The organism is Aeromonas bivalvium, from assembly GCF_046078285.1.
In the GTDB taxonomy this organism is placed as follows: domain Bacteria; phylum Pseudomonadota; class Gammaproteobacteria; order Enterobacterales; family Aeromonadaceae; genus Aeromonas; species Aeromonas bivalvium.
The window spans coordinates 283,828-340,017 of the sequence record NZ_JBGXBV010000003.1 but is presented as its reverse complement, the minus strand read 5'-3'; the positions used below and the strand labels follow the sequence as shown (position 1 = coordinate 340,017).

General features: G+C 64.2%; 47 protein-coding genes, 4 tRNA genes and 1 pseudogene (1 of these 52 only partly in view). 20 read left to right on the top strand and 32 right to left on the bottom strand.

The genetic code is table 11. The features are described 5' to 3' along the window. Positions 1-38 precede the first annotated feature (38 nt). The 4 genes from ACEUCR_RS10965 to ACEUCR_RS10950 all read left to right on the top strand — a co-directional run bounded on the left by ACEUCR_RS10965 (position 39) and on the right by ACEUCR_RS10950 (position 4,548). Positions 39-956, top strand: a complete 918-nt coding sequence (locus tag ACEUCR_RS10965; RefSeq protein ID WP_408790088.1) for a LysR family transcriptional regulator — start codon at positions 39-41, stop codon at positions 954-956. Between the two features lie 134 nt (positions 957-1,090). After that, complete coding sequence (locus tag ACEUCR_RS10960) at positions 1,091-1,495, top strand: GNA1162 family protein (protein WP_408790085.1); 405 nt, start codon at positions 1,091-1,093, stop codon at positions 1,493-1,495. Positions 1,496-1,762: 267 nt separating this feature from the next. Continuing rightward, positions 1,763-3,190: a GGDEF domain-containing protein gene (locus ACEUCR_RS10955; RefSeq protein ID WP_408790082.1), complete on the top strand. Its 1,428-nt coding sequence runs from the start codon at positions 1,763-1,765 to the stop codon at positions 3,188-3,190. Positions 3,191-3,291: 101 nt separating this feature from the next. Then, on the top strand, positions 3,292-4,548 hold the full coding sequence (locus tag ACEUCR_RS10950) for a DEAD/DEAH box helicase (RefSeq protein WP_408790079.1): 1,257 nt from the start codon (positions 3,292-3,294) through the stop codon (positions 4,546-4,548). 83 nt (positions 4,549-4,631) lie between these two features. On the opposite strand, the gene ACEUCR_RS10945 is transcribed toward ACEUCR_RS10950, so the two are convergent. After that, positions 4,632-4,970 carry a YegP family protein gene (locus tag ACEUCR_RS10945; protein ID WP_111875030.1) on the bottom strand — a complete coding sequence of 113 codons (339 nt, stop codon included), beginning with the start codon at positions 4,968-4,970 and terminating at the stop codon, positions 4,632-4,634. 225 nt (positions 4,971-5,195) lie between these two features. Between ACEUCR_RS10945 and ACEUCR_RS10940 the strand changes: the two genes are divergently transcribed. Both ACEUCR_RS10940 and ACEUCR_RS10935 read left to right on the top strand, forming a co-directional pair. Further along, complete coding sequence (locus tag ACEUCR_RS10940) at positions 5,196-6,023, top strand: AraC family transcriptional regulator (protein ID WP_111875029.1); 828 nt, start codon at positions 5,196-5,198, stop codon at positions 6,021-6,023. A 16-nt stretch (positions 6,024-6,039) separates the two neighbouring features. Next, on the top strand, positions 6,040-6,645 hold the full coding sequence (locus ACEUCR_RS10935) for a LysE family translocator (protein WP_392441992.1): 606 nt from the start codon (positions 6,040-6,042) through the stop codon (positions 6,643-6,645). 88 nt (positions 6,646-6,733) lie between these two features. On the opposite strand, the gene ACEUCR_RS10930 is transcribed toward ACEUCR_RS10935, so the two are convergent. From ACEUCR_RS10930 to plsY, 6 genes and pseudogenes are all read right to left on the bottom strand, one after another. Further along, on the bottom strand, positions 6,734-7,243 hold the full coding sequence (locus ACEUCR_RS10930) for a DUF1993 domain-containing protein (RefSeq protein ID WP_408747153.1): 510 nt from the start codon (positions 7,241-7,243) through the stop codon (positions 6,734-6,736). Positions 7,244-7,473: 230 nt separating this feature from the next. Beyond that, a tRNA-Asn gene (locus tag ACEUCR_RS10925) sits at positions 7,474-7,549 on the bottom strand. Between the two features lie 45 nt (positions 7,550-7,594). Further along, positions 7,595-7,670: transfer RNA gene (locus ACEUCR_RS10920), tRNA-Phe, on the bottom strand. 4 nt (positions 7,671-7,674) lie between these two features. Further along, positions 7,675-7,750 (bottom strand) — tRNA-Thr (locus ACEUCR_RS10915). A gap of 51 nt (positions 7,751-7,801) precedes the next feature. After that, positions 7,802-7,877: transfer RNA gene (locus ACEUCR_RS10910), tRNA-Phe, on the bottom strand. Positions 7,878-7,924: 47 nt separating this feature from the next. After that, positions 7,925-8,597: pseudogene (gene plsY, locus ACEUCR_RS10905) on the bottom strand (glycerol-3-phosphate 1-O-acyltransferase PlsY). Positions 8,598-8,751: 154 nt separating this feature from the next. On the opposite strand from plsY, the gene folB reads away from it, so the two are divergent. From folB to ACEUCR_RS10890, 3 genes are all read left to right on the top strand, one after another. Next, complete coding sequence (gene folB / locus ACEUCR_RS10900) at positions 8,752-9,123, top strand: dihydroneopterin aldolase (protein WP_041995020.1); 372 nt, start codon at positions 8,752-8,754, stop codon at positions 9,121-9,123. Beyond that, on the top strand, positions 9,123-9,641 hold the full coding sequence (folK, locus tag ACEUCR_RS10895; RefSeq protein WP_392441996.1) for a 2-amino-4-hydroxy-6-hydroxymethyldihydropteridine diphosphokinase: 519 nt from the start codon (positions 9,123-9,125) through the stop codon (positions 9,639-9,641). Before folB ends, folK begins: the two co-directional genes overlap by 1 nt. A 198-nt stretch (positions 9,642-9,839) precedes the next feature. Next, on the top strand, positions 9,840-11,675 hold the full coding sequence (locus ACEUCR_RS10890; protein WP_456319341.1) for a methyl-accepting chemotaxis protein: 1,836 nt from the start codon (positions 9,840-9,842) through the stop codon (positions 11,673-11,675). A gap of 63 nt (positions 11,676-11,738) precedes the next feature. Here ACEUCR_RS10890 and mdtD read toward each other — a convergent pair whose 3' ends face one another. Then, a complete protein-coding gene (gene mdtD, locus ACEUCR_RS10885; protein ID WP_408790074.1) occupies positions 11,739-13,145 on the bottom strand; it encodes a multidrug transporter subunit MdtD in 1,407 nt (468 codons plus the stop codon). A gap of 10 nt (positions 13,146-13,155) precedes the next feature. Next, positions 13,156-13,761: a TetR/AcrR family transcriptional regulator gene (locus tag ACEUCR_RS10880; RefSeq protein WP_111875024.1), complete on the bottom strand. Its 606-nt coding sequence runs from the start codon at positions 13,759-13,761 to the stop codon at positions 13,156-13,158. Positions 13,762-13,852: 91 nt separating this feature from the next. Between ACEUCR_RS10880 and ACEUCR_RS10875 the strand changes: the two genes are divergently transcribed. Both ACEUCR_RS10875 and ACEUCR_RS10870 read left to right on the top strand, forming a co-directional pair. Next, positions 13,853-14,920: an efflux RND transporter periplasmic adaptor subunit gene (locus ACEUCR_RS10875; RefSeq protein ID WP_408790071.1), complete on the top strand. Its 1,068-nt coding sequence runs from the start codon at positions 13,853-13,855 to the stop codon at positions 14,918-14,920. Then, on the top strand, positions 14,917-18,015 hold the full coding sequence (locus tag ACEUCR_RS10870; RefSeq protein ID WP_408790068.1) for an efflux RND transporter permease subunit: 3,099 nt from the start codon (positions 14,917-14,919) through the stop codon (positions 18,013-18,015). Before ACEUCR_RS10875 ends, ACEUCR_RS10870 begins: the two co-directional genes overlap by 4 nt. Positions 18,016-18,046: 31 nt before the next feature. Here ACEUCR_RS10870 and ACEUCR_RS10865 read toward each other — a convergent pair whose 3' ends face one another. The 3 genes from ACEUCR_RS10865 to ACEUCR_RS10855 all read right to left on the bottom strand — a co-directional run bounded on the left by ACEUCR_RS10865 (position 18,047) and on the right by ACEUCR_RS10855 (position 21,386). Continuing rightward, positions 18,047-19,174 carry a CobW family GTP-binding protein gene (locus ACEUCR_RS10865; protein WP_408790065.1) on the bottom strand — a complete coding sequence of 376 codons (1,128 nt, stop codon included), beginning with the start codon at positions 19,172-19,174 and terminating at the stop codon, positions 18,047-18,049. 71 nt (positions 19,175-19,245) lie between these two features. Then, positions 19,246-20,652, bottom strand: coding sequence for a D-arabinono-1,4-lactone oxidase (locus ACEUCR_RS10860; RefSeq protein ID WP_041995036.1), 1,407 nt, complete (start codon positions 20,650-20,652; stop codon positions 19,246-19,248). 116 nt (positions 20,653-20,768) lie between these two features. Beyond that, complete coding sequence (locus tag ACEUCR_RS10855; RefSeq protein WP_408790063.1) at positions 20,769-21,386, bottom strand: LysE family transporter; 618 nt, start codon at positions 21,384-21,386, stop codon at positions 20,769-20,771. A gap of 76 nt (positions 21,387-21,462) precedes the next feature. Between ACEUCR_RS10855 and ACEUCR_RS10850 the strand changes: the two genes are divergently transcribed. Then, complete coding sequence (locus ACEUCR_RS10850) at positions 21,463-22,371, top strand: LysR family transcriptional regulator (protein ID WP_408790060.1); 909 nt, start codon at positions 21,463-21,465, stop codon at positions 22,369-22,371. A gap of 60 nt (positions 22,372-22,431) precedes the next feature. Here the strand turns inward: ACEUCR_RS10850 and ACEUCR_RS10845 are convergent, their stop codons facing one another. Beyond that, entirely contained in the window at positions 22,432-23,355 is a 924-nt protein-coding gene (locus tag ACEUCR_RS10845; RefSeq protein WP_408790058.1) for a LysR family transcriptional regulator, read from the bottom strand. Between the two features lie 176 nt (positions 23,356-23,531). Here ACEUCR_RS10845 and ACEUCR_RS10840 point away from each other — a divergent pair, with 176 nt between their 5' ends. After that, positions 23,532-24,281, top strand: coding sequence for a 3-oxoacyl-ACP reductase family protein (locus tag ACEUCR_RS10840; protein WP_408790056.1), 750 nt, complete (start codon positions 23,532-23,534; stop codon positions 24,279-24,281). A gap of 108 nt (positions 24,282-24,389) precedes the next feature. On the opposite strand, the gene ACEUCR_RS10835 is transcribed toward ACEUCR_RS10840, so the two are convergent. The 4 genes from ACEUCR_RS10835 to ACEUCR_RS10820 all read right to left on the bottom strand — a co-directional run bounded on the left by ACEUCR_RS10835 (position 24,390) and on the right by ACEUCR_RS10820 (position 33,023). Then, positions 24,390-25,973 carry an EAL domain-containing protein gene (locus ACEUCR_RS10835; RefSeq protein ID WP_408790053.1) on the bottom strand — a complete coding sequence of 528 codons (1,584 nt, stop codon included), beginning with the start codon at positions 25,971-25,973 and terminating at the stop codon, positions 24,390-24,392. Positions 25,974-26,083: 110 nt separating this feature from the next. After that, positions 26,084-27,661: an EAL domain-containing protein gene (locus ACEUCR_RS10830; protein WP_408790049.1), complete on the bottom strand. Its 1,578-nt coding sequence runs from the start codon at positions 27,659-27,661 to the stop codon at positions 26,084-26,086. 260 nt (positions 27,662-27,921) lie between these two features. After that, complete coding sequence (acnB, locus tag ACEUCR_RS10825) at positions 27,922-30,519, bottom strand: bifunctional aconitate hydratase 2/2-methylisocitrate dehydratase (protein WP_111875015.1); 2,598 nt, start codon at positions 30,517-30,519, stop codon at positions 27,922-27,924. Between the two features lie 227 nt (positions 30,520-30,746). Next, entirely contained in the window at positions 30,747-33,023 is a 2,277-nt protein-coding gene (locus ACEUCR_RS10820) for a patatin-like phospholipase family protein (RefSeq protein WP_408790046.1), read from the bottom strand. 252 nt (positions 33,024-33,275) lie between these two features. Between ACEUCR_RS10820 and ACEUCR_RS10815 the strand changes: the two genes are divergently transcribed. The 3 genes from ACEUCR_RS10815 to ACEUCR_RS10805 all read left to right on the top strand — a co-directional run bounded on the left by ACEUCR_RS10815 (position 33,276) and on the right by ACEUCR_RS10805 (position 37,312). Beyond that, positions 33,276-35,186: a methyl-accepting chemotaxis protein gene (locus tag ACEUCR_RS10815; protein ID WP_041995052.1), complete on the top strand. Its 1,911-nt coding sequence runs from the start codon at positions 33,276-33,278 to the stop codon at positions 35,184-35,186. A gap of 124 nt (positions 35,187-35,310) precedes the next feature. Then, positions 35,311-36,957: a methyl-accepting chemotaxis protein gene (locus ACEUCR_RS10810; protein WP_408790043.1), complete on the top strand. Its 1,647-nt coding sequence runs from the start codon at positions 35,311-35,313 to the stop codon at positions 36,955-36,957. A gap of 172 nt (positions 36,958-37,129) precedes the next feature. Further along, complete coding sequence (locus ACEUCR_RS10805) at positions 37,130-37,312, top strand: hypothetical protein (protein ID WP_392442032.1); 183 nt, start codon at positions 37,130-37,132, stop codon at positions 37,310-37,312. A 63-nt stretch (positions 37,313-37,375) separates the two neighbouring features. On the opposite strand, the gene ACEUCR_RS10800 is transcribed toward ACEUCR_RS10805, so the two are convergent. The 5 genes from ACEUCR_RS10800 to ACEUCR_RS10780 form a co-directional block, all read right to left on the bottom strand. After that, the gene (locus ACEUCR_RS10800) at positions 37,376-38,590 is read right to left on the bottom strand and encodes an aldose 1-epimerase family protein (RefSeq protein ID WP_408790040.1); all 1,215 of its coding nucleotides are present in this window, start codon (positions 38,588-38,590) and stop codon (positions 37,376-37,378) included. A gap of 274 nt (positions 38,591-38,864) precedes the next feature. After that, a complete protein-coding gene (gene gshA / locus ACEUCR_RS10795; protein ID WP_408790038.1) occupies positions 38,865-40,463 on the bottom strand; it encodes a glutamate--cysteine ligase in 1,599 nt (532 codons plus the stop codon). A 62-nt stretch (positions 40,464-40,525) separates the two neighbouring features. Next, entirely contained in the window at positions 40,526-43,339 is a 2,814-nt protein-coding gene (locus ACEUCR_RS10790) for a M16 family metallopeptidase (RefSeq protein ID WP_408790035.1), read from the bottom strand. Between the two features lie 24 nt (positions 43,340-43,363). Then, a complete protein-coding gene (locus ACEUCR_RS10785) occupies positions 43,364-43,789 on the bottom strand; it encodes a YqaA family protein (RefSeq protein WP_041995062.1) in 426 nt (141 codons plus the stop codon). A 39-nt stretch (positions 43,790-43,828) separates the two neighbouring features. Further along, complete coding sequence (locus tag ACEUCR_RS10780) at positions 43,829-44,791, bottom strand: NADP-dependent oxidoreductase (protein ID WP_408790031.1); 963 nt, start codon at positions 44,789-44,791, stop codon at positions 43,829-43,831. A gap of 56 nt (positions 44,792-44,847) precedes the next feature. On the opposite strand from ACEUCR_RS10780, the gene ACEUCR_RS10775 reads away from it, so the two are divergent. Together ACEUCR_RS10775 and fos are read left to right on the top strand one after the other, a co-directional pair. Then, positions 44,848-45,015, top strand: a complete 168-nt coding sequence (locus ACEUCR_RS10775; protein WP_162625844.1) for a hypothetical protein — start codon at positions 44,848-44,850, stop codon at positions 45,013-45,015. A 31-nt stretch (positions 45,016-45,046) separates the two neighbouring features. Continuing rightward, a complete protein-coding gene (fos, locus tag ACEUCR_RS10770) occupies positions 45,047-45,448 on the top strand; it encodes a fosfomycin resistance glutathione transferase (protein ID WP_041995071.1) in 402 nt (133 codons plus the stop codon). A gap of 7 nt (positions 45,449-45,455) precedes the next feature. Here fos and ACEUCR_RS10765 read toward each other — a convergent pair whose 3' ends face one another. The 5 genes from ACEUCR_RS10765 to rpsF form a co-directional block, all read right to left on the bottom strand. Further along, on the bottom strand, positions 45,456-46,430 hold the full coding sequence (locus ACEUCR_RS10765) for a Preprotein translocase subunit SecY (RefSeq protein WP_408790124.1): 975 nt from the start codon (positions 46,428-46,430) through the stop codon (positions 45,456-45,458). 217 nt (positions 46,431-46,647) lie between these two features. After that, on the bottom strand, positions 46,648-47,391 hold the full coding sequence (locus tag ACEUCR_RS10760; protein ID WP_408790027.1) for a ferredoxin--NADP reductase: 744 nt from the start codon (positions 47,389-47,391) through the stop codon (positions 46,648-46,650). A gap of 100 nt (positions 47,392-47,491) precedes the next feature. After that, complete coding sequence (gene rplI / locus ACEUCR_RS10755) at positions 47,492-47,938, bottom strand: 50S ribosomal protein L9 (protein ID WP_041995079.1); 447 nt, start codon at positions 47,936-47,938, stop codon at positions 47,492-47,494. A gap of 49 nt (positions 47,939-47,987) precedes the next feature. Continuing rightward, positions 47,988-48,218, bottom strand: coding sequence for a 30S ribosomal protein S18 (gene rpsR, locus ACEUCR_RS10750; RefSeq protein WP_005313392.1), 231 nt, complete (start codon positions 48,216-48,218; stop codon positions 47,988-47,990). A gap of 32 nt (positions 48,219-48,250) precedes the next feature. Beyond that, on the bottom strand, positions 48,251-48,637 hold the full coding sequence (gene rpsF / locus ACEUCR_RS10745; RefSeq protein WP_041995081.1) for a 30S ribosomal protein S6: 387 nt from the start codon (positions 48,635-48,637) through the stop codon (positions 48,251-48,253). A 270-nt stretch (positions 48,638-48,907) separates the two neighbouring features. On the opposite strand from rpsF, the gene ACEUCR_RS10740 reads away from it, so the two are divergent. Together ACEUCR_RS10740 and ACEUCR_RS10735 are read left to right on the top strand one after the other, a co-directional pair. Further along, entirely contained in the window at positions 48,908-50,131 is a 1,224-nt protein-coding gene (locus ACEUCR_RS10740) for an Nramp family divalent metal transporter (RefSeq protein WP_408790024.1), read from the top strand. Positions 50,132-50,217: 86 nt separating this feature from the next. Then, positions 50,218-51,066, top strand: a complete 849-nt coding sequence (locus ACEUCR_RS10735; protein WP_408790022.1) for an alanyl-tRNA editing protein — start codon at positions 50,218-50,220, stop codon at positions 51,064-51,066. Between the two features lie 24 nt (positions 51,067-51,090). On the opposite strand, the gene ACEUCR_RS10730 is transcribed toward ACEUCR_RS10735, so the two are convergent. The 5 genes from ACEUCR_RS10730 to rnr form a co-directional block, all read right to left on the bottom strand. Next, the gene (locus tag ACEUCR_RS10730; protein WP_162625845.1) at positions 51,091-51,951 is read right to left on the bottom strand and encodes a DMT family transporter; all 861 of its coding nucleotides are present in this window, start codon (positions 51,949-51,951) and stop codon (positions 51,091-51,093) included. Between the two features lie 238 nt (positions 51,952-52,189). Next, positions 52,190-52,639: a GNAT family N-acetyltransferase gene (locus ACEUCR_RS10725; RefSeq protein WP_408790019.1), complete on the bottom strand. Its 450-nt coding sequence runs from the start codon at positions 52,637-52,639 to the stop codon at positions 52,190-52,192. 98 nt (positions 52,640-52,737) lie between these two features. Beyond that, positions 52,738-53,295 carry a Crp/Fnr family transcriptional regulator gene (locus ACEUCR_RS10720; protein WP_408790016.1) on the bottom strand — a complete coding sequence of 186 codons (558 nt, stop codon included), beginning with the start codon at positions 53,293-53,295 and terminating at the stop codon, positions 52,738-52,740. Between the two features lie 9 nt (positions 53,296-53,304). Continuing rightward, a complete protein-coding gene (gene rlmB, locus ACEUCR_RS10715; RefSeq protein ID WP_041995091.1) occupies positions 53,305-54,054 on the bottom strand; it encodes a 23S rRNA (guanosine(2251)-2'-O)-methyltransferase RlmB in 750 nt (249 codons plus the stop codon). After that, positions 54,051-56,190: the 3' portion of a ribonuclease R gene (gene rnr / locus ACEUCR_RS10710; RefSeq protein WP_111874761.1), read on the bottom strand. It continues 239 nt past the right edge of the window; the window shows 2,140 of its 2,379 coding nt (coding positions 240-2,379); its start codon lies off the right edge, out of view; the stop codon is at positions 54,051-54,053. The genes rlmB and rnr overlap by 4 nt, the downstream gene beginning before the upstream one ends.

Below are 56,190 nucleotides of genomic sequence, written 5' to 3'. Positions count from 1 at the left end.
GGCGCCAATCGGGCGCCCTGCTTGAGGGAGGAGCAAGCATGAACAACTGGGATGACGCCCGCTTCTTTCTGGCCCTGGTACGACGGGGCAGCCTGCGCCAGGCCGGACTCGAGCTCGGGGTGGATCAGGCCACCGTCGGGCGGCGGATCACCCTGCTCGAGCAGCAGCTGGGGGCCAAGCTGTTTATCCGCACCCCCAGACACTATCGGCCCAGCCCCCTGGGGGAGGCGCTCTTGCCCCAGGCCGAGGCCATGGCGCAGGCGGCTCTGGCCATGGCGCGCACGGCGAGCCTGGGGGAGCTGGAGGGGGAACTCTGCATCGCCACCACGGACACCCTGGCCCAGGGCTTCGTGCTGCCGGCCTTCAGTCTGCTGCGCCAGCGCCACCCCGGCATCCGTCTCAAGCTGCTGACTGCGGTCAGCGTGAGCGACATCCCCAATCAGGAAGCGGATCTCGCCATTCGCAGCGTGCGCCCAGAGCAGGGAGATCTGGTGGTCAAACGGCTCGCCACCATCAGGATGGGGCTCTACGCCTCCCCCGACTACCTGGCCCGCCGGGGCACACCCCGCTCGGGTCAGGCGCTGCAACAGCACGACCTGCTGCTCTTTCCCAAGGAGCTGGTGGCCCGCCACTGGCTGAGTCTGTGCGGTGAACCCCTCCATGAGCCCAATGTGGTGCTGCAGAGCAATGCCCAGCTGGTGCTGATGGCGGCCGCCCGCCAGGGACTCGGCATCGCCCTGCTCTCCACCTTCCTCGCCGAGGAGGATCCGGGCCTGGTGCGCCTGCTGCCCGACCAGCACGACCCCATCGACATCTGGATGGTGCTGCACCCCGATGTGCAGAAGACGGGGCGGATGCGCGCCCTGGTGGCGGCCCTGGAGGAGGTGTTTCAGTCCCAGCAGGAGAGCCAGTCCCCCTCAATCCCTGCCACAACCCGCCAAAATCACACAGATTGAGCGGGTATGCCCCCCATACGGGGCACTTTCTTCGCAGCGAACAACGCCAGAGTCCGCCGTTGTTTTTTCATTAAATAACAGTACTTTACATGAAGAGGTTTGTTGTTTCATCCAGTATCATCCTGGTGACTGGCTTGTTGACAGCCTGCGCTAGCGAGTCGTCGCGCAGCCCCATCGCCGTCGGCAAGTTCGACAACCGATCCAGCTACATGCGTGGCATCTTCTCCGACGGCGTGGACCGACTGGGCAGCCAGGCGAAAACCGTGCTGATCACCCACCTGCAGCAGACTGGCCGCTTCAGCGTGCTGGATCGCGACAACATGGAAGAGATCAAGGCGGAGGCCGGGATCAAGCAACAGGCCAATTCGGGGGGCGGCCTCATCGGCATGCTGGTGGTGGCTGTCGTCAACCAGATTGCCAACACCATCACCGACAAGGGCCATGAAATCGCCGGGATCACCAGCTTCAGGCTGCTCAGCGCCGACATGCCCAACGGCATCCTCCATGGCCCCTACTCGCCGAAATATCAGGCTCGCTAAGGCGCCCGCCACAGTCCACACAAGAGGGCGCCATGCCCTCTTGTTTCCGTCGCCCCCCCTTTCCCCTCCCTGACATCGAATGGCGCCTCATCGTCTATCTTTTTGATATTGTTGGCTCATTTTTCCGCATGTCGGATAACGTCCCACCAACTTCATCTGGTGATGCCCGGCAAAATCAGTTACAAGAATGGCCTCTGTCACCACGGGAGCGTTCATCGCATGGCTGGATCACCGAGGCATATCGTTCCCCGCTCGTGGCTGAATCGGTTGGGGCTGCTTTGCCTGGCGATAGCGGGACTGGGGCTGGTGTGCAACTACACCTACCTCCGTATCAGGCACGACATGCAGCTCATCACCGCCAAGCAGCCCAATCTGTTCGAGGTGTTCTCTCAGCGGGCCCGCATCCTGGCGCCAGAGAAACTGGCTGACTTCATCGACAACAGCAGCATCAAGATGCCCATCTTCAGCGAGAACGGGGATGCGGCGGCCTATGCCTATGGCTATGATCTCCCCACTCTGAAGCGTCTGGCGGTCATTCCCGTGTTGCCCCCTGCCAACCAGATGCTCCTCGCCTACCAGTACGTCATCTCCAACCCCGAGGTCCTCAACCTCTACGCCCTCTATAACGATCGTCGCATGCTTGGCATGGTCGCCAACAAGGAGATGCTTCCAAACCAGTTGCTGCCGGTCAACACCGACCTCAATGACATCGAGCCCTGGACCCACTATTTCGGTTGCGCCTTCTTCGTCTCCACCCATGTCCCCTGCAGCACGGATGAAGCCTGGGTATCCGAGATCTACACCGACACCTTCACCGGGCTGAATACCATCACCCTCTATTTTCCCTTCGTCTATTACGAGCCCGTCATCAAGGACTACCGCTATGGGCTCAAGGGCATCGACATCGCCGTCGACAGGGCGTTCAAGGAGGTGCTGCAGCCCTTCGAAAGCCTTAATCCGACCCGGACCGTCCTCTCCTTCGAGGAGGTCGAGCCCTGTCGTCCGTTCCACCTGTGCCTGAGCACGCCGCTGATGCGCACAAAGGCGGACAGCGACCTCAACCTCAAGTGGTCATACAGCTACGGCGATTTTTCCCGGGCCGTCCTCTTCGGGCCGGCCTTCAAGATCTATCTCATCGCCCTGCTGCTGCTGATGCTGACGGGGCGAAGCATCATCACTCGTGTACGCACTCAGGCACAGACCGACGCGCTGACCCGGCTGCCGCGCCGTGACATCCTCAGTCAGGCCCTGCTGCGGGAGCACGACTACCTGATGATCCTCGATATCGACAACTTCAAGTCCGTCAACGACACCCATGGTCACGGGGTGGGTGACCTGGCGCTCGTCGCCTTCGCCAATCACCTCAAGACCAATATCCGCAAGGGCGATGTGGCCATTCGCTGGGGTGGGGAAGAGTTCATCGTGCTGTTCAAGGGGATGGACGATGACAAGATGATGCATCGCTCCGCCGCCCGTCTGCTGGAGCGGCCATTGCACATCCCCGAGCTGCCCGCCCCCATCACCTTCTCCGCCGGAGTGACCCGCATTCGCGATTACCTGACGGTGGCCGAGGCGGTGCAACTGGCCGACGATCTGCTCTATCACGTCAAGCAGCACGGCAAGCGCAATATCGCCTATTACCAGGGGCAGACCATCCGCCTTGTCCGCGATCCAGGCGCCGATTCGGCTCCCTGAGCGACCCGGCTTCTGCCGCTCCCCTGCATCTGTTACCATCCCGGCCACGCTGATTGTTTCCGTCCCGGCCACGGGGCGGGATAACCCCATACTGGTGCCCCATGTCCATTGTCTCTTTCGCCGAACTGGCCCTCTCCCCTCGCCTGCAGCAGACCCTGACCGAGCTGGGTTATGCCGCGCCTACCCCCATTCAGGCCAGCGCCATCCCCCTTATTCTGGCGGGGCGGGATCTGATGGCGGGGGCCCAGACCGGCACCGGCAAGACCGCCGCCTTCGTGCTGCCACTGCTGGAACAGTTGCTCAAACAACCGGCAAGCGAGGCCCCCCGCCCCATCCGTGCCCTGGTGCTGGTACCGACCCGCGAGCTGGCGGTGCAGGTCTTTGATAACGTGGCGCGCTACGGTCAGGGCACCGGCCTCACCAGCGCCCTGGTCTACGGCGGGGTCAGCATCGCCGCCCAGGTCGACGCGCTGAAAGACGGGGTGGATATCCTGATCGCCACCCCGGGCCGCCTGCTCGACCATCTGCGCCAGGGGGCCCTGAGTCTGGCTGCGCTGCGCCATCTGGTGTTCGACGAGGCGGACAGGATGCTCGACATGGGCTTTATGGACGAGATCAAGGCCCTGCTCAGACAGATACCGGCGGATCGCCAGACCCTGCTGTTTTCGGCCACCTGCGACGACAACCTCTTTGCCTTGAGCCGGGTGCTCTTGCGCGACCCGGCGCTGATCGAGGTGGCACCGCGCAACACCACGGCCGCCGAGGTGGAGCAGCGGGTCTATGCGGTGGATGGGGATCGCAAGCTGGCCCTGGTCGAACACATGTTGACCGTGAAGGGCTGGGCACCGGCCCTGATCTTCAGCCGCACCCGGCAAGGGGCGGACAAGCTGGCCCAGCAGCTCGGCAAGGCGGGCATCAATGCGCTCGCCTTCCACGGCGATCTGTCGCAAGGCGCGCGGGAAAAGGTATTGCTGGAGTTTCGCGCCGGCACCCTGCAGGCCCTGGTCGCCACCGACGTGGCGGCTCGCGGTCTCGATATCAGCGACCTCAACCATGTGATCAACCTGGAGTTCCCCTATCAGCCAGAGGATTACGTTCACCGTATCGGTCGCACCGGCCGCGCCGGCAACAAGGGGCTCGCCGTGACCCTGTTCAGCCCGGAGGATGCGCCATTGCTGGAGAAGGTGGAAGCCGTGCTCGACACCCGATTGCCCCAGCAGTGGTTCCCGGGCTTTGAGCCGGATCTGACCCGCTTCGACCCCGAACCGCGCCGCACCAGCAAGGGTGCCCAGAAGCAGAAGGCCAGAAAGCAGGCGCTGGCGGGCGGCAGCAAGGGATCGTCCCGCAAACCCGGGTGAGCACAAGGGGAGTGTGAGTATGGGCGGAACGGGCGCCGCCAGGGAGGTGTTCCGCCTCCCCTTCGCGGCGGCGCCGGAAGAGATCAGGAGCCCTGGGTCAGATCCTTGATGGTCTCGGAGGGGCCGTTGCTCTGCACCGAGGCGATGCCGTTTTGGGCCGAGGCCTGGCTGGCATACATCTGGCTCGACCCTATCACCTGATGATTCTTCGCCTTCAGGTTGAAGTGATACTTGCCGTTGGCCGCCTCTTTCAGCTCATACTGACCCGCCTCGGGGGCGTTGCTCTGTACCGAGGCGATGCCGTTCTGGGCCGCCCCCTTGCTGTTGTACAGCTCGCTGCTGAGGATCACCTCCCCGTTCCCCGCCTTCAACACGAAGTGATACTGGTCGCTTTTGGCCAGCTTGAGCTCATACCATCCCATGTGGACATCCTTATGTTGAGTGACACGCCTCCATAAGCTAGCCCGATCCTGATGACCGCCATATGACGAAGGGGGAAGATGGCCAGAAGAGGCCGTTTTCGTCATCCGCTGCGCCGCTTATTGTCGCGCCCGGGGCGCGGCAGATCCGATAAACAGCAAGATTGTCCAAGCGATGACGCCCTCCTGGAGGCTAGATTGGGATGGCTGCCGAGCAGAGGAGGAAGGATGAGCCAGGACAACCAGTTCATATTCGCACACAGTCAGCACCTGGCGAGCCTGACTGCGCTGCGGGTCAACATGACGGCGTTTCGCTACGACCGTCACGCCCACGAGGAGTACTCCTTCGGGGTCACCCTGGCCGGGCGCCAGAACTTCTTCTGTCGTGGCGGCTTCCACTCCAGCCCGGCGGGCAGCGTCATCCAGTTCAATCCCGGGGATGTTCACGACGGTCATGCGGGGGACAACGCCAGCCTCGACTACGCCATGCTCTATGTGCCGCCCCACGAGCTCACCCCGCTGTTTGCCAATGCCGCGGGGGAACGGGCGACGCAGACGGCCCCCCTGTTGCCATCCCTGGTGCAGGATGGGGAGCTGAGCGCCTGCATACTGGCGCTGGTTCAGGCGGTGCGCGGCCGGGCCGGCAGCATAGAGCAGGAGTTTGCCCTCTACCGCCTCGCCGCCCGGGTGATGCAGCAGGCGGGACGCTTTGAACCCGATGGCCGGGTGAGCCGTGTCGATCGCCTCCTGTTGCAGGCCAGGGACTTCATCCACGCCCACTTCCAGCAGGATATCTCCCTGGCCGACATCAGCGCGGCGGCCAACCTCTCCAAGTACCACTTTCTGCGCCTGTTTCGCCAGCAGCTCGGCATCACACCCCATCAATACGTGATCAACTGCCGCGTCAATGCCGCCCGGCGTGCCCTGGCCTGCGGCGAGTCGGCCCAGGATCTGGTGTACCGCTACGGTTTCACCGATCTGAGCCACCTCAACCGCCGCTTCAAGCGCATCTATGGCATGACCCCGACCCAATACAGCGCCAGCCTGATCCGCTGAGCCCAAGGAAGACCCCATGATTGAGATCCTCGCCTATGCCATCGGCATCATGTATACCCCAGGCCCCGTCAACCTCATCGGCCTCAATGCCGGCCTGGGTGGTCGCACCCGGGCCAGCCTCGGCTTCTTCCTCGGAGTCGGCATGGCGATGTTCATGCTGTTGCTGCTCTTTGGCTGGCTGGGCACCCGCCTGGTGCGAGAGGAGATACTGATCTATGCCAGCCTGGTGGGGTGCCTCTATATGGTCTATCTCGCCGTCAAGATAGCCGGCGACAGTGGCGAGACGCTTGCCCGGACGGCCCCCGTCCGCCCTCTGGGGGTGCGCAGCGGCTTCGTCATCCAGTTGCTCAATCCCAAGGCCATGATCGCCACCCTGCCCATCACCAGCATCCAGTTCCCGGCGGCGCAGATCCACGGCTGGAGCCTGCTGCCCTGGTCCCTGCTGCTGGGCCTGCTGGCCGCCGGCGCCCCCGGCAGCTATTCGGTGGCTGGCAACCTGGTCGGGCGCCAGCTCCAGGACCCTCGCTGGTTTCGCTGTTTCAATCTGCTGATGGCCACCCTGCTGCTCTACAGCGCCCTGGCCCTGGCCTACCAGCACGTCTACCTGCCACTGGCCCGCTGACACAGGCCCCCTCAACATTCCCCAATGAGAAGGGGCCTGCCACCCCGGCAGGCCCCTTCTGCTGATATGCCGTCAAACCGATGAGACCTTACTCGGGCTGATGAAACGCCAGGGCCCCCAGATAGTCCCCCTTGCCCAGCTCGACCCCGGCCCGGCGCAGCAGGGCATAGGTCATGGTGAGGTGGAAGTAGAAGTTGGGCAGTGCGTACTCGTAGAAGCAGGTCTTGCCATCCATCCACTTGCCATGGGCCCAGTAGGGGGCGTATTTGCCGCTCTCGAACGCGCTGTAGTCGGCATCCAGCTGGCTGGTGAGAAAGTCGATGGTGGCCTGGATGCGCCCGCGCAGATCCGCCATGGTGTGGGGTTCGTCGGCAAAGCCCGGGTTGTCGCCGTGGCTGGCGGTCGCCACGCAGGCCTTGGCCGATTCGCAGCAGATCAGAACCTGCTTGCTCAGGGGGAACATGTCGACGATCAGGCGATCGCCGAAGAAGTTGTCGACATCGTATCCCTTGACCTCGGCGTGGGCCGCCGCCTTGACCAGCAGTCGGTCCAGGTTGGCGAGCATCTTGATAAACTGGGCGGTAAATTCACGATTCATGAAGGCTCCTCGATAAAGGCTGGGCTCGCCGCCTCGCTGGCGGCGTCGCTCACTATACTGCCTTTTTCAGAAGAAGCGTCACCGGGAACATGCACAGGCTCCGGTCAGGAATCGCGCGAGATGCTCCGTCGGCGATCTGCGCCCCAGGGGACCGGGTTCCCTCCTTGTCGTCCGGCCGGGGCGACAAAACGCCAAAGAAAAAGCCCAGCATTGCTGCTGGGCTTTTGTGTTGGCTCCTCCTACTGGACTTGAACCAGTGACATACGGATTAACAGTCCGCCGTTCTACCGACTGAACTAAGGAGGAATTGTACTGCGGAGACTGGATATCGCTATCCCGACGTCCTTTGTTTGGTGCCCAGAGACGGAATCGAACCGCCGACACGGGGATTTTCAATCCCCTGCTCTACCGACTGAGCTATCTGGGCTAAATGGTGCCGGCTACCGGAATCGAACTGGTGACCTACTGATTACAAGTCAGTTGCTCTGCCTACTGAGCTAAGCCGGCACACTCAAACCATTGTGCATGAACATATTTTTACTTCATGGCACCAAATCTTGGTGCCCAGAGACGGAATCGAACCGCCGACACGGGGATTTTCAATCCCCTGCTCTACCGACTGAGCTATCTGGGCGTGGCCGCTATTAAACGGATTTTGCCCTTGGGGGTCAACGGGAAATTTTACTTTTTGTCTCGTTCGTCTCTTTTTTGCACAACAAACCTCTTTTTGTGCAATTCCCCGCCAGACTCATCCCTCGTCGACCCCGCCCCTGCGCCACAATCTGGGCTCCTCCCCCTTGAGCAGGCGGGAAATATTCTCGTGATGGCGGATCAGGATGAGGCAGGAGAGCAGGGAGACCGGCAAGGTATATTCCGGCTTGAGCAGGTAGGCAAACAGGGGCGCCAGCAGCACTGTCACTATGGAGGCCAGGGAGGAGTAACCGCTGATCAGGGCCACCAGCAGCCAGCTCGCCACCACCAGGGCCCCCATGTCCAGGCCGATGGGCAGCATGGTGCCCAGGGCGGTTGCCACCCCCTTGCCACCGCGAAAATGGAAAAACAGGGGATAGATGTGGCCGAGACAGGCGGCCACCCCGATAAAGCCGAGATAGACGGGCTTGATACCGAGAAACCAGGAGAGATAGACGGGGGCCGTGCCCTTAAGCATGTCGAGCAGCAGCACGGCCAGGGCGGCGCCGCGACCACCGAGGCGCAACACATTGGTCGCCCCCGGATTATGGGAACCATGATCCCGGGGATCCGGCAGGCCTGTGGTGCGCGACACCAGCACGGCACTGGACAGGGATCCGCCCAGATAGGCCAGAATAATCATCAAAATCGTCAGGGCCGTCATCTTGGTCGTTTTTACCACGATATGAATGGGGTATGATGCGGGCCACATTCTCCGGCTCGGGCTACCCGGGCCGTTCGCCAATGGCACGTGATCTGCCAGGCCAGCATCCCTGCGCTGTTTCACAGCCCATCAAGAGTAAAGAAGAAGTACTGTCATGGACAAGGTGTTTATTCGTGGACTCGAGGTTTTGAGCACTATCGGGGTGTATGAGTGGGAGAAGGGCATACGCCAGAAACTCTGCTTCGACCTCGAGATGGGCTTCGACAACCGCCCCGCCGCCGCCGGCGACGACATCCATCTGGCGCTGGATTACGCCACCCTCTCCCAGAAAGTGTCGGAATATGCCAGCACCAGGGTGGTGGAACTGGTGGAGACCATGGCCGAACAGGTCGCGCACCTCATCCTCAGCGACTTTCGGGTGCAGTGGGTCAAGGTGACCCTGACCAAGCCGGGTGCCGTACCCAATGCCGCCGGCGTGGGGGTCGAGATACTGCGCCACCGCACCCCGGCCGCGAGCGAGCTCTGATGACCCGGATCTACATCAGCCTGGGCTCCAACATTGATCGCGAGCGCCATATCCGTGCCGGGCTGGATGCCCTGCATCGGCTGCTGGGGCCGCTCCAGGTCTCCCGGGTATTCGAGAGCGAGGCGGTGGGCTTCAATGGCCGCCCCTTCTACAACCTGGTGGTCGGCGCCGACACAGGGCTGGCCCTGAACGACCTCTGCCAGCAGCTGCGGGCGCTGGAGTTTGCCCACGGCCGCGAGCCCGATGCCAAGAAGTTTGCCCCCCGCACCCTGGATCTGGACCTGCTGCTCTACGGCAATCTGGTCTGCGACGCCCCCCTGGTGCTGCCCCGCGGCGAGATAGTGACCAATGCCTTCGTGCTCTGGCCCCTGGCCGAGCTGGCGCCGACCCTGCGCCACCCCCTGCACGGCGAGACCATGGCCGCCCTCTGGGCCGGCTATGACAAGGCTTCCCAGCGCCTCACCCCCATCCCCTTCGACTGGACGCCGAGCGGCGTCCTGGCCGATACCCGGGCCTGAGCCGCGCAGCATGGCCCTCCCCTCTCCCGATCGAGCCCCGATCGGGGGAGCCTCAGACTATTTCCCTGCATGATGACGGGATGACAGAATCCTTCGAATCCCTGGCCCGCCCCTGGCAGAAGAAAAGGCTAAAGCAGCCTTCAGTATCCACCTTCAGCGCCGATACACTGACCATCTCCTTTGCCCCTTGAGGTCGTCGTGAACGTCAAACAGAAACTCGTGTTGTCCGCCATCCTGGTGGCCGGGATCCAGGCCGCCGTCATGGGGGTCATGTTCTACTTCTCGGAGCAGGAGTCGCGCAGCAATCTCGAGATGCTGCAGGCCAAGCAGGTGGAGGCCGACCTCATCGCCCTGAACCTGAAAGAGAAAGAGTTTCTGCTACGCAGGGATCCCGCCGCGGCCACCGCCTTCGCGGCCTTGCGGGATGAAACCAGCCGCCTGCTCGCCGACATGGCCAGCCACCACGAGGGGCGCCAGCAGGGCGACATCCTCACCTTCGCCAGCCTGTTGCAGGATTATGCCCGCCAATTCGAAGCCCTGCGCGCCCAGCAGGAGAAGATAGGCCTCACCCCGACCAGCGGCCATTATGGCGCCCTGCGTCAGGCCATTCATGCCCTGGAGCAGGAACTCAAGGCCCGAGGTCAGCAGCAGGAGAGTTTGCTGATGCTGCAACTGCGCCGGGACGAGAAGGACTTCATGCTGCGCCGCGACATCGGCTATCTCGCCAAGTTCGAACAGAACCTGGCCCCCCTGGCCCAGGCCCTCGCCGGTGAACCTGCCCTCGCCGCCCTGCTGGAACGCTACCGTCAGAACTTCACCGCCCTGGTGGCGGAAGAACAACGGCTGGGTCTGAGTGCCGAAGAGGGGCTGCGCGCCGATCTCAACCGCAGCGCCGAGCAGATGCGCCAGGCTGGCATAGTGTTGGCTCAGGATCTGGCCAGAGAGGCCGAGACCAACCATAGCCGCATCCTCTGGATCATGGGGCTGCTCTGCTCCCTGGGCATTGTGGTGGCGCTCTGCCTCAATCTGCTGATCGGCCGCGACGTCATGGCGGGGCTGCAACGGCTGGCAGACACCATGCGCCGGGTCACCGCCAGCAGCGATCTCACCCTGCGCGCCCGCATCGGTTCCAGGGACGAATTTGGCGCCATGGGCCGCGACTTCGACACCATGCTGGAGCACTTCAATCAGGTCATAGGTCAGGTCGTCGCCTCGGTCACGGATCTGGAGCAGCTCACCGCTCAGCTGCAGCGCAACGCCAATGCCGCCCGGGAAGGCACCCAGCAGCAGTTGCAGGAGAGCGACCTGGTCGCCACCGCCGCCACCGAGATGGAGAGCACGGTGCAGGAGATCGCCAGCAACACCGAGAGCGCCGCCGAGAGCGCCCGCACCACCAATCTGAGCGCCCAGCAGGGCCGGGAGCGGGTGGAGACCACCATGGCGGTGATCCACTCCCTCTCCACCAAGCTGGAGGCCTCGGGCCAGGAGGTGATCGCCCTGGCCGAGGAGAGTCGCCAGGTCGGCAACGTGCTGGAGGTGATCCAGGCCATCGCCGAGCAGACCAACCTGCTGGCCCTCAACGCCGCCATCGAGGCCGCCAGGGCCGGCGAGCAGGGGCGAGGTTTCGCCGTGGTTGCCGACGAGGTGCGCAACCTGGCCATGCGCACCCAGCAGAGCACCAGCGAGATTGCCGCCATCGTCTCCGGCTTGCAGGCCCGCACCCAGAGCGTGGTCACCCTGATCGGCGAGTGCCGCACCCAGGGGGAACGCAGCGTCGAGGCCGCCGGGGAGGCCAGCACCCAGCTCGCCAACATCACCCGTCAGATGGACCAGATGATGGACATGAGCACCCAGATAGCGACCGCGGTCGAGGAGCAGAGCTCGGTGGCGAGCGAGATCAATCGCAATGCCGTGGTGATCCGCGACATCGCCAACGACGCCCTGACCCAGGCCGAACAGAACAGCCGCGCCAGCCAGAACGTGGCCGAGCAGGCGAGCCTGCTCCACCGGGCGGTCGATCAGTTCAGGGTCTGATCCCCAGATCCCATATGAAGAGAGGGCGGCCAGGGCCGCCCTCTCTTTTTTCCTCCCACCCCATCAGACCGGGTCTTCGCACCGACGCTCCTTCACATCGTCCCTGGCGAGCTGGGCGAAGATCATCGCAGCCAGCATGGCCATCAAGCCGATGCAGAGATAGGTGAGGTGGAAGCCATGGAGCCACTGCTCGCTGCTCGAGGCGGCAAAGAGTCCGAGCAGGCTGGCGGCGATGGCAACCCCAAGGCTCATGGAGAGCTGCATCACGACTGACAGCAGACCGTTGCCGCTGCTGGCGTGCTCGGCACTCAGATCCTGCAAGGTGAGTGTGTTCATGGCGGAGAACTGCAGCGAGTTGATGGCGCCGAACACCCCGAGCCAGCCGAGCAGCGCCCAGTAGGGCAGGTCGTTGTCGATGAGGGCGAAGCTGGCGATCAGGGCCCCCAGCAGCAGGGTGTTGCCCACCAGGATGCGACGATAGCCGATGCGGGGGATCAGCTTGTTGACCAGGGTCTTGGTCAGCATGGCGCCGAGCACGGTCGGTATCATGGTCATGCCCGCCGCACTCGGCGAATAGCCCAGACCCAGTTGCAGAAACAGCGGGGTGAGAAACGGCATGGCGCCGCTGCCCAGGCGGGCAAAGAGGTTGCCCCAGACCCCGATGGCGAAGGTCTTGGTCTGAAACAGCGCCAGACTGAACAGGGGGCGCTCGGCGTTCGCGGCATAGAGCCAGTAGCTCGCCATGGCCGCCAGGCCAGTGATGAGCAGCAGCAGGGACCAGCCGGTGGAGAGGCTGTGCTCCCCCAGCCCCTGCAGACCGACCGACACCAGCACCATGCCGGCGCTGAACATCACGAAGCCGCGCCAGTCGAATCTGGGCGTCTCCCGTCGCATCTCCGGCATGTAGTACCAGCTGGCGATGAAGCCGAGCAGCCCCACCGGCAGGTTGATGAGAAACACCCAGTGCCAGCTCGCCACCTCCACCAGCCAGCCCCCCAGGGCCGGGCCTATGAGGGGCCCCACCAGCCCGGGGATGGTGACGAACGACATCACCCTGAGCAGATCCCGCTTGCTGAAGGCCCGCAACACGGCGAGCCGCCCCACCGGCATCAGCAGGGCGCCGCCCACCCCTTGCAGCACCCGGGCCGCCACCAGCAGCGGCAGGGTATTGGCCAAGGCGCAGGCCAGAGAGCCCAGACTGAACAGGGCGATGGCCCACAGATAGACGCGGCGGGTGCCGAATCTGTCCGCCAGCCAGCCGGAGGCCGGGATAAGCAGCGCCACCGTCAGCATGTAGGCGATGACCACGGACTGCATCTGCAGCGGGCTCTCCCCCAGGGCCTGTGCCATGCTCGGCAGCGCCGTGTTGAGGATGGTGCCATCGAGAGTCTGCATGAAGAAGCCGACCGCGGTCAGCCAGGGCAGCCACTTGAGTTGGGCCGCTGAGAGTTCCGGGTGTGGCTGCGTCATGGTGTCTCCGTCAGGATTGGGGGGTTGAGGCGCTCAGAAACAGGTCGATGCAGCTGTTCAGCCAGGCCTCCTGCTGGGCCGGGCTCTCCATCAGGGGCAGGCCCAGCTCGCGGCGGATCCTGTCCTTGCCCTGCCACATCAGCAGCAGTTGCAGGGCGGCGTCCTGGCTGTCGGGGTGGTGGAGCAGACCCAGCTGTTTCTGCCGCTCCAGCCACTGTGCCAGGATCCCGAGCACTTGCACCGGTCCCGCCTCGAAAAAGAGCGCGGACAACTGTTCATCGTTGCTGCCAACGCAGGTGCGAAAGATGTTGATCGCCTGCTCGCTCAGCACCAGGCGGCGAAAGCCGCGCCCGAACAGCAGCAGGCTCTCGCGCACCGAGCCGCCCTGCTCCAGCAGGGCTGCAGAGAGCTCGTCATTGTGACACTTGGCCCCCACCGCCTCGGCGAACAGCAGCTCCTTGCTGGTGAAGTGACTGTAGACCGTCTGCTTGGAGACGCCGGCGGCGCTGGCCACCATGTCCATGCTGACCTGATGGGGGCCCTGCTCGCAGAACAGCTGCCCCGCCGCTTCCAATATGGCTGCCCGCTTCTTTTGACTGCGCGGTGACTTGTTCATTTTGCCTCCAAATCAAACTGGACAGTCTAGTACCGATAAAACTAGACTGTACGGTATGGTTTGAATACTAAATCAACACAAGGATGATGTCATGGCGCTTCTGCTACTCGCGCTCTTGCTGCTCGCCGGCTGCGGTCCGGTCAGTCAGGAAGTGGCGACCCCCACCCCGACCCGGGTCACCGCCCTCCCCCTGCAATCGAGCGATCACTATCCGGAGCTGCGCCGTTACACCGGCCGGGTCGTGGCACCCCAGGAGGGGGCCGTCGGCTTCGAGCTGGCGGGGCGGATTGCCTCCCTGCACAAGGAGCGGGGCGACACCTTCGCCGCCGGAGAGTTGCTCGCCACCCTGGATACCCGACTGCTGGAGGTCGAAGCCCGCGAGCTGGCCGCCCGCCTCGGCCAGAACCGGGCCGAACTGACCCTGGCCCGCCAGACGCTCACCCGGCTCACTACCCTGCGCCAGCGCCAGTTCAGTTCGGATCAGGAGATAGACGAGTGGCAGGGCAAGACCCGCATGCTGGAGGCGAGCGCCAGCCAGATAGCGGCGGCGCAAGAGGCCAATCAGGTCCGTATCGAGAAGTCCCGTCTGCTGGCCCCCTTCAGCGGTACCGTCGTGAGCCGGGAGCAGCCCCTCGGCGCCGTGGTGAACGCGGGCCAGCCCCTGTTCGCCCTGATCCGTACCGGTCACTGGGAGGCGGACATCGGCATTCCCGCCGAGCTGGCCGCCACCCTGAGCCCGGGACAAACCTACCCGCTGCAGGCGGCGGATCGCACCTTCACCGCCCGCCTGGTCAACCTGGGGATCCGGGTCGATGGCCACACCCACACCCGCAGCGCCCGTTTCGCCCTGGGAGAGGACGCCGCCATGCTGGCCGAGGGCCAGCTGATCAGCCTGCTGCACCAGACCCCCAGCGCCATCGACGCCTATGTGGTGCCCCTGACCGCCCTGACCCAGGGGATCCGGGGCGGCTGGACCCTCTATGTGGCCACCCGCACCCCGGAGCCCACCATCGTCAGCCGGGATGTGCGCCTGTTGCAGCAGGATGGAGAGCGCGCCTGGATAGAGGGGGCCCTGCAAGGGGATGAGCGCATCGTCATGGACGGCCTGCACAAGCTGGTGCCGGGTCAGCGGGTGACGGTGCAGGAGGCGACCCCATGATCCGCGCCTTCATCGACAACGGCCGACTGGCCCTGCTGGCGGTAGCCCTGCTGATCGCCGCCGGGCTGGCCGCCCTCCAGAGCCTGCCCCGCACCGAGGATCCCCAGATCATCAGCCGCTTCGCCAGCGTGGTCACCCCCCTGCCCGGCGCCAGTGCCGAGCGGGTCGAGGCCCTGGTGAGCGAGCCCATAGAGAACCGGCTCAGGGCCCAGAGCGAGGTCAAGCTCATCGAGTCCCACTCCCGCCCCGGCCTCTCCATCATCCAGGTCGAGCTCAGGGACGAGGTGACCGAGGTGGTGCCCGTCTGGTCCCGGATCCGGGATCGGCTCGGGGATCTCGCCTCCGAGCTGCCCGACGGGGCCGGCGCTCCCCAGCTCAACGACGAGAAGGGCTACCCCTTCACCCGGCTGGTCAACCTCAGCTGGCGCGGGCCCGGCCCCATCCAGCTGGATCGCCTGGCCCGCTACAGCGCCGAGCTAGAGCGGCGGGCACGCATGCTGCCCGGCACCCAGTACGTGGAGCGCACCGGTGCCCCCGAGGAGGAGATAGAGGTCACCTTCGATCCCCTGGCCCTGGGCGCCGCCGGGCTCGATGGCCCCACCCTGGCCCAAGCCCTGCGGGGAGCCGATGCCAAGGTGAGCGCCGGGGAGTTGCAGGGGCGCAACAACCGGCTGCTGATCGAGTTGCGAGGCTCCCTCGATACCCTGGAGCGCATCCGTCAGATCCCCCTGCGCACCGACGAGCAGGGTCGGACCCTGCGCCTTGGCGACATCGCCGAGGTGAAGCGCGGCATCCGCCAGCCCGAGAGCCAGCTCGCCTTCGCCAACGGGGAGCGGGCCATCGTGGTCGGCATCCGCATGGCCCAGGACAGGCGCATCGATCTCTGGTCGGCCCAGCTCGATGCCATGCTGGCCGACCTTGCCCTGAGCCTGCCGGACAACATCGCCCTGACCACCAGCTTCGATCAGCGTCAATATACCGAGCGCCGCCTCTCGGATCTGCTGGTCAACATAGGCCAGGGGTTCGCCATCATCATGGGGGTGCTGCTGGTGACCCTGGGGCTGCGGGCCGCCCTCATCGTCAGCCTCTCCCTGCCCCTGACGGTGGCCTTCACCTTTGCCTGCATGAACCTCATCGGCCTGCCCATCCACCAGATGTCGGTCACCGGCCTGGTGGTGGCCCTCGGCATCATGGTGGACAACGCCATCGTCATGGCGGATCGGGTGCAGCATCAGCGCCGCCACGGCATGGGGGTGACCGCCGCCGCCATGGAGGCCATCGGCCACCTCTGGCTGCCGCTGCTGGGGTCCACCCTCACCACCCTGCTCGCCTTCCTGCCCATCATACTGATGCCGGGCCCGGCCGGTGAGTTCGTCGGCGGCATCGCCTGGGCGGTGATCTTCTCCCTGATCGGCTCCTACCTCATCTCCCATACCCTGGTGGCCGGTCTTTCGGCGCGCTGGGTCGCCCCTCGGGGAGGCAGCGCCTGGTATCGGGATGGCCTGCACCTGCCCGCCCTGGCCGCCCGCTTCGAGCGCAGCCTGGCCTGGGCCCTGGCCCGTCCCCGCACCAGCCTGCTGCTGGTCTGCCTGCTGCCCCTCGCCGGTTTCTGGGCCGCCGGCCGCCTGACCGAGCAGTTCTTCCCACCGGCGGACAGGGACATGATCCACATAGAGGTGAGCCTCTCCCCCCAGGCCAGCCTGGGTCACACCCGCACCCTGGTGGCCGCCATGGAGCAGACCCTGGCCCGCTACCCCGAGCTGGTCCGCCAGGACTGGGTCATAGGTGACAACGCCCCCAGCTTCTATTACAACCTGGTGCCCCGTCAGCAGGGCCGGGTCGATTATGCCCAGGGCATGATACGGTTTCGGGATCTCGCCAGCGCCAACCGCCTGATCCCCCGGTTGCAGCAAGATCTGGACACGGCCTTCCCCCAGGCCCAGATCCTGGTGCGCAAGCTCGAACAGGGCCCCCCCTTCAACGCCCCGGTGGAGCTGCGCCTGTTCGGCCCGGACCTGCACCAGCTCCACCGCCTCGGGGAAGAGGTGCGCGCCCTGCTCGCCGAGACCCCGGATGTGATCCAGACCCGGGCCACCCTGCAGGCGGGGGTGCCCAAGCTGTGGCTGACGGTGAACGAGGAGGCCAGCCTGCTGGCGGGCATGAACCTGGGCCAGCTCGCGACCCGGCTGGAGGCGGCCCTGGATGGCCGCGTCGGCGGCGCCGTGCTGGAGGGCACCGAGTCTATCCCTGTCCGGGTGCGGCTGGCGGCAAGCGAGCGCCAGGATATCCAGGATCTGCTCAACCAGCCCCTGAGGAATGACGAGGGGGGCACTGGGCTGACCCTGCGCAACCTGGCCAGCGCCACATTGAGCCCGAGCTGGGGGGAGATCAGTCGCCGGGACGGCGAGCGGGTCAATGTGCTGGAGGCCTACCTGAGGATGGGGGTGCTGCCCCAGACGGTGCTCAACCAGGTGCGTCAGCGGCTGGATGAGGGGCAACTGGCGCTGCCGGCGGGTTATCGGCTGGAGATAGGGGGCGAGTCGGCCAAGCGGGACGAGTCCGTGGGCAACCTGATGGCCCACGTGGGCCTGATCGCCGTGCTGCTGCTGGCGGTGCTGGTGCTCAGCTTCAACTCGTTTCGCATGGCGGGGGTCATCATGCTGGTGGCGCTGCAATCGTGCGGGCTGGGGCTGCTCTGGGTCTGGCTGCTCGGCTACCCCTTCGGTTTCACCGTCATCATAGCCCTGCTCGGCCTGATGGGGCTCGCCATCAACGCCGCCATCGTCATACTGGCGGAGCTCAAGGCGGATCCCCTGGCCATGAGGGGGGACAGGGCGCAGATCCGCAACCTGGTGGCCGGTTGCAGCCGCCACATCGTCTCCACCACCATCACCACGGTCGGTGGTTTCCTGCCGCTGCTGCTGGGTGGCGGCGGCTTCTGGCCCCCCTTCGCCATCGCCATCGCCGGGGGCACGGCCCTGGCGACCCTGCTCTCCTTCTACTTCGCGCCGGCCGCCTTCCTGCTGCTGCGCGGCCAGGCAGCCAGCCAGGAGGCGGACCGCCAGCAGAGACCGCCCCTGGGGCAGACAGGCTGAGACGCAGGCCCGAGGCTCCCGGCACCGCCAGTCAGGCGTCCGGCGACTCCAGCATCGCCTTCAGCCGCTGCTCCAGGCTCGGCTCGGGGGCCTTGAGGGTCGCCAGGAACAGGGCCTCGATAGCGGCCTTGTCGGCGCGCCTGACGATGAATACCAGCCGGGACTGGGCACGCCCCTCCGGCCAGTCCAGCAGGGTCTGCAACGGATAGAGCTGGCCATGTACCCCGTGGATCACCACGGGCTGGCTCTCCCCTTCCAGCTGCAATATGCCCTTGAGCCGCAGCAGGGCGTCGCCGTATTGCGCCTGTACCGCATCGATGGCGGCCAGCAGGCGGGACGGCTTGAGGGGTTCACCGATGCGCAGGGAGAAGCTCTCTATGTTGCCATGGTCAAAATGGGTGGGGGCGGCGGCCCCCACCTTGGCGGCGAACGGCTGCATCTTGGGTTGCATCGGTGATGCCAGCCCCTGTTTCGGGGACTCGGTGCGCAGCCAGGCCAGCAGCTGGCGCACGTCCCGACCGGCCGCCTCGTTGTAGGCACCGAGCTTCTCCAGCACGGCGGGGGAGAGCACGCCATTGCTGACCCGCTCGACGGGCGCCGCCGGGTTGAGGGTCGCCAGTCGGGCCTCCACCCGATCCAGCTGCTCCGCCTCCACCAGATCCCCCTTGCTCAGCACCAGCAGATCCGCCAGGGCCACCTGTTTGACCGCCTCGTACTGGGCAGCCAGTTGCTGCTCGATATGACCGGCGTCCACCACGGTGACGGTGCCGTCGAAGCGGTAGCGCTGGGCGATGAAGCCCTCCTCCTTGAGGGTAAACAGCACAGGGGCGGGATCCGCCAGGCCCGTGGTCTCGATGATGAGCCGCTTGAAGGGTTTGATCTTGCGCTGGATCGCCTTCATGAAGAGCCCCTGCAACGCCTCCACCAGGGAGCCCTGCACCGAGCAGCAGATGCAGCCGGAATCGAGCAGTACCACCTGCTCGTCCACCTGCTGCACCAGGTGGTGATCCAGCCCCACAGCGCCGAACTCGTTGATGAGCACGGCGCACTCCCCGAGCTCGGGCTGCTTGACCCAGTGGTTGAGCAGTGTGGTCTTGCCGCTGCCGAGAAAGCCGGTCAGCAAGGTCACGGGGATCCGGGTGTCTTGCATGTCTGTCATAGGGATGACTCCCCTCTGGTCGGCAGTGTGATGAGTAAGCGGGTGTCTTGCATATCCGTCATGTCAGTTCCTTACCGGTTGGCAAACAGCTCGCCGAGCCAGCGGTTCTCGAAGCGGCCATGGGGGTCGAGCTCGCGCTTCAAGGCCAGGAAGTCGTGCCAGCGTGGCAGCAGGGCCGGGAAGTCGTAGAGATCCATCGCCAGATGCTTGCCGAAATGGGGAATGCCGCCAAGGGGCACCAGCAGTTGCTGCAGCTCGCGCATCTGCTCCATGGAGCCACCGACGAAGGTGCCGTCCGCCGCCAGATAGACCAGGAATCCTATCCAGCACACCGACTTGCCATAAGCGGCGCTGAGCCAGGCCTCGGAGGGGCCGGTGCAGCGCAGGATGAAGGGGTAGTGCAGCGCCCCCGGGTTGCGCTCCTGCCAGGCTTGCAGGATCTCCAGCGCCTCCCCCATGCGCGCCAGGGGCACGGCCACCTCGCAGTTGATCTGGGGGGCCGGTATCCCCTTGCAGAGGATCTGGTAGACGTTGCCCACCAAGTCAGAGGCATCCTTGAAGCGGCGCACCGTCTCGAAGTGCTCCCCGGCCCGGGCCTCGTCCTTGGTGTCCCGCGCCATCTTCTGCAGGGTGGCATCTATGGTGGCATTGAGGGCCAGGTTCATGCGCTCGTCCATGTCTCCCTCCAGCAGCAGGGGCTCGCTGCCGCCGGCGCGGTAGCGGGCCACCTCGTCATCGGAGGCGGGATCCACCAGCCAGATGTGGCTCTCCCCGGTCCAGGCGAACCACCAGCTCTTCACGAAGCCGTGCTCCCGGTTGAGCCGCTCGTTGTGTTCCAGCAGGAAGGGGTAATCGGTGGTGAACTTGGTGCAGCGCATGATGCGGTTGGGCACGGTGCGCAGGCGCACATCCAGCAGGATGCCGAGCATGCCCATGCCCATCACGAAGGCGCCGAAGCGGGGATCCGTGCGATCCACGCCAATGATGTCGCCATTGGCCAGCATGATGGTGAGGGCCTCCACCGCATCGCACAGGGCGGACTGGTGCAGCCCCTGGCCATGGGTACCTGTGCTGAGCGCGCCGCCCAGGGTCTGGATGCCGATGACCCCGGGGGACGCCGGCAGCATGCGATCCATGGCGATGAGATCGGCGTAGACGGTATCGAGCGGCGTCCCCGCCAGGTAGGTCACGGTATCGGCTGTCTTGTCCAGCTGGCCGCGCAGGTGGTGCAGGTCCACCAGCAGCGCCTGGCTGCCCTCGGCATAGACGCTGTGGATGGGTTCAAAGGAGAGGCCGGAGCCGATGAGCCGCAGCTTGCGCTCGGGGTATTTGCGCAGCAGCTGTTGCAGCTCGTCGCGATTCGTCGGGCGCCACACCTGATCCAGGGCGCCGAGGGGGTTGGTTCGCGACCAGTTGAACAGCACCTCCCGATTGCCAATCGCCTTGATGCTGTGAAATGCCTGGAACTGAACCGTCATACCGCGCCTCATCTGCCTTCAAAATGAGCGGCGATTCTACCGAAAAGCGAGCGCCAAGGCATGAAAAACAAGCCCCTACAGTCGGGGGTGGATAAGGCGCGCCTCTCCCCCTCCCCTCAGCGCGTCTGCTGGGTCAGCGCCAGCAACATGCCGAATCCCACCAGCAGAGCGCCAAACACCCGATCGATCCAGTGACGCACCGCCAGCAGACGCACCCGCACCGAGGCGCTGGAGAAGAAGAGCGCCACGGCGCCGAACCAGAGGGCGTGAGCCAGGGCGATGAAGGCGCCATAACCGAGCTGGACCGCCAGCGGCGTCTGCGGCTGCACCACCTGCATGAAGAGGCTGACGATGAAGATGGTGGTCTTGGGGTTGAGCACATTGGTCAGAAAACCGGTGCGCAGTGCCCCCAGGCTGGAGAGGGCGGGCTGGCTGAGGCTCTCCTCAGCGGCGACCGGTTTGGCCCGCAGCATTTTGATGCCGAGGAAGATGAGGTAGGCCGCCCCCGCCAGCTTGATGAGGTTGAACAACCAGAGGGATTGCTGGATCAGCAGGCCCACCCCCAGCAGGGTATAGCTCACGTGGACACAGACCCCGGCCGCGATGCCGAGCGCCGTCAGCACGCCGGTGCGGCGCGAGAGCAGCAGGCTGTTGCGCGACACCATGGCAAAGTCGGGCCCGGGGCTGATGACGGCAAAGAGGGTAATGGCGACCACGGCGAACAGTTCTGTCATGAAAATAGTCCTGATTAGAGGGAATATCGGCTATTTTATTTGGCCATTGCACCAATAACGAACGATGATTTCTGACATGAATGGTGAAAATAACTCACAGAAAAGTCTGTCGCTTCCCTCCCTGACGGCCCTGCGCTGCTTCGAGGTGGCGGCCCGCACCGAGCACTTCGGCCGCGCCGCCGACGAGCTGCACCTCACCCATGGCGCCATCAGCCGGGCGGTGCGTCTGCTGGAGGAAGATCTGGGGGTCATGCTGTTCGAGCGGCGCCAGCGTCGGGTCTTCCTGACCGAGGCAGGCGAGCGGCTCTATCGGGCGGTCAGGGAGGGGCTGGGCGGCATCCGCCAGACGGCCCAGGCCCTGCGCCAGCAGAGCCGTCCCCAATCGCTGGTGCTCTCCTGCGAGCCCACCCTGCTGATGCGCTGGCTGATCCCGCGCTGGCCCGCCTTCCAGGCCCTGCACCCCGAGCTGGACGTCCATCTGATGGCGGGGGGCGGCGCCCTCAGCTTCGACAGCGGCATCGATCTCGCCATCCGGCGCAACGACTTCCACTGGCCCGAGGATCTGCACAGCCAGCTGCTGTTCGAGGAGCGGACCGGCCCTGTCTGCCAGCCGGGCAAGGTGGCGCAGTTTTTCGAACGACGGGAAGAGGGCTGGGCCCTGCGCCCCTCGGCCCCCCGCCTGCACACCAAGACCCGCCCGAGTGCCTGGCAAGCGTGGCGGCAGCACGCAGGCATGTCTGCCGACGAGGAGGTGCCGGGTCAGACCTTCGAGCACTTCTATTTCAGCCTGCAGGCGGCAGTCGCCGGGCTGGGAGTCGCCATCGGCCCTTACCGGCAGGTGTGCGACGATATCGAGGCCGGTCTGCTGGTGGCACCGCTCGGCTTCGTCCCCGACGGCACCGCCTATCACCTGCTCGCCCCCGCCCCTCCCGAACCCGGCAGCCCCCACGAGACGTTGGCGAACTGGCTGCATCACCTGAGCTGAGCCCTCGCCGCTCCTCACCCGCGCGGCTATCTTGAGCCAGGGGAGTGCACGGCACCCGGCTCAGCCGGCCCGAAAGGCACTGCCACCCTGTTGCGCCGCCAACAGCAAGGCATCGACCACGACGCGCACCTTGAGCGCCATGTGCTGGCTCCTGGCCCAGAGGAGATTGATCGGCATCTCGCCGCCGGCGTGATCATCGAGCACAGAGACGAGGGTGCCCGCTGCCAATTGCTCGCTCACCAGCCAGGTCGGCACCTGTGCCAGCCCAAGGCCGGCCAGTGCCGCTGCCCGCACGGCTTCCCCATCCCCCATCTCGTAGCGAACCGGTATGTCACGGACTTGCGTTTTGCCCGCCCCATTGCCGAGCAGCCAGCCATGACGATGTCCGGCTCGCCAGTCAATGATGCAGTCGTGCCGTGACAGCTCGTCCGGGGTCAAGGGCACCCCGCGCCTGGTCAGATAGGAGGGGGCCCCGCAGATGATCAGCCGCTGCTCACCCAGGCGGCGCGCAACGAGATCTCCCTGGTCGTCCAGCGCCCCTATGCGCACCACCAGATCGATGTTGGCCTCGATGAGATCGACCTTGCGCTCGTTGAAGGTCACCGAGAGATCCAGCTGTGGATGCTGGCCAGCCAGTTCCAGCAGGAGAGGCAGCACGTGCCTGCGACCAAACGCAGCGGGCAGATCGATGCGCACGCGCCCCGACGGGCTCTGCTTTCCCGATGCAAGGCTCTGTTCCGCCTCTTCCAGTACCCGGGTAGCCTGGAGGCAGCTGGCCAGATATGCCTCCCCCTCCGGAGTCAGGCTCACCCGACGGGTTGTTCTGTGCAGCAGCTTGACCCCCAGCCGTGCCTCCAGACGCACAATGCTCTTGCTCAGCGCCGAGCCGGTCAGCCCCAACGCCAGCGCCGCCACGGTGAAACTGCCCGACTGGGCCACGGCGACAAAATGCCTGACACTCAGAAAGGGATCCTGTACTGCCATCAATTAGGTCCTTGAGGGAATTAGAGATTGGAATAATAGCTACTTAATCAATCTACAGGAATCAATCACACTACAAGCAGGTTCATTCAACACCACCCCTTGCCTGGGGTGGCTCGGAGAGCCTTGAGTTCCCAACTCGCTCAGACGTTACCTTATCACCAGACAGGAGAGACCAGATGTTGACCGTCAAACCCCTCAGTGGACACGTTGCCTTCGTACAAGGTGGTTCCCGCGGCATTGGTGCCGCCATTGTGAAACGCCTCGCTCGCGATGGTGCCGCCGTGGCCTTCACCTATGTCTCCTCCGCCAGCCAGGCAGAGGAAGTTGTCGCGACCATCACGGCGGCGGGCGGCAAGGCCCTGGCCATCCGGGCCGACAGCGCCGATGCCGCGGCCGTGCAGCACGCCATCCGCCAGAGCGTCACCCACTTCGGGCGGCTGGACATCCTGGTCAACAACGCCGGGGTGCTGGTATGGGGCAATATTGAAGAGCTGACCCTGGACGATCTCGATCGCACCCTGGCCGTCAACATCCGCAGCGTGTTCGTGGCCAGCCAGGAAGCGACTCGCCACATGAGCCAGGGGGGACGCATCATCAACATTGGCAGCACCAATGCCGATCGCATCCCCATGGCGGGCGGATCCGTCTACGCCATGAGCAAGTCGGCCCTGGTCGGCCTGACCAAAGGCATGGCACGGGATCTGGGCCCGCGGGGCATCACGGTCAACAACGTGCAGCCAGGCCCGGTCGATACCGACATGAACCCGGCTGACGGGGAATCGGCAGAGCAGCTCAAGGGGATGATGGCACTGGCCCGCTACGGCAAGGATGAGGAGATCGCCAGCTTCGTCGCCTACCTGGCGGGGCCTGAAGCAGGCTATGTCACTGGCGCCAGTCTGACCATAGACGGCGGCTTCTCCGCCTGAATCTCCATTTGACGTCGGATACAACAGCCCCGGCACTCGCCGGGGCTTGCTTACCAGGGGATCGGGCTGTCACCCACGGCCGTGAGGAGGCCTGCTGACAGGGCAAGTTCAGGCTGGTTCGAGCAGCGCCTCTTTGACGCCCGTCGCAGGCAACCCTTCCCGCCCCAGCTGCTCGTCGCAGAACTGCCGCACGGGCACGGGGCGGCCAAACAGGTAGCCCTGCAGATAGGTCACCTTGCCCTCGAGATACTCCGCCTGCTCCCGGGTCTCGACCCCTTCGGCCACCAGGGCCAGGCCGAGGCGATGACCCAGATCGATCACGTTGTCGACGATGTGCTCGGACAGGGATTCGGTACCGATGCGCGCGATGAAGGACTGGTCGATCTTGAGGTAGTCCACGTGGAACTGCTGCAGATAGACCAGGCTGGAGTGGCCGGTGCCAAAATCATCCATGGCCAGCTTGACTCCCAGCTCGTCCAGCGCCTGGAACAGTGCCAGGGTGTGGGGATCGGCCACCAGGAGCTCCCGCTCGGTCAGCTCCAGCACCAGCGTCACCTTGCCCGGCACAAAATGGGCGAGGAATCGGCGGCAATCTTCCAGCAGGCTGTCATCCCGGCAGTGGGCCGCGCTGATGTTGAAACCGACATGAAAGCCATCGGGCAACCGCTCCTGCTCGGCGGCCAGCCGCAGACCCACCTCCCCCATGATGAGGCTGGTCATGGGCACGATCAGCCCGCATGCCTCCGCCTGGGGGATGAAGAGATCCGGCCGGATCAGCCCCACATCGGGATGCTGCCAGCGCATCAGCACCTCGACCCCCATGATGCGCTCGCTGCCGCTCTCCACCAGGGGTTGCAGGTAGGGCACGAACTCCTTGGCCCGCAGGGCCCGGGCCAGCTCGCTGGTGGGGGAACGGGGGCGACCCAGCAGCCACCACATGATGGCGGCAAACCCGGCACAAAAGCCAAGCAACAGCCAGATCCCGAAGTCACGGTGCCGCCACATCCCCAGGAGCGTAGGCTGGGAGGAGTAGCCCGCATAGATGGAGATCGAGTAACCGGCCGCCTGGAGCCGCACATGGTCCTGGCTCGCCAGGGGAGGCTCGGCAGCAAAGAAATGGCCCTCCTCGTCGAGCCAGCTATCGCCGACCCTGAGCATGATGGGCATGGCTCTGTGATTGAAGTTCAGCATGAAGCTGAGGTAGTCCCCATCGATAACGGTGAGGACGGCTCCCCGGGGCGAGGCGGCACGCACCGAGAGGAGAGGATGCTGGCGCCGCACCAGATTGCCCTCCATCAGCCTCAGGCGACCCTGGCTGTAGGCGTCGGCGACATAGGGGATCTCCCGCAGGCCAAATTGGGAGGTGCAGTAGATGCTGTCCCCCTGGCTCAGGTTGACCGAACGCACGAAGGGCACCATGGCGACCAGGGATCTGAGGGTCGGCATCGCCTCGGTGCAGGGCTTGCCCAGAAACGGCAAGGCCTGGTCGTTGGCCTGCTCGGCATGGGCCAGCATGGTCTCCATCAGACCCAGGGTATTGCTCGCCGCCTGCCTCGACTCCCAGCGCAGATCGGCACGATAACGCACCAGCAGCGCCCAGTTGCCGAGCAGCATGGGCAGCACGAACACCAGCAAGGTGATCAACACTCTCGTTCTGGGTCTGGCCGTATCGACATCGCTGCAATAACGCATGGTGGCTCCCGCTCATGAAAGGAGATCCATGCTAGCAAGCCCCTGCTGAACCGGAGCCTAATCGTTCAAAAGGTGAGCACCCGTGTTGGGCTGTGTACGACGCCCTCTGATCAGGAGCAGAGGGCGAGACTGGTGCAGGGGGCCTTCGCAGGCGTCGAGGGCGCCAACTCCCGGCAGAACTGGCGCAGCGGCACTGGGCGGCCAAACAGGTAGCCTTGCAGATAGGTCACCTTGCCCTTGAGGTATTCCGCCTGCTCCCGGGTCTCGACCCCTTCGGCGATCAGGGCCAGGCCGAGCCGGCTGCCAAGGTCGATGACGTTGTCCACTATGTGCTCGGACAGGGACTCGGTGCCGATGCGGCCGATGAAGGACTTGTCGATCTTGAGGTAATCCACATGGAACTGCTGCAGATAGACCAGGCTGGAGTGGCCGGTGCCAAAGTCATCGATGGCAAGCCTGACCCCCAGCTCGTCCAGTTGCCGAAACAGGGAGAGGGTGTGGGGATCGGCCACCAGCAGTTCCCGCTCGGTCAGCTCCAGCACCAGGACCACCTGCCCCGGCAGGAAGTGGGAGAGAAACGCACGGCACTGTGCCAGCAGGGAGAAGTCCCGGCAGTGGACGGCGCTGATGTTGAAGGCGATATGAAAACCGTCAGGCAGCTTGTCCTGCCAGCCCGCCAGCTGCTGGGCGACCGTTTGCATCAGCCGCGCCGTCATGGGCACTATCACGCCGCACTCCTCCGCCTGGGGAATGAAGAGATCGGGACGGACAAGACCGGATGAGGGGTGTTGCCAGCGCATCAGCACCTCGGCCCCCATCACCTTGCCCCCCTCGCCGGCCACCAGGGGTTGCAGATAGGGGACGAATTCCTTGGCCCGCAACGCCCGCTTCAGCTCCCCCTCCATGGAGCCGGGGCGACCCAGCAGCCACCACACCAGCAGGGAGATGCCGAGGGAGAATCCTAGCAGCATCAGCATGGTCACCCGTCTGACCTGCCAGAGGGAATGCCAGCTGGATGGCAGCACCAGGCCGGCGTAGATGGAGAGGGGGTAGCGTCTCGACTGGACACTGTGATTGGCCAGGGTGGGCAGGCTGGGCTCCCTGCCCATCAATTCCCCCAGGTGATCCAGCCACTCCTCCCCGACATGGAGCAGGACCTCGCCGCCATGGGGCGCGCTCAGGGTCAGTATCATCTTCAGATACTCCCTGTCGATGGTGCTGAGCACGGCGCCATGCTGGCTCTCGGTGCGCACCGCCAGCATGGGCTGACTGCTCAGCTCGGCATGGCCAGGCAGCAGCCGCAGGAAACCTTCATGGTAGGTGTCAGGCTCATCCTGCCAGCTCACCTTGCCCATCACAGAGTTGCAATAGATGCCATTTTCATCGATCAGATTGAGGGTTCGCACGAAGGGCACCAGAGCCACCTGCTTGCGCAGGGTGAGCAGGTTGGACTGGCAGGGATGGCTGATCAGGGGGGCCACGGTACGATTGGCCTCCTCCACATGGTCAAGCATCACCTCCATCAGCTGCACCGCCTGGGTCGCGGCCTGTTCGGACTGCCTATCCAGGGTGCGCAGATAGTTGGCGTGCAACTCCCACAGCCCCACCGACAGGGGCAGGGCAAAGACTAGGACCGCACTCAGCAGGCGCCGACCAGGGCGAGAGAGATCGAGACTGAACAGAAACATAGTGTGGCCAGACCATGGGGCTGAGAGGATAGCCATCATGGCTGTATCGCCTCACCTGGATGACAAGCTGCAAACATCCGATCGCAGCCGGGGGAAGACATGATAATGCCTGTCCGCCGCGCCATTCAGGATCCAGATCATTTTTTACTCACATACTCACCGACCTGTTCGTCCCCCGTTTCGCTGGCCACAACAAGCAAAGCCCCGGCACAGGGCCGGGGCTCGTCTTCATGCTGAGTGCGTCATATCGGCGCCCAGCCTTATACCGCTTGCTGCAAAATCACCGCATCGGCCTTCTGGGTGTAGGAGGCGATCTCGTTGAAGTTGAGGTAACGGTAGGTGTCTGCCGCCGTGGCATCCAGGGTCTTGGCGTACTCCAGATACTCGGCCACGGTCGGGATCTTGCCGATGATCGCGGCCACCGCGGCCAGCTCGGCGGAGGCCAGGTAGACGTTGGCCCCCTTGCCCAGACGGTTCGGGAAGTTGCGGGTGGAGGTGGAAACCACCGAGGCCCCTTCCGCTACCCGCGCCTGGTTGCCCATGCACAGGGAACAGCCCGGGATCTCGATGCGGGCACCGACCCGGCCGAAGATGCCGTAGTAGCCCTCTTCGGTCAGCTGATCCTTGTCCATCTTGGTGGGGGGCGCTATCCACATCCGGGTCGGCAGGGAACCCTGGAACTTGTCCAGCAGCTTGCCGGCGGCACGGAAGTGGCCGATGTTGGTCATGCAGGAACCGATGAACACCTCGTCGATCTTGTCACCGGCCACGTCGCTCAGCAGGCGGGCATCGTCCGGATCGTTCGGCGCGCACAGGATGGGCTCCTTGATGGTGGCCAGATCGATCTCGATGATTTCGGCGTACTCGGCATCCTTGTCCGCCTCCATCAGCACCGGATTGGCCAGCCACTCTTCCATCCCCTTGATGCGGCGGGTGATGGTGCGCACGTCGCCATAGCCCTCGGACAGCATCCATTTGAGCATGACGATGTTGGACTTGAGGTACTCGGCGATGGGTGCCTGATCCAGCTTGATGGTGCAACCGGCGGCACTGCGCTCGGCACTGGCATCCGCCAGCTCGAACGCCTGCTCCACCTTCAGGGTCGGCAGACCTTCGATCTCGAGGATGCGGCCGGAGAAGATGTTCTTCTTGCCCGCTTTCTCGACGGTCAGCAGCCCTTTCTGGATGGCGGCGTAGGGGATGGCATGGACCAGATCACGCAAGGTGATGCCCGGTTGCAGCTCGCCCTTGAAGCGCACCAGCACGGATTCGGGCATGTCCAGCGGCATGACGCCGGTGGCGGCGGCGAAGGCCACCAGGCCAGAGCCCGCCGGGAAGGAGATGCCGATGGGGAAGCGGGTGTGGGAGTCACCGCCGGTACCCACGGTATCCGGCAGCAGCATGCGGTTGAGCCAGGAGTGGATGACGCCGTCACCCGGGCGCAGGGAGACACCGCCGCGGTTCATGATGAAGTCCGGCAGGGTGTGGTGGGTCTGCACGTCGATGGGCTTGGGATAGGCCGCGGTGTGGCAGAAGGACTGCATGGTCAGATCGGCGGAGAAGCCGAGGCAGGCCAGATCCTTGAGCTCGTCGCGGGTCATGGGACCCGTGGTGTCCTGGGAGCCGACCGTGGTCATCTTGGGCTCGCAGTAGGTGCCGGGGCGTATGCCCTGCACGCCGCACGCCTTGCCCACCATCTTCTGGGCCAGGGTGTAGCCCTTGCCGGTGTCGGCCACGGGCTGCGGGCGACGGAACACGGTGGAGAACGGCAACCCCAGGGCCTCGCGGGCCTTGTCGGTCAGACCGCGGCCTATGATGAGCGGAATGCGGCCACCGGCGCGCACCTCGTCGATCAACACGTCGGTCTTGAGGGTGAACTCGGCCAGCACCTCATCGGTGCCGTGGCGGCAGATCTTGCCCTCATAGGGGAAGATGTCGATGACATCGCCCATGTTCAGCTTGGCGACGTCCACTTCGATGGGCAGGGCGCCGGCATCTTCCATGGTGTTGAAGAAGATGGGGGCAATCTTGCCGCCCAGGCAGACGCCACCGGCGCGCTTGTTCGGCACGAAGGGAATGTCATCCCCCATGAACCAGAGCACCGAGTTGGTGGCTGACTTGCGGGAAGAGCCGGTACCGACCACGTCGCCGACGTAGGCCAGGGGGAAACCTTGCTCTTTCAGGGAGTCGATGGTCTTGATGGGGCCGATGACGCCGTCCTTGTCCGGGGTGATGCCGGGGCGGGCGTTTTTCAGCATGGCCAGGGCGTGCAGCGGAATGTCGGGACGGGACCAGGCGTCCGGTGCCGGGGACAGATCGTCGGTGTTGGTCTCGCCGGTCACCTTGAACACGGTGACGGTGATCTTCTCGGCCAGGGCGGGGCGGTTCAGGAACCACTCGGCATCGGCCCAGGATTGCAGCACCTGCTTGGCGAAGGCGTTGCCCGCCTCGGCTTTCTCCTGCACATCGTGGAAGGAGTCAAACATCAGCAGGGTGTGGGAGAGGCCCTTGGCAGCAAGAGGAGCCAGGGTCGCGTCGTCCAGCAGGTCGATCAGCGGCTGAATGTTGTAACCGCCCTGCATGGTGCCGAGCAGTTCGACCGCCTCGGCGGCAGTCAGTATGGGAGAGTGGGTTTCGCCCTTGGCGACGGCGGTGAGGAAGCCGGCCTTGACGTAGGCGGCCTCATCGACACCGGGCGGGACGCGGGAGGACAACAGCTCTTTCAGAAAGTCTTCTTCACCGGCGGGGGGGCTCTTGAACAGTTCAACCAGTGCGGCGACTTGCTCTGCATCCAGAGGTTTGGCAACCACGCCCTCGGCGGCACGTTCTTCGACGTGTTTACGGTAGGTTTCAAGCACGACTAATTCCTCTTTGGTCTTTTTTGGGGCTCGCCCAGGCTGGCGGCGATCGTCCTTGCGGGACACCCTTAGGGTGCTCCCCACTATATAAGTTTTAACGAGTAATTAAAATCCAATCCCTGCACACATATTCACCTGCCATAGCTAACCAATTAAACTTGCTGATGTTTTGCCTGTTAACAGAAAAGACAGGAAATTCAACTTAACAAGTTGTCATCATTTTCATGCTATTCAAAGGTGCTGCCTAACTGCAGGTAGAACACATCATTGCCCCCCTCGGCCATGCCATAGCCGAGGAAGACGGGGCCAAGGAAACTCTCTATCCCCACATAGACGGATCCCGCGGTGAGGGAGCTCTGGAAATCGATGTCCGCCCCCTTGTTCCAGACCCCGCCCTGCTCGATGGAGCCACCGAGATAGAGGGGAGCCCGCAGGGCGCCAAAGTCGTTGTCCGCCACCCGATAGATGTAACGCAGGCCGCCAAACAGGCTGTAGCGCCCGGAGAGCTGATAGCGCTGGAAACCGGAGAGGCGGAACAGGCCGCCGAGATCCTGAATGTCGAGGGGAACCGCCTCGTCGGTGTCCAGTCCGCCCCCTTCCAGCAGCAGGTTGACGCTGTGCCTGTCCCAGGACCAGGGCTTGACCAGGCTCAGGTGATAGCTGGCCCCGGCCGAGCTGTCATTGCCATCTATCCCGGAGCCATCGTCAATGGAGACCCGGGTATAACCCGCCCTGGCGTCCCAATAGACCCCGGCGTAGGGGAAGTAGCGGCTGTCCAGGGTATCGTGCTCGAAACGCACATAGGGGCCCCAGGCGGTGGCATCCACAGAGGCGTCCTTGAACACCTGCAGATCTATGGTGCCCACCTTGCCGTTCAGCCCCAGGGAGAGGCGGCTCCAGGGCTGCTGATTCCAGCCCAGGGAGAGATCCGCGCTGAAGAAGCTGTACTCGGACTCCACGTAGTCGACCGGCAGGTTGGGCTCATCGTCGCTGGCGAAGAAGATGCGGCGCTGGGTCTTGTCATATCCCAGGCTCGCCTCGCCATAGAAGGTCTGCGACGCCTCCAGCGGGGTATAGAAGTCGGTCTTGATGTGCTTGGCGGTGCCGAGCGAGGCCTCTGTCAGCCACTCGGCCCCCAGCTCGTTGACATTGGTCAGGGTGTAGGACATGCCGACGTTGTAATTGGAGTCGCTCTGGAAATCGTCGGAGAAGCCGAACTGGAAGTTGAGGTAGCCCGGCCCCCAGTTCTTCTCGCTGGCATCCACCACCAGCACGTTCTCGCCATTGCGCTCCTCGACCTGGTAGGTGATGCGGTCGAACGACTCCAGGGCATAGAGGCGACGGATCCCCGCCTCCAGGCTCTCGTTGGTCTGCACCTTGTCGGGGCGCACCTTGAGGGTGGCTATCATGGTCTCGTCGGAGAGGCGCGACTTGTTGACCAGCTCCACCTTGTCGATGAAGTAGGCGGGCTGGCCGCTGCGCTCGGCACGGCGGCTCAGTTTCTGGTTGCGATAGGCGGCGTAGTCCGCCTTGGAGAGGGAGAGGGCGTCGAGCTGGCGCGACGCCGCCTCGGCCACCCGCTCGCCACGCTTGATCCCCTCCGGCATCAGGGCAAAGTCGGCGATGCCCATGTTGCCGAACTCAGGGGTCAGCAAGATGTCCCCGGGCCCCAGCAGGGCCTTCTGCTTCTCGGTCCCGACCTGGGTCATGTAGGTGGTGAGCTGATCAATCATGGCCAGCCCTGACTTGAGCTCCTCCCGGGTGCGCAGCCTGGCGCTAATGTCCACCGCGATCACCACATCCGCCCCCATGGCCCTGGCCACATCCACCGGCATGTTGTTGACCGAACCGCCATCGGACAGAATGCGCCCCTCCCACTCCACCGGCTTGAGGGCCCCAGGGATGGACATGGAAGCCTGCATCGCCTTGGCCAGGCTGCCGTGGTCCAGCACATAGGGGGTCACCGTCTCCATGTCGGTGGCCACGGCACGGTAAGGGATCGGCAGATCGTCGAAGCTCTTTTGCACCGGCAGGTTGGAGGTGGCGTGACGCAACAGGCTCGCCATGGATTGGCCCTGGAAGAAGCCGTCCGGCAGCTGGGTGGTATTGCCATTGACGCCGATGTCGGTGCGCAGCTGATACTGCTCGTTCTGCTGCTTCTTGCGCAAGGAGAGCTCGTTGCGTCCCACCTTGTCCTGATATCCCTTGTTCCAGTCGATGGCCAGCGTCATGCGCTCCACCTCCTCGGCGCTGAGCCCCATGGCGTACATGCCCGCCACATAGGAGCCCATGCTGGTGCCGACCACTATGTCGACCGGAATGCTCTTTTGCTCCAGCACCTTGAGGATGCCGATATGGGCCGATCCCTTGGCGCCACCGCCACTGAGCACCAGGGCGACCTTGGGGCGATCCGCCGCCATGGCCTGGGAGCAGAGCAGGGCCAGCGACAGGCAGCCGAGCAGCAGAAGAAGGGGGCGGGTCCATTCCCGGCGAGAAGCGTGCATATGAGTGTCCATGAGTCAGGCGCATTGCGATGATTGCAGCCTACTATAAGGGGCGAGCGGGGAACCGCAACCGTCCCGTAAGCCGCCGTGGATCCTGCTGGCCACGGGATCGAATCCAGATGATACCCCTCTTCCCATTGCGCCGTGAGCGCAAACGCAAACCCTGAATAAAACCCGGCCCGGCACTCAAGAATTCATCCCGACGGCCGCTACTATCATGACCCTCTTGCAACCGGATCTTGAGTCAACACCATGCTCGCAAGCCTGACCCTCAAACAGAAAATAATCGCCACCGTCACCCTGGCCGTGGTGCTCTCCTGCCTGCTGGTGGGCTATTTCAGTCAGCGCTCCGCCCAGCAGCTGATCGAGAGCCGCATGTTCGAGCAGGAGCTGCCGAACCTGACCCAGCGCATCGGCAAGGACATCGAAAAAGATCTCAACTCGGTGGCCAACGCCGCCAGGCAGCTGGCCAATGACCGTTTCGTGCTGGACTGGGTCGAGCGCGGCATGCCCAGGGAGCAGGAGAGCATCCTCATCAGTCAGCTCAAGGATCTCACGGCGCAATATGGCCTGGTGACCGCCTCCTTCGCCGACCGCCAGAGTGCGGCCTACTACAACCAAGATGGTTTCTTGCGCAACCTGACCCCGGATCAGGATGCCTGGTTCTACGGCTATACCAAGAGCCAGCAAGACCTGATGCTCAGCATCTTTCGCGAGAGCAATGGCGAGATGAAGCTGTTCGTCAACTTCCAGCAGCTGGGTGGTCGGGGTCTGGCCGGGCTCGCCAAGTCCCTGGATACCATGGTCGCCACCCTCTCCAACTTCCGGGTCGGTGACAGCGGCTTCGTCTTCATGACCGATGGCAGCGGCAAGGTGAAGCTGCACCCGGATGCCGCCCGCATCGACCGTGACAATCTCAATCAACTGGCAGGCCCTGTCGCCCCGGCCCTGCTCGGCAAGCAGGAGTTTTCCGCCAGCCACGCCGAGGTGGACGGCCAGAAGGTGGTACTCGCCACCAGCTATATTCCGCTGCTCGACTGGTATCTGGTGGTCCAGGTGCCCGAGGCCGAAATCTATGCCGAGCTCGACCAGGCCCGCCTCCATATCCTGCTGGTCAGCCTGGCCATCGCCGTGGGCATGGGCCTGCTCGGCATGGTGCTGGCAGGCTCCGTCAGCCGCCCCCTCAACGAACTGGCACGCCTGTTCCGGGAACTGGGCAGCGGTGACGGCGACCTGACCCAGCGCCTCAAGGTGGACGGGCGGGATGAACTGAGCGAGGTTGCCAGAGGCTTCAACAACTTCGTCGCCAAGATACATGGCTCCATCGAGCAGGTGGCCAGCAACTCCCGCCAGCTGGCCAGCACTGCGGCCCAGGTCGCCGAGCAGGCCCAGCTCACCCAGCACAACTGCACCGCCCAGCGGGATCGCACCGTCCAGGTCGCCACCGCCATCCACGAGATGGGCGCCACCGTCAGCGAGATCGCCGGCAATGCGTCGCTCGCCGCCGACGTCGCCCGCCAGGCCAACGAGCAGGCCGATGCCGGGGCCGGTGTCGTCGCCCAGGCCCGCCACGGCATCGTCGGCCTCTCCGACGAGCTGGAATCGGTCTCCGGGGTCATCGGCTCCCTGGCCGGTCAGACCGATGCCATCGGCAGCATACTCGACACCATCCGCAGCATCTCGGAGCAGACCAATCTGCTGGCCCTCAACGCCGCCATCGAGGCGGCCCGGGCCGGCGAGCAGGGGCGCGGTTTCGCCGTGGTGGCCGACGAGGTGCGCAACCTCGCCAGCCGCTCCGCCGCCTCCACCGAGGAGATCCAGAAGATGATCGACGGCCTGCAGGCCCAGTCGGCCCGGGCGGTGAGCGCCATGGCCGAGGGGCACGGCCAGAGCCTGACCGTGGTGAACCAGGCGGATGCGGCCAACGAGGCCCTGGGCCAGATCACCGCCCACATCACCCAGATCAGCGACATGAACATCCAGGTGGCCACCGCCACCGAGGAGCAGTCCAGCGTGGTGGGCGAGATCAACCGCAACGTGGAAGACATCAACCAGCTCACCATGGAGACGGCGGACATAGCCCACCAGCTCACCGCCTCGAGCCGCAGCCTGCAACAGCTCTCCGGCGAGCTGGATCAGCTGGTGGGCAACTTCCGGCTGTGACGTGACTGAGCGCTTCGGCGCTCTTTTTCGACCGGACAGGCAAGGAGTGTCGGTCCGGCCATGACGGCAAATCGTCATGACAAGCCGCTACATTAGCGACATAGCAACCCATCAAGGAGCCATCATGCTTGCAGGAAAGATCACCCTGAAATCCCAGCTCATCCTGGCCGTCACAGTGCCTTGCGTCGCCCTCTTGCTGGTCGGCGGCGCCAGCCTGCGCAGCATGGGCCACATCAAGTTGCAGGCCGATGAGCTCTACCAGAACACGGCCACCCCCATGCGCGCCATGGCGGAGGTCGCCTCCCGCATCCCGCGCATGCGGGTCGGCATCGACATGATGCTGCTGCAAGACACCTCGCTGCGGGATGAGAAGGGGGTGCTGACCCGGGTCAAGGAGACCCGCGAGGAAGACATTCCCGAGATGCGCCAGGCCATGCAGCAGGCGGTGACGGCACAGGTCGATCCCGCCGCCCGGGCCGAGGCAGAACGCCTGCTCGGCCAGTTCGAGCGGATGGAGCGTGACGAACTGACCCCCATGCTGCAGGCCCTGGAGAACAATCAGATGGAGGTGGCCCGCACCCTCTATCGCGACCGTTACAGCCAGACCTATGGCGAGATGCGCAAGGGGGCCAATGCCCTGCTCGACGGCCTCATCGCCCAGGCCAGGCACAGGAACGAGCTGAGCGAGGAGAGTTACGGCAGCGGCCGCAACCAGATGATCGCCATCATAGTGGCCGCCATCCTCATCTCCCTGCTGGTCTCCAGCCAGATCCTCACCAGCCTGCGACGCAGGGTCAGCTTCCTGCAACACCATATCGGCGAAGCGGCGACCCATCTGGCCCTGGACAGCCGGGCCCAGATCGAGGGCAAGGATGAGCTGGCCGAGATAGCTCGCAGCTTCAATCAGTTCGTGGCCCGCATCCACGGTGCCATCGAGCAGGTGGCCAGCAACTCCCGCCAGCTGGCCAGCACAGCGGCCCAGGTCGCCGAGCAGGCCCAGCTCACCCAGCACAACTGCACCGCCCAGCGGGATCGCACCGTCCAGGTCGCCACCGCCATCCACGAGATGGGTGCCACCGTCAGCGAGATCGCCGGCAATGCCTCCCTGGCCGCCGATGTCGCCCGCCAGGCCAACACCCAGGCCGATGCCGGGGCCGGTGTCGTCGCCCAGGCCCGCCACGGCATCGTCGGCCTCTCCGACGAGCTGGAATCGGTCTCCGGGGTCATCGGTTCCCTGGCCGGTCAGACCGATGCCATCGGCAGCATACTCGACACCATCCGCAGCATCTCGGAGCAGACCAACCTGCTGGCCCTCAACGCCGCCATCGAGGCGGCCCGGGCCGGTGAGCAGGGGCGTGGTTTCGCCGTGGTGGCCGACGAGGTGCGCAACCTCGCCAGCCGCTCCGCCGCCTCCACCGAGGAGATCCAGAAGATGATCGACGGTCTGCAGGCCGAGTCGGCCCGGGCGGTGAGTGCCATGACCCAGAGCCGCAACCAGAGCCTGGCCGTGGTGAACCAGGCCGACGAGGCCAACGGGGCCCTGGGCCAGATCACCGCCCACATCACCCAGATCAGCGACATGAACATCCAGGTGGCCACCGCCACCGAGGAGCAGTCCAGCGTGGTGGGCGAGCTCAATCGCAACGTGGAAGACATCAACCAGCTCACCATGGAGACGACGGACATAGCCCACAGGCTCACCGCCTCGAGCCGCAGCCTGCAACAGCTCTCCGGCGAGCTGGATCAGCTGGTGGGCAACTTCCGCCTGTGACACGGGTCAGCACCGCTGGCAACGTCAGGCCGTGACAGGAATTTGTCTCGACAAGAGGGGGCGCCATGGCGCCCCTTTCATGTGTGCGCGCCACCGGGTGACGCATCCTTCCCCCAGGCCATAAGGCGCCGGGCCCCTATGGCTCATAATCGGGGAAACAACAGGAGGATATATGGGCAAACGTGTCGTGATGATGTTGCTGGGGGTCCTGCTCACGGGCTGTAGCCATGGACCTGTGCGGGTGCATGGTGCCGATGTGAGCGTGGACGATACCCGGATCCGGGTCAGTGATGGCGATCGTGGCGGCTATGGTACCTTCTGCCCGCCAGGACAAGCCAAGAAGGGGCGCTGCTGAGGCGCCCCTGCTCTGAACCCAGAAAGCCGCTCATGGAGCGGCTTTTTGCTGTCTCCCTGTGACTCAGGGCAGTTTGACCAGAGGCTGCTCACGCAATTCGGTGGGGCGCCCGGCCTGGATCTTCTCCACCTGGGCCAGGGCCTGCTTCACCTCATCCCCATTGCGCAGCAGGCGATAGGTCAGATCGAAGGTCTTGGTCTCCCCAGGCTGGATCTTGGGCACCAGCCCCAGCGGACGCTGGTACTTGGTGCTGTAGGCATAGCTGGTACCGGGCTCGATGCCGGTCACATAGCCCTGGGCCCGGGTGTCGGTGTTCTTCCACAGGGTCAGCACAGGCAGCTGGTCCGTGTTGTAACCCACCGCCACCCCGACGCTGCCCGCTTTGTTGTTCAGCACCGCCAGGGTATTGCCCTCGGCATCGCCGTAGGGCACCAGGTTGAACACCATCTCGTCGAAGCCCTTGGTGGGCCCCATATAGGTTTGCCAGCCCTTGAGCCCCGCCTTGGCGTAGTCGTTGAACGGGGAGATCTGCTTCACCGGGGTGCTGACGCGCGCCCCCTCCTCCAGGATGGGCGCCCCGAAGTTGCCGTGATAGATGATCTGGTACTCGTTCTCGTAGTCCGCGTGGTTGGTCAACTTGTCCTGCAGGGCAAATTCCGCCTGACCGGGCACCACGCTCAGCTGGGTCCAGGTGACCAGCTCGCTCATCTTGAAGGTGCGCTCGTCCACCCGGCCCCGCACCTGAATGGCGTAGGGCGGCGCCTCGTCCACTGTCACGCTGACCACGGACGCCGGTATGTTCTGCACCCGGCCGTGCAGGCTCTTGAGGCGGCCGTCGTCATCCACGCCCGGGTGACCGGTCCACTCGTAGCCGCAGCGCACCAGCATCTCGTTGAAGCCATCGAGCCAGCCCAGACCGCCACGGCTCTCCAGATCGATGAAGGCCGGGTTGACCACCTCCTTGACCGGGGAATCCCAGCCGAGGCGCAGGTCGGCCCCCTTGACCTCCTTGATCCCCATGCCGCGGGTCGGCACCAGGGTGATCTTCATCACGCCGTTGTCGACGATGAGCAGATCCACCCCCTCCTGGCGCCCGCCGTGCAGGCGCCTCTTCTCGATGGAGAAGGGCACCGGGCTCTTGATCCCCAGCTTGTCGCTGGTGATCTTCCAGTCCCCCACATCCAGCCCCTGCTGGGCGTCGGTCAGCAGGAATTCGGCGGCCTGACCCGAGCTGGCGCCCAGGGCGAGCAGCACGGCAATGGAGAGTCTCTTCAACATGGCGTTATCCTCGTGTCTCTTGTTCTTGTGAGTGGTTTTCGTGAAAGCTGAATCGTTTCAGTGATCGAAAACTAGGCGCCTGACGCACCAGACTCAAGGGTCAAAAGGGGGAAGTGTGAGCCGTTTGACAATAAAAACGGCCCTTGCCCTGCTGAAGTGAAGGCTGACTCACACTTCGTTTTGCTGTGCCGGGGACGGACCGGGAGCTGGCGATCGGCCAATGAAAAGAGCCGCTCATTGAGCGGCTCTTTTCATGGTCATGGGAAGGCAAGGGTCAGGTCGTGGTCTGGCGAGTCCCGAAGTAGTCCGCCAGGAAGTCGTCGAACGACAGGCTGTCCCCCCGTTCCCGCTCCCGCTGCTTGAGCAGGGAGTCCCGCGCCTCGCCGGCGAAGTAGGCTTCATCCCAGTATTGCAGCTCACCGGCCAGCAGCTGCTCCCGGTACTGGCTCGCCAGAGCGTCGCCGAAGCAGCCGTTGTCCAGGCCTTCCTCCTGCAAGCGCCTGAGCAGGCGCGCCGAATAGGTGAGCTCGGGATCCAGCAGCTTCTCCCTGTGCATGGCCAGCGTCTCGCGATAGCGATTGCGGCCGCAGCAGCGATCCAGCAGATCCGCCACCAGCGCCAGTTCGTCAAACAGCTGGAGGCCGTACTCCTTGAGGCCGATGGCGGCCCCCTGCTCGTCTTCCAGGGTCAGGCCGGGACGGCGTCCCTCCAGCACCACCTTGGTCTGGTTGCGACGGTTGCGGGCTATCTCCTGCTCCGTCAGCTGGGCGGAGGGGCGCAGCAGACACCAGACCAGGAAGACGTCGAAGAAGCGCACCTGCTCCGCCTCGATGCCGAGGGGGGTGAAGGGGTTCACGTCCACGGTGCGCAGCTCGATGTATTCGATGCCGCGCTGCTCCAGCGCGTCCGAGGGCTTCTCGCCGCTGCGGGGGGTACGCTTGGGCCGGATGGGAGCGTACAGCTCGTTTTCGAGTTGCAGGACATTGTCGTTGAGCTGGCGGTACTCGCCGTTTACCTTGACCCCTATCTTGGCGAACTCGGGATCATGGGTGTTGATGGCGCGGCGCAGGGAGGCCACGTAGGCGGGCAGGTTGTCGTGGCTGATGTCGAGCCGGCTCTGGGCGCTGCTGGTGTAGCCGAGATCCGACAGCCGCAGCGAGGTGGCATAGGGCAGATAGAGGGTGCCCTTGCCGAGCTTCTCGAACGGCAGCGTACTGGTCCGCCCCTTGAGAAAGGAGCTGCAGATGGCCGGGGAGGCACCGAACAGGTAGGGCACCAGCCAGCCGAAGCGGTAAACGTTGCGAATAAGCCCCATGTACTTCTCGGAGATGAAACGCTGGCTGCAGCAGGGCTCCCCCGCCAGATCCTGCCACTCGCACCAGAAGCTGTCCGGCATGGAGAAGTTGAAGTGGATGCCGGCGATCACCTGCATCAGGCTGCCGTAGCGGTGCTTGAGACCCTGACGGTACAGCGTCTTCATCTTGCCTATGTTGGAGCTGCCGTACTGGGCCAGGCGTATGCTCTCCTCGTCGCCGACGAAGCAGGGCATGGAGAGCGGCCAGAGCCGCTCCTCGCCGATGTGCTGGCTGACGTGATGATGGATGTCACCGAGCTGCTCCATCAGGCTCTCGATGGAGTCGGTGGCCGGGGTGATGAACTCCAGCAGGCTCTCCGAGTAGTCTGTGGTGATGTTGGCATGGGTCAGGGCCGAGCCCAGGCTGCGAGGGTGATCCCCCTGGGCCAGGCCGCCATCCGGGGTGATGCGCAGGGTCTCACGCTCCAGGCCACGACGGATCCCCTTGAGGGCTGGCAGACGATCCGGGGTTCCCAGCGCCGCCAGCAACTCACGCAGTGACAAGCTAGATGTAGTCATATTCAAGGCTCATTGTTGGCCGCCCCAGCCGGGGCGGCGCTCAGGCATGCCGCACGCTTCCCTCAGGGAAGTTGCAGCGGATAGATGGGAAGATGAAGCTCGGCCAGAGGTTTTTCAAGCTTTTGCTTGTCGCCTACCACCACTATCACCATGTCGGCCGGGTTGAGCCAGCGGGCTGCACTCGCCTTCAGCGTCTCTTGTGACACCGTTTTGATCAGTTGGCTCTGGGCCTGCACGAAGTCGGGCTTCAGGTCATACATGATCATCTGCAGCAGGAAGCCGGCCTTCTGATCCAGGGTCTCGTAGGAGAGAGCATCCTGCTGGGAGACGGCGCTGCGCATATAGGCCAGCTCCACCGGGGTGGGGCCGCTCCCGCGGTAGCCATCCATCTCCTTGAGGAACTGGCGAATGGCATCCACAGTGGCGTCGGCGCGCACATTGGCACCGGTGGCGAAGACGCCGACATCGCGATTGGCGGAGAAACCCGAGCTGGCGCCATAGGTGTAACCCTTGTCTTCCCGCAGGTTGAGGTTGATGCGGCTGTTGAAGTTGCCCCCCAGGTTGAAGTTCATCAGCCCGGCGGTGAAGTAATCCCCCTGGGTATCGAACGCCATGGCGCGCCGACCGATGCGGATCACCGACTGGGGCGCCCCCGGCTTGTCCACCAGATAGATGCCGGGTTTGGCCTGCTCCCCCCTGGGCTTGAGATCGCCCAGCACGGGCGCCGTCCCCTTCCAGCGGGTCAGGAAGCCAAGCTGCTCCTCTATCTGCTGCTGGCTGACATCCCCCGCCACCACCACCTTGGCATTGGTCGGATTGTAGTAGTGCTGGTAGAAACGCTTCACGTCCGCCAGGGTCAGCTTCTCCACATCCGCCAGCACCCCGTCAGAGGGCTGGCCGAGGCGGCTCTGCTTGCCGTACACCAGCTCGCGAAACGCCTGGCCCGCCAGCCATTCCGGCTGCTGCTCGCTCTGCTTCATCCCTTGCAGCAGCTGGGCCTTGACCCGCTCGAAGTCCGCCTCCCGCAGGCCGGGTCGTTCAAGCACCTCACGCACCAGCGCCATGGTCTGAGGCAGCTTGTCCGCCAGACTGCTGATGGTGATGAGGTTGTTGTACTGGGCGCTGGAGACGCTGATGTCCGAGCCGAGCTTTTGCAGCTCGTCGCTGAGCTGGGCCTCGGTCAGGCGCACCGTGCCCTGCCCCATCATGGCGGCGGTCAGATTGGCCAGCCCCAGCTCGCCCTTGCCTTCGGCACGCATGCCACCCGGCAGGGCGATCATGATGGAGACCGCCGGTATCTCGTCACTCCTGGTGCCGATGATCTCGATCTGCTTGTCCAGCTTGCCGTGCCAGATGGCGGGCACCTTGACGCTCACCGCGTCCGCCGTCCTGGGCTGCACGCTGCGATCGAAACTGTCCTTGACCGGGCGCTCGGCCAGCGCAGCGTCATGCTGGCTATAGTCTGGCAGCTCCCGCCTGGCCGGGGTGAAGTTGGGCTTGGCCACCTGCCAGTCCAGCTTGCCCCTGGGCACCACGCTCAGCACCACCGCCGGCTTGTTCGCGATGAACTTGTCGTAGGCGGTCTTGACCTGCTCAGGTGTCACCTGGCCGATGGCATCCAGGCTCTTGAACACATAATCGGGATCCCGGGCCAGCACCTGACCCATGGCGAGCTGGCTCACCTTGCCCGAGACGCTGTCCAGCCCCCAGATGGTGGATGCACGGTACTTGCTGATCGCCTTCTCCAGATCCTCGGGCTTGAGGCCGCGCCGGGCGAACTCGCCTATCACCTTGTCCACCTCCCCCTTGAGGGTCTTGAGGCTGCCATCCACCGCCGGATTCGGGTAGGCGTAGACCGTCAGGGTGCAGGCCAGCTCCTCGCAGTAGTGGGAGGCGCCCACGTCCAGCGCCTTGCCGCTCTTGACCAGGGACTGATAGAGCATGGAGCTGGCCGAGCCGCCGAGCACGTCGGCGAACATGTCCAGCGCCGGCTCCTGGGGATCGCCAAGGGACACGGTCGGGTAGCTGATGTAGAGCAGGGGCAGGTGCACCTTGTCTTCCAACGTGATGTAGCGGGTCTCGGGCAGGGTGACCGGCATGGGGGTCGGCTCCGCCACCTCGGGACCGCGGGGGATGGGGCCGAAGTACTGCTCAATCCAGGCCAGGGCCTGCTTGCTGTCAAAATCGCCCCCCAGGGTCAGGGTGGCGTTGTTCGGGCCATACCAGCGCAGGAAGAACTGCTTGAGGTCGTTCACGTCGACCCGGTCCAGATCCTCCACATAGCCTATGGGTTGCCAGGAGTAGGGGTGGGTGCGCGGATAGAGCGCCTCGCCGACCCGTTCGCTCACCAGGCCATAGGGCTGGTTGTCGACCCGCTGGCCCCGCTCGTTCTTCACGGTGGCGCGCTGGATCTCGAACTTCTTCTGGCTCACCGCATCGAGCAGAAAGCCCATGCGATCCGCCTCCAGCCAGAGCACCTTCTCCAGCTGGTTGGCCGGGACCGTCTCGTAGTAGTTGGTGCGGTCCTTGTTGGTAGTACCGTTCATGTCGCCACCGGCCTCGTTGATGATCCGCATGTGCTCCTGATCGCCAACGTGCTTGGAGCCCTGGAACATCATGTGCTCGAAGAAGTGGGCAAAGCCCGACTTGCCCACCGTCTCCCGGGACGAGCCCACATGGTAGGTGACATCCAGGTGCACCAGGGGGTCGGACTTGTCGGGGGCCAGGATCACCGTCAGGCCGTTGTCGAGCCTGTACATCTGGTAGGGAATGCCGAGCTTGCCCTCCTGCCTGACCTGCTCGGACACCAGGGTGGGCGCCGCCAGTACCGGCAGGGAGAGCCCCATGAGAATGCTTAATGGAATGAGTTTGTTCACGCTTACCTCGTGAGTGACTAAGGGCTAGAAAATCTGGCTGGCCAACAGAAACACCAGGGCATAACGCAGCAATTTGCCGAGCCCGATCAGGATGAGAGAGCGCCAGAAGGAGAGGCGCAGCCAGCCGGCCAGCAGGCAGAGACCATCGCCGAGCACGGGCGTCCAGGCGAGCAGCAGGCACCAGTGGCCATGATGTTTGAGCCAGGCAAGCGCCTTTTGTTCCCCACGGCCTTGAAAATCTTCCGGTTTTTTCTTGTAGGTGGCGAGCCAGCCAAGCCACCAGCTGGTCATGGAGCCCAGGGTGTTGCCCAGGGTCGCCCACAACAGCAGGCTGGCCATGCCCCAGTGCCCCTGGGCGGCCATGGCTCCCAGCAGCACCTCGGAGCTGCCGGGCAGCAGGGTGGCTGAGGTGAAGGCGCTCAGAAACAGCCAGCCCAGGCTCATCTCCATGAGGCGCGCGCCAGGGAAGCAGACACCGGGGCCGCGCCGTTACTCATCCAGGCTCGCTCCCGGCATGCGCAGCAGCAACTTGCCCCGGGTATGTCCCCCCTCGATGGCGGCATGGGCCAGGGCGCCATCGGCCAGATCGAACTCGCCGCTGATGCAGATCTGTGCCTCGCCGAGGCGCAGCAGGGTCAGCATCTGGGCCAGCTGCCCGGGATTGGGCTGCACCAGCATGCCGCGCACCTCGATGCCGCGCTCGCTGCCCGCCAGCTTGATCGCCTCAGCCGTGATGGTGGGCACTGTGATTAGGCGACCCCCCTCGGCCACGCAATCGAGCGCCGCCTTGCCGCTGTCACCACCGACCAGATCCAGCACCAGCTCGACCCTGCCGACCTGAGCGACCCAATCGGGATCGTGATAATCCACCAGCCGCTCCGCGCCCAGGCCGTGCAGGAAGCCGTGATTGTCCGGGCTCGCCAGGACCGTCACCCGTGCGCCACTGGCGCGGGCCCACTGCACCGCCAGATGACCCACACCACCTGCACCGGCCAGGATCAGCACGCTCTGCCCCTGCTTGAGCTCACCGTGCTCGAACAACCCCTGCCAGGCGGTGAGACCGGCCAGCGGCAAGGCCGCCCCCTGCTTGAGGCTCACCTCCTCCAGGGGCACCAGCAGCGCCGCCTGCGCCAGGATGGACTCGGCATAGGCCCCTCCCTCCAGGGGGAAGCCGACCATGCCGCACACCTTGTCACCCACCTTGAGGCTATCCACCCCTGGGCCCAGGGCAGCCACCACACCGGCCATGTCATAACCCGGGGTCCAGGGCAGCTTGTCCTTGTTCTGGGCCGCCGCCCAACCGAGGCCGGCCCGGGTCTTGGCGTCGATGGGGTTCACCCCGGCGTAACAGATGCGCACCCGAACCTCCCCCTCTGCGGGCACCTTGTCCTGGGAAGGGGTGAGGCTGAGTACCGAGGGGTCGCCGAATGCGGTAATCTGTAACTGCGTCATTGCACAATCCATCCTGTTGATTGATCAAGGGTCAACAGAATAACAGCGAGGACACCATGGCTCGAATGTTTCTTATCCCCCTGCTGCTGGCGCTGGCCTGGTGGGCCTTCCTGCTCTATTTTCGCATTCCCATCAAACAGGGGGCCAAGGGGTTTTACTGGATCATCGGCATCGGCGGCGGGCTTGCCGCCTTCCTCAGCCTGATGATGGTGCTGACTCACTAGGGGTTGTCGATTGAGAGAGAACGAAGCATCTATGCTGCAGGGGCTGAATCATCTCACCCTGGCCACCGGCGACCTCGACAAGAGCCTGGCCTTCTACGTCGACCTGCTGGGATGTCGCCCCAGGGTGAAGTGGGCGCGGGGCGCCTATCTGACCCTGGGGGAATTATGGCTCTGCCTCTCCTGCGATCTCCCCCGACCGGCCGGGGACTACAGCCATGTCGCCTTTGGCATCCCGGCCGAGCACTTTGCTCCCTTCTGTGCCCGCCTGCGTGCGGCAGGGGTCGTGGAGTGGAAAACCAATCGCAGCGAGGGGGACTCCTTTTATCTGAAGGATCCCGACGGTCACCGGCTGGAGATCCACGTCGGCGACCTAGAGAGCCGGCTCGCCTCCCTCAGGGAGGCGCCCTACCAGGGCCTGGTCTGGTTCGATTGAGCCAGACTCATTGACTCTCTGCACGCAGGTGGTAGTGGCGATTGCTGCCCTGTCCCAACACCCCCTGCGACAGCAGATGCTGGAATACCCTGTCTACCTCCTCCAGGGAGAGCGACAGCGCCTCTGCCACCCCCCGCTTGCTGCACTTGAGCTCGCCGCTCTCCAGACCTGAGCGCACCTGGGCTATCACCTCTGGCTCAGGCTCCGGCCGGCCCGCCGGCTGTGACACGGCCAATTGGGGATCGGCCTGTGGCTCCACCCGCTTCTCCCGCGCCTGTTGCCACAACCATTGGCGACGGAAGCGGTTCTCCTCGCCAATCAGGCTGACGAAAAAAGCCCCGAACGCATCGAGCAGTATGGAGAGGAAGCAGACCAGCAGGAACTGCACCTGACCTATGCTGATGCCCATGCCGTCCGCCAGGCTGCTCATCAGCCCCAGCATGGAGGATTGCTCGTTGACCGGCTTGGCATCCCGCTCCTGGCGCAGCTCGTCCTGCTGCAACCTGAGTCGGGTGTTGGCCTGCTGCAAGCCGCTGACCCCGCTGGAGATGCGCGCCATCTCTATGTACTTGCGCGCCGCCTCCTCGTTGAGCTGGATCTGGCGCTCTATGCTGGCAATCTGCTCGTCGAAGCGGGCGATCACCCGCTCATGGTGCGCCTGCTGGCTCAGCACCGTATTGGTGGCGCTGTTGATGCCCCCGATACTGCCGCCGATGGAGATGGCGGCCAGCACGCTGTAAAACAGCAAGGACCAGAAGGCGCCACCGAGATCGCGCCGCGCCTTGCACTCGCCATATTCGTACCAGACGTAGAACTTGCCCAGTTCGAAGATGATGGCCAGCCCGCCGAACAGCCACTTCATCACAGGGTTGTCGTCGATGGAGAGAAACAGCAACAGGGAGAAGACGATGGAGGCCAGAATGGCCAGCCCGGTAAAACTGTACACTGTGGTCAGGGCAAACCATCCCTTGGGGTGGCGCAGCTGAGCGGGTAAGGAAAGAGCAGGCAAGGCGGAGTCTGTGGGCATGGTCGGACGGGGTGGTTGGTGTATCAGGCCGCCGATTATAGGGCCGCCGTGCCCGGATTGAAGGCTATCCCCCTGAAATAGCCTTAATTGGTAGACGTTTGGACAGGGGGTGACCAGTTCGCACAGATTTTCGACCAGAGCCACCCCTGCCCTGATACCGACGCCTCGACCACTACCAGTAATTCTCCGCGCTGATCTGACCCGGGGTGCGCCTCAGGTTCTTGGCCAGCCCCTGGGCGATGAGTGCCTGCTGGGTCGCCTTCACCATCTCGGGATTGCCGCAGATCATCACCTGGCTGTACTCAGGGCTGAACGTCAGACCGACCCGCGCCTGCAAGGCGCCTTCGTCGATGGCCGCCGGGATCCGCCCCGCCATGGAGCCGGGCCAGGGCTCGCGGCTGACAAAGGGGACATAGTGCAACCGGCTGCCCAGCCGGGCCTGAAGTTCGGCGATCAGGGGCTGATAACTGAGTTCCTCCCCCCGCCTCACCCCATGCACCAGGATCAGGTTGTCGAAGCCTTGCTCCGCCTCCCCCGCCGCCAGGATGGAGAGGAAGGGGCCGATGGCGGTACCGGTGGAGAGCAGCCAGAGATCCCGGCCGGGGGGGATCTCGCTCAGGGTCAGGAATCCCGTGGCCTGGGATTGTACCAGCAGGGTATCACCCGGCTGCAGGGCGCCCAGGCTGGGGGTGAGTTCACCGCCCGGGATCTCCACCAGATAGAACTCGTGATAGGGGGTCGATGGCGGATTGACGAAGGAGTAGGCGCGCTGGATGCGGCGATCGCCCTGTTCGAGGGCCAGCTTGGTGAATTGTCCCGCCTGGTAGGGGGCCAGATCAGCCTCCACCCGCAGGGAAAACAGGGTATCCGTCCAGCGGATACGTTCGATGACACGTCCTTCAACCCAGGCCGCCATGGGCACCTCCCGCGCAAAAACAGTCTCTTACTGTAGCTTGGCGGCCCAAAATAAAAAACCCGCGCCTTGGCGCGGGTTTTTCTGCAACAGCGAATCGCTATTACAGGGCAACAACCTGGATCTGTACGGTTGCTTTGACGTCAGCGTGCAGCTGAACAACAACTTCGTACTCGCCGGTGTTGCGCAGAACGTTGCCCATGCGGACCTCGCTCTTGGCAACGGCGACGCCGGCAGCAGTGATGGCTTCAGCCACGTCACGGGTACCGATGGAACCGAACAGCTTGCCTTCGTCGCCCGCTTTGGAAGCGATGACAACGGCAGCCAGTTCACCCAGCTTGGCAGCGCGCTCTTCAGCGGCAACTTTACCGGCAGCCAGTTTGGCTTCCAGTTCAGCACGGCGAGCATCGAAGGTCTCGATGTTGGCCTTGGTAGCCATAACGGCTTTGCCTTGCGGGATCAGATAGTTACGGGCGTAGCCAGCTTTAACAGTGACTTGATCACCCAGACCGCCCAGTTTGGCGATTTTGTCGAGCAGGATAACTTGCATTACCTTTCCTCTAATGAAGTTGAGTTAGGCTTAAGTGCCGGACCGATGCTTACTTGTTGTGCAGATCGGTGTACGGCAGCAGAGCCAGGTAACGAGCACGCTTGATGGCGCGTGCCAGCTGACGCTGATACTTGGCGCGGGTACCGGTGATACGGCTCGGTACGATCTTGCCAGATTCAGTGACGTAGTTTTTCAGAGTAACGATATCTTTGTAGTCGATCTCGGTAACGTTCTCGGCGGTGAAGCGGCAGAACTTACGACGACGGAAATAACGTGCCATGGCCTTTATCCTCTATGTCAGTGATCTAAGAATTACTCTTCGGAGGAAGCTTCAGTCGCTTCTTCGCGGCGCTCGTCGTCACGACGGGGGAAGCGCTCTTCTTTGGCCTTGGCCATCGGAGAAACTTCGGTCACGGCGTGCTTGGTGCGCATGATCATGTTGCGGATAACGGCATCGTTGAAGCGGAAGTTGGTTTCCAGCTCATCGATAACGGCTTGCTCTGCTTCTACGTTCAGCAGAACGTAATGGGCTTTGTGCAGTTTGTCGATCGGGTAAGCCAGTTGACGGCGGCCCCAATCTTCCAGGCGGTGAATGGTACCGCCGGCAGCGGTGATCGCGCCGGTGTAACGCTCGATCATGCCGGGAACTTGCTCGCTCTGGTCCGGATGAACCATGAAGACGATTTCGTAATGACGCATTTTAGCTCCTTACGGATTAATTCAGCCTCCGCCCAGGTGCAGCCAGACCTCGGAGGCAAGGAACGTATGGTGTGTTTAGACGCTGCTTTCTAGGGCGGCGTATTGTACGAAATCGACACAGCGACTGCAACCGGCACCTGCCCCTGTCGCCACTAAATATTTCCCCGCTCCGCCATTCCGATTTCTCTATGGGCTTCATCTAAAATCACAATTGATAATAGTTATCATTTATAGCTATGCTAACGCCATATCCCTACGGAGGATGCCGTTATGCAACCCACTGCCACCCTTGCCCTGGCCCCACGCAAACTCAAAGCCAGTCTGCTGGGTCCCGCCTTCATCGCCGCCATCGGTTATATCGATCCGGGCAACTTCGCCACCAATATCCAGGCTGGATCCACCTTCGGCTACCAGCTGCTGTGGGTGGTGGTGTGGGCCAACCTGATGGCCATGCTGGTACAGACACTCTCTGCCAAGCTCGGCATCGTCACCGGCAAGAACCTGGCGGAACACATCCGCGACAGGCTGCCCAGGCCGGCGGTCTGGGCCTACTGGGTGCAGGCGGAGATCATCGCCATGGCCACGGATCTCGCCGAGTTCATCGGCGCCGCCGTGGGCTTCAAGCTGCTGCTCGGGGTCACCCTGCTGGAGGGAGCCTGCATCACGGCCGTGGCGACCTGGGGCATTCTCATGTTGCAGAGCCGGGGCCAGAAGCCGCTGGAGTACGTGGTAGGCGGCCTGTTGCTGTTCGTGGCGGCGGCCTATATCGTCGAGCTGGTGTTCTCCCGCCCCCATCTGCCAAGCCTGCTGGAGGGTGCCCTCTTCCCTGGACTGCCCAATAACGAGGCTATCTACCTTGCCGCCGGCATGCTCGGGGCCACAGTGATGCCCCATGTGATCTATCTCCATTCGGCCCTGACCCAGCATGGCGAGGGGCAGGAGCCTATCCACCAGCGCCTGCATGCCACCCGGGTCGACGTGGCCATCGCCATGACCATCGCCGGCTTCGTCAATCTCGCCATGGTGGCCATGGCGGCCGCCGCCTTCCACGCCTCTGGCCATCATGACGTGGCCGAGCTGGAGTCCGCCTATCAGACCCTCACCCCCTTGCTGGGCCCAGCCGCCGCCACCCTGTTCGGGCTCTCCCTGGTCGCCTCCGGCATTTCCTCCACCGTGGTGGGCACCCTGGCGGGCCAGGTGGTGATGCAGGGCTTCGTGCGCTTCACCATTCCCCTCTGGCTGCGGCGTCTCATCACCATGATTCCGGCCTTCATCGTGATCGCCATGGGGCTCAATACCACGGAGATCCTGGTGCTGAGCCAGGTGATCCTGAGCTTTGGCATAGCGCTCGCACTGCTCCCCCTGCTGATCCTGACCGGTGACGGCGCCCTGATGGGGGAGTATCGCAACCATGCGGTTACCCAGGCGCTGGGACGTCTCATCGTCGCCCTGGTGATCGGCCTCAATGCCTATCTGCTGGTCTCCCTCCTCTGATCGCCGCCTGGCTCATTATCCCGGGTTAATGAGCCAGGACTCCCTTTGCGTTATGCTGCGCTCCTGTTCTCTCACAGGAGTGTCCCATGCAACATACCCGCGCCAGCTTCGTGCTGGGCCATCATCAGGAGCAGGCCAGCGTGCGCCATTGCCAGGGGGGCGAGCCGACCCTGCTGGTGACCGATCTCACCCCCTTCCACCCCCAGAGCCATCTCTGGCCCGATCAGCCTGGTGATGTGGGCACGGTGCGCTGGGATGACGGCGAGGCGGCCGTCGGTCCCTGCCGCATGGGAGCCATCAGTCCGGCAGGCGAGCTGTTCGTGGATACGGAGATCCCGGTCAAACGGGGAGCGGAGGGCTGGACCTTCGTGGTGGTACATCCCCTGATGGGCGCCCACACCCTGCCCGTCGGCACCCAGGTTGAATTGCAGGTTGACGCCGCCGCCCGCCATGCCTTCAGCCTGGGTCACAGTGCCTGCCATCTGGCGGCCCTGGCTCTCAACCGAGCCCTTATCCCTTACTGGCGCAAGGCGGTGAGCGAGCACGACGCCCTGGGCCAGCCCGACTTCGATCGCCTCGCCATCCAGCACTCGCGGGTCGAGCCCCATGGCTCACGGGAGCAGTACCGCATCGGCAAGAGCCTGCGCAAGAAGGGGATCAACGGCGAGCCCCTGCTGGCGGAGCTGGCGCAGATAGAAGAGAGGGTCAACAAGCAAGTTGCCGACTGGCTGACGACGGGCGGCGAGATCCGCCGCTCATGGGACGGCGAGGCCATCATAGATTCGCGCTACTGGCACTGCACCCTTGAAGGGAAAGAGGTGACCATTCCCTGCGGCGGCACCCATGTCGCCAGCCTGGCGGACCTGGGTCGGGTCAGGGTGACGCTGACCCACGACGACGAGGGCTTCAGCCTGCACACCCGGGTCCTGCCCTGACCCGCACGGGCAGCGCCTCTGCGGCTAACCCAGCCGGCGCTGCCAGTGGATAGCAAGCAGGATCAGGGCGACCCCGAGCCAGAGGTTCCAGCTGGGGATCTCGGCAAACAGCCAGACCCCCAGCAGCATCACGAACATCAGGCCCGAGTATTCGGTGGCGGCGATGCGGCTCGCCTCCACCTGGCGATAGGCATAGAAGCAGCTGGCATGATAGAGCAGCTGCATCAGGCCGCTGCCCCCGATCAGGGCCAGCAGTCGCCAGTCGAGGGGCTGCCAGTGGCCGATCGCCAGACCGGCGGTGAGGGGCATCGCCATCAGGTTGGCCCAGAACAGGGCCGCCACCACCGACATCCCCGCCGGCAGCTTGCGTCCCGTGATATTGAACAGCGCCAGGGTGAAAGCAGTGAGCAGGGCGCCGAGCCCGGCGAGATGAAAATCCCCGGGATTGAGCACCAGCAGCACCCCCAGCAGCCCGAGCCCCCCCAGCAACCAGATGCGGGAGTGGATCTTCTCACCCAACAGCCAGGCCGCCAGCGGCAGGGTCAGCAGGGGCGAGACATAGAAGATGGCATTGGCGCTGGCCAACGGCAGCTGGGTCAGCGCCAGCATCATGCCGCCGCCTCCGAGCAGGCAGAGATGGCCCCGCAGCAAGTGCCACTTCCAGGCCCCCAATCCCCAGGCCGACCTCGGCACCCTTGCCATCAGCGGCAACAGCAGCAGCAGGGTGAACAGCTGGCGCAGCAACATGTATTGCAGCGGACTGAAACCGGGACCGATCAGCTTGACCAGCACGTCGGAGAAGGCCTGGGCCAGGTTCCCCAGGATCAGGGTGATGATGGCGAAGGTTTGCAGGTCGAGGGCGAAGTGCTTGCGGATCAGCTCCATCGCCCCTCCCCGTCCGGGCAGAGGGCAGCCATGACTCGGCTTGGCGGCAAGACTTTCGGATCTTGTTCAGCATTTAATGCGAAATTTGCCACTTTCGACTGCCTCTATCGGATATTGGCGGTTAATCATGCAAAGGATACGGACTAACTCCGGCCTGGGCATCCGATTTCTTTACTACCTCAAGACATAATAATTTCATTGTTATGCCTAAAAGGCATTAGATGCCCCGGTGCTGCCCTCAGGGGCGAACCATGCCGATATGCAGTATCTCGTCCTCGAGGTAGGCGTCTCCCTCGGGCCGAAAACCGTGGCGGGCATAAAAATCCTGCAGATGGGCCTGGGCGCCCAGATAAACGGGAGCCTGAGGCCAGAGCCGTGCACACTCGGCATCTGCCCGCTCCATCAGCCGATGGCCCAGGCCGCCGCCACGGGCCTCTGGCGCCGTGACCACCCGGCCTATCACCGCAAAGCCCGGCTTCACCAGATCCGGCGCCAGCAGGCGGGCATAGGCGACCAGTTTGCCCTCCTGCCACCCCAGCAGGTGCAGCACCTCGCCCTGCTTGTCCAGCCCGTCCAGATCGAGGAAGGGGCAGGTCTGCTCCACCACAAACACCCGGGAACGCAGCACCAGCAGGTCATAGAGTTCATGTAACGAGAGGGCATCGAAGCCCTTGAGGGTCCAATCCATAGCTGACTCCTTGGGAACGAGCCGCCAGCATAGCGCCGCAGCCCGTGCCTCGCATTAACCTTGGTTAATGAGGCGACGTGAAGCGGGTCGAACTCGCGCTAGCGCCCGGCCAGGCGCTTGCGGATGCGGCTCAGGCTGATGGGGGTAATGCCAAGGTAGGCCGCCACCTGATGGTCGGGCAGGCGGGCATCCAGGTCGGGGAAGTGGCTCAGGAAGTGCTGATAACGAGCCTGGGGCGTGCCGGTGAGCAACAGCAGCTCCTTCTCCTCCTTGATGCGCAGCTGGACCGCGACCAGATGCTGGTACCAGGCGGGCCAGAGCCTGTGCCCGCGCAGGCTGGCGAGGGGAAACACCAGCAGGCGGCAAGGCTCCAGGGCCTCCACGCTGCAGCGGGCCGGCTGGCCGCTGAGTTGATGGTGAAAGTCGAGAAACTCGTCCCCCTCCCAGTAGAACTCCTTGATGTATTCGCGGCCATCCTCGAGGACGACCCTGGCCCGCAGCAGACCCTGCTCGACCCGGACCAGCAGATCCGGACGATCGCCCGCCCGCCACAATGATTCCCTCGGCGCCAGCGAGAGGGGCCGGGCAAAAGAGAGGAGGCCCCTGGCCTCCTGCTCGTCGATGTGGGGATCCCGGCAAAACGGGGGTCGCTCCATCACGTTCATTCAACCACGGCGCTGACGCACCACTTCGAACAGGCAGACGCCGGTCGCCACAGAGACGTTGAGGCTCGATACCGCCCCCGCCATGGGAATGCTCACCAGTTCGTCGCAGTGCTCGCGGGTCAGGCGGCGCATCCCCTTGCCCTCGGCCCCCATCACCAGCGCCATCGGGCCGGTCAGTTTGGCCTGATAGAGGTCGTGATCCGCCTCGCCGGCGGTGCCGACGATCCAGACGCCCCGCTCCTGCAGCTCGCGCAGGCTGCGGGCCAGGTTGGTGACCTGGATCAGCGGCACCACCTCGGCGGCGCCACAGGCGACCTTGCGTACCACCGGGGTCAGGCCGGTGGCCTTGTCCCGCGGTACGATCACCGCATGCACACCCGCCGCATCGGCGCTGCGCAGGCAGGCGCCGAGGTTGTGGGGATCCGTCACCCCGTCCAGCACCAGCAGGAAAGGCTGAGCTTCTTGTGAGGCCAGGTTGTCCAGCAGGCTGGCCAGATCGTGCTCGGCCAGCTTGGGGGACTCCTTCACCCGGGCCAGTATGCCCTGGTGATTGTTGCCCTCGGCCTTGTCATCGAGCGCCTTGCGGTTGACGTTCTGCACCCGGATGCCGAGGGACTCCAGCTCGGCGAGGAGCGGCAGCAGCCGCTCGTCGTCGCGGCCCTTCAGGGCCCACACCTCGATGAAACGCTCCGGGGTGCGCTCCAGCTGGGCGCTGACGGCATGGATGCCGTAGATCAGTTCAGTACTCATTTCGTGCTCTTGGCCTTGTCACGAGCCTTCTTGCTCGGGCGGCGGTTGTTGGGTTTGGCGGCCGTGGTCTTGAGGGGCTTGCCCTCCTGACGACGCTCGTGGCGACGGCTGCTCTTGGCCTTCTCTTTCTTGATCTCGGCCTGCTTGCGCGCCATCTCCTTGGCATTCTTGCCGGTGGCCTTGAGGGGCTCCTCCACCATGGTGAAGTCGATCTTGCGATCGTCCAGGTTCACGGCCATCACCTTGACCCGCACCTTGTCACCGAGGCGGTAGCGACGACGGAAGTTCTCGCCGATCAGCTGCTGGTGCAGGGGATCGAACTGGTAGTAGTCGTTGTCCAGCGAGCTGATGTGGACCAGGCCGTCGATGTGGATCTCCGCCAGACGGACGAAGAAGCCAAAGCCGGTGACGCTGGCGATCACGCCGTCGAACTCGTCACCCACGTGGTCCAGCATGTACTCGCACTTGAGCCAGTCCGCCACGTCGCGGGTGGCATCGTCGGCACGGCGTTCCGTCATGGAGCAGTGTTCGCCCATGGGATCCACTTCTTCCAGCTGATAGTGGTAGCCACCGCTCGGGGTCCACTTGTGGCGCTGGGCCGCCTGCTCCTTCGCCGCCTGATACTTGATGGCGCGGTGCAAGATGAGATCCGGATAGCGACGGATCGGCGAGGTGAAGTGGGCGTAGGACTTCAGGGCCAGGCCGAAGTGACCTATGTTGTCGGCCTGATAGACCGCCTGACGCATGGAGCGCAGCAGCATGGTGGAGAGCAGCTCGGCATCCGGGCGCCCCTCGAACTTGGCGGCCAGCTCGGCGAAATCCTTCGGCTCGGGCTCGAGACCCCCCTTGAGCTCCAGACCCAGCTCGGCCAGGAAGTCACGAAAACCGGTCAGACGCTCCTCGCCCGGGCGGTCGTGCACCCGGAACAGGGCGGCGGCCTCGTTCTTCTCGATGTAACGGGCCGCGGCCACGTTCGCCAGTATCATGCACTCTTCGATGATCTTGTGGGCATCGTTGCGCACCAGCGGCACGATGCGGTCGATCTTGCGCTGGGCGTTGAAGATGAAGCGGGTCTCCTCGCTCTCGAACTCCACGGCGCCGCGCTGATGACGGGCATGCTTGAGCGCCTTGTAGAGGTTGTTCAGCTCCTCGATATGGCCCACCAGGGGGTCATACTGCTGGCGCAGCCTGGCATCCCCTTCCAGAATGGCCGCCACCTTGTTGTAGGTCAGGCGGGCATGGGAGTTCATCACGGCTTCGTAGAACTTGTAGCCGGACATGCGGCCACCGGCGGAGATGGTCATCTCGCACACCATGCAGAGTCTGTCCACCTGAGGGTTCAGGGAGCAGAGGCCGTTGGAGAGTACCTCCGGCAGCATGGGCACCACGTACTCGGGGAAGTAGACGGAGTTGCCGCGCTGATACGCCTCGGCATCCAGCGCCGTGCCGGGGCGTACATAGGAGGAGACGTCGGCGATGGCGACCCACAGGCGCCAGCCACCGCTCTTCTTGGCCTGGCAGAAGACGGCGTCATCGAAGTCGCGGGCATCTTCCCCGTCGATGGTGACCAGCGGCAGGGAGCGCAGATCGATGCGCCCTTCCTTGGCCTGCTCCGGCACCTGTTCGCCGAGGCCGGCGACCTCCTTGGTCACCTCCTCCGGCCAGGTGTGGGGAATGCCATGGGTGCGCAGGGCGATCTCGATCTCCATGCCGGGAGCCATGTTCTCGCCCAGCACTTCCAGTACTGTGCCGACCGCGTTGATCCGTGCGGTGGCGCGCTGGGTGACACGCACCACCACGACCTGGCTCTGACGGGCGCCCTTGTTTTCCCCTTCCGGGATGATGATGTCCTGGCCGATGCGGCTGTCGTCCGGCACCACGAAGCCCATGCCGTTCTCGACGAAGTAGCGACCGACGATGTCCGCCTCGCGGGCCTTGAGCAGGCGCACGACCCGCGCCTCCTGCCGGCCCTTGCGGTCGATCTCGGTCGGTTGCACCAGCACGTAGTCGCCGTGCATCAGCTTCTGCATCTCGCGGTTGTTCAGGAACAGATCCGATCCACCACCTTCCGGGCGCAGGAAACCGAATCCATCTTTATGGCCGAGCACATAGCCTTTGACCAGATTCAGGCGATCC

What these genes read in the sequence shown, in the direction of transcription:
- rlmB (WP_041995091.1), bottom strand. Translation starts at nt 54,054, where the DNA reads ATGAGTACTGAACTGATCTACGGCATCCATGCCGTCAGCGCCCAGCTG.
- folB (WP_041995020.1), top strand. Translation starts at nt 8,752, where the DNA reads ATGGACAAGGTGTTTATTCGTGGACTCGAGGTTTTGAGCACTATCGGG.
- ACEUCR_RS10935 (WP_392441992.1), top strand. Translation starts at nt 6,040, where the DNA reads ATGATTGAGATCCTCGCCTATGCCATCGGCATCATGTATACCCCAGGC.
- ACEUCR_RS10810 (WP_408790043.1), top strand. Translation starts at nt 35,311, where the DNA reads ATGCTTGCAGGAAAGATCACCCTGAAATCCCAGCTCATCCTGGCCGTC.
- ACEUCR_RS10845 (WP_408790058.1), bottom strand. Translation starts at nt 23,355, where the DNA reads ATGGCAGTACAGGATCCCTTTCTGAGTGTCAGGCATTTTGTCGCCGTG.
- ACEUCR_RS10855 (WP_408790063.1), bottom strand. Translation starts at nt 21,386, where the DNA reads ATGACAGAACTGTTCGCCGTGGTCGCCATTACCCTCTTTGCCGTCATC.
- ACEUCR_RS10875 (WP_408790071.1), top strand. Translation starts at nt 13,853, where the DNA reads ATGGCGCTTCTGCTACTCGCGCTCTTGCTGCTCGCCGGCTGCGGTCCG.
- mdtD (WP_408790074.1), bottom strand. Translation starts at nt 13,145, where the DNA reads ATGACGCAGCCACACCCGGAACTCTCAGCGGCCCAACTCAAGTGGCTG.
- ACEUCR_RS10940 (WP_111875029.1), top strand. Translation starts at nt 5,196, where the DNA reads ATGAGCCAGGACAACCAGTTCATATTCGCACACAGTCAGCACCTGGCG.
- ACEUCR_RS10815 (WP_041995052.1), top strand. Translation starts at nt 33,276, where the DNA reads ATGCTCGCAAGCCTGACCCTCAAACAGAAAATAATCGCCACCGTCACC.
- ACEUCR_RS10740 (WP_408790024.1), top strand. Translation starts at nt 48,908, where the DNA reads ATGCAACCCACTGCCACCCTTGCCCTGGCCCCACGCAAACTCAAAGCC.
- ACEUCR_RS10780 (WP_408790031.1), bottom strand. Translation starts at nt 44,791, where the DNA reads ATGACGCAGTTACAGATTACCGCATTCGGCGACCCCTCGGTACTCAGC.
- ACEUCR_RS10805 (WP_392442032.1), top strand. Translation starts at nt 37,130, where the DNA reads ATGGGCAAACGTGTCGTGATGATGTTGCTGGGGGTCCTGCTCACGGGC.
- ACEUCR_RS10720 (WP_408790016.1), bottom strand. Translation starts at nt 53,295, where the DNA reads ATGGAGCGACCCCCGTTTTGCCGGGATCCCCACATCGACGAGCAGGAG.
- ACEUCR_RS10945 (WP_111875030.1), bottom strand. Translation starts at nt 4,970, where the DNA reads ATGGGATGGTATGAGCTCAAGCTGGCCAAAAGCGACCAGTATCACTTC.
- ACEUCR_RS10880 (WP_111875024.1), bottom strand. Translation starts at nt 13,761, where the DNA reads ATGAACAAGTCACCGCGCAGTCAAAAGAAGCGGGCAGCCATATTGGAA.
- rplI (WP_041995079.1), bottom strand. Translation starts at nt 47,938, where the DNA reads ATGCAAGTTATCCTGCTCGACAAAATCGCCAAACTGGGCGGTCTGGGT.
- ACEUCR_RS10860 (WP_041995036.1), bottom strand. Translation starts at nt 20,652, where the DNA reads ATGACGGTTCAGTTCCAGGCATTTCACAGCATCAAGGCGATTGGCAAT.
- rpsF (WP_041995081.1), bottom strand. Translation starts at nt 48,637, where the DNA reads ATGCGTCATTACGAAATCGTCTTCATGGTTCATCCGGACCAGAGCGAG.
- fos (WP_041995071.1), top strand. Translation starts at nt 45,047, where the DNA reads ATGCTGCAGGGGCTGAATCATCTCACCCTGGCCACCGGCGACCTCGAC.
- ACEUCR_RS10950 (WP_408790079.1), top strand. Translation starts at nt 3,292, where the DNA reads ATGTCCATTGTCTCTTTCGCCGAACTGGCCCTCTCCCCTCGCCTGCAG.
- ACEUCR_RS10730 (WP_162625845.1), bottom strand. Translation starts at nt 51,951, where the DNA reads ATGGAGCTGATCCGCAAGCACTTCGCCCTCGACCTGCAAACCTTCGCC.
- gshA (WP_408790038.1), bottom strand. Translation starts at nt 40,463, where the DNA reads ATGACTACATCTAGCTTGTCACTGCGTGAGTTGCTGGCGGCGCTGGGA.
- ACEUCR_RS10800 (WP_408790040.1), bottom strand. Translation starts at nt 38,590, where the DNA reads ATGTTGAAGAGACTCTCCATTGCCGTGCTGCTCGCCCTGGGCGCCAGC.
- ACEUCR_RS10850 (WP_408790060.1), top strand. Translation starts at nt 21,463, where the DNA reads ATGAATGGTGAAAATAACTCACAGAAAAGTCTGTCGCTTCCCTCCCTG.
- ACEUCR_RS10870 (WP_408790068.1), top strand. Translation starts at nt 14,917, where the DNA reads ATGATCCGCGCCTTCATCGACAACGGCCGACTGGCCCTGCTGGCGGTA.
- rpsR (WP_005313392.1), bottom strand. Translation starts at nt 48,218, where the DNA reads ATGGCACGTTATTTCCGTCGTCGTAAGTTCTGCCGCTTCACCGCCGAG.
- ACEUCR_RS10840 (WP_408790056.1), top strand. Translation starts at nt 23,532, where the DNA reads ATGTTGACCGTCAAACCCCTCAGTGGACACGTTGCCTTCGTACAAGGT.
- ACEUCR_RS10760 (WP_408790027.1), bottom strand. Translation starts at nt 47,391, where the DNA reads ATGGCGGCCTGGGTTGAAGGACGTGTCATCGAACGTATCCGCTGGACG.
- ACEUCR_RS10735 (WP_408790022.1), top strand. Translation starts at nt 50,218, where the DNA reads ATGCAACATACCCGCGCCAGCTTCGTGCTGGGCCATCATCAGGAGCAG.
- ACEUCR_RS10835 (WP_408790053.1), bottom strand. Translation starts at nt 25,973, where the DNA reads ATGCGTTATTGCAGCGATGTCGATACGGCCAGACCCAGAACGAGAGTG.
- ACEUCR_RS10965 (WP_408790088.1), top strand. Translation starts at nt 39, where the DNA reads ATGAACAACTGGGATGACGCCCGCTTCTTTCTGGCCCTGGTACGACGG.
- ACEUCR_RS10865 (WP_408790065.1), bottom strand. Translation starts at nt 19,174, where the DNA reads ATGACAGACATGCAAGACACCCGGATCCCCGTGACCTTGCTGACCGGC.
- ACEUCR_RS10930 (WP_408747153.1), bottom strand. Translation starts at nt 7,243, where the DNA reads ATGAATCGTGAATTTACCGCCCAGTTTATCAAGATGCTCGCCAACCTG.
- ACEUCR_RS10775 (WP_162625844.1), top strand. Translation starts at nt 44,848, where the DNA reads ATGGCTCGAATGTTTCTTATCCCCCTGCTGCTGGCGCTGGCCTGGTGG.
- ACEUCR_RS10785 (WP_041995062.1), bottom strand. Translation starts at nt 43,789, where the DNA reads ATGGAGATGAGCCTGGGCTGGCTGTTTCTGAGCGCCTTCACCTCAGCC.
- folK (WP_392441996.1), top strand. Translation starts at nt 9,123, where the DNA reads ATGACCCGGATCTACATCAGCCTGGGCTCCAACATTGATCGCGAGCGC.
- ACEUCR_RS10725 (WP_408790019.1), bottom strand. Translation starts at nt 52,639, where the DNA reads ATGGATTGGACCCTCAAGGGCTTCGATGCCCTCTCGTTACATGAACTC.
- ACEUCR_RS10830 (WP_408790049.1), bottom strand. Translation starts at nt 27,661, where the DNA reads ATGTTTCTGTTCAGTCTCGATCTCTCTCGCCCTGGTCGGCGCCTGCTG.
- ACEUCR_RS10820 (WP_408790046.1), bottom strand. Translation starts at nt 33,023, where the DNA reads ATGCACGCTTCTCGCCGGGAATGGACCCGCCCCCTTCTTCTGCTGCTC.